General features: G+C 47.3%; 46 protein-coding genes (2 of these 46 cut by a window edge). 32 read left to right on the forward strand and 14 right to left on the reverse strand.

All coding sequences use genetic code 11. The features are described from left to right. Window positions 1–259: the start of a D-sedoheptulose 7-phosphate isomerase gene (locus AB1757_18855; protein ID MEW6129106.1), read on the reverse strand. Its footprint begins 320 nt before the window's first position; 259 of the gene's 579 nt are visible here — the first part of the coding sequence; it begins with the start codon at window positions 257–259; its stop codon lies beyond the left edge, outside the window. Between the two features lie 264 nt (window positions 260–523). On the opposite strand from AB1757_18855, the gene AB1757_18860 reads away from it, so the two are divergent. From AB1757_18860 to AB1757_18910, 11 genes are all read left to right on the forward strand, one after another. Continuing rightward, on the forward strand, window positions 524–1,816 hold the full coding sequence (locus AB1757_18860; GenBank protein MEW6129107.1) for a glycosyltransferase: 1,293 nt from the start codon (window positions 524–526) through the stop codon (window positions 1,814–1,816). Beyond that, the gene (locus tag AB1757_18865; protein MEW6129108.1) at window positions 1,813–2,886 is read left to right on the forward strand and encodes a glycosyltransferase; all 1,074 of its coding nucleotides are present in this window, start codon (window positions 1,813–1,815) and stop codon (window positions 2,884–2,886) included. The genes AB1757_18860 and AB1757_18865 overlap by 4 nt, the downstream gene beginning before the upstream one ends. Then, on the forward strand, window positions 2,879–4,207 hold the full coding sequence (locus AB1757_18870) for a glycosyltransferase family 4 protein (GenBank protein ID MEW6129109.1): 1,329 nt from the start codon (window positions 2,879–2,881) through the stop codon (window positions 4,205–4,207). Before AB1757_18865 ends, AB1757_18870 begins: the two co-directional genes overlap by 8 nt. Next, a complete protein-coding gene (locus tag AB1757_18875) occupies window positions 4,204–6,213 on the forward strand; it encodes an alginate lyase family protein (protein MEW6129110.1) in 2,010 nt (669 codons plus the stop codon). Before AB1757_18870 ends, AB1757_18875 begins: the two co-directional genes overlap by 4 nt. Further along, on the forward strand, window positions 6,210–7,475 hold the full coding sequence (locus AB1757_18880) for a phosphotransferase (GenBank protein ID MEW6129111.1): 1,266 nt from the start codon (window positions 6,210–6,212) through the stop codon (window positions 7,473–7,475). The genes AB1757_18875 and AB1757_18880 overlap by 4 nt, the downstream gene beginning before the upstream one ends. A 3-nt stretch (window positions 7,476–7,478) precedes the next feature. Continuing rightward, window positions 7,479–9,284: an ABC transporter ATP-binding protein gene (locus AB1757_18885; GenBank protein MEW6129112.1), complete on the forward strand. Its 1,806-nt coding sequence runs from the start codon at window positions 7,479–7,481 to the stop codon at window positions 9,282–9,284. Between the two features lie 195 nt (window positions 9,285–9,479). After that, window positions 9,480–10,823 (forward strand): aminoglycoside phosphotransferase family protein, encoded by a 1,344-nt coding sequence (locus AB1757_18890; protein ID MEW6129113.1) that lies wholly within the window; start codon window positions 9,480–9,482, stop codon window positions 10,821–10,823. Between the two features lie 13 nt (window positions 10,824–10,836). After that, entirely contained in the window at window positions 10,837–12,060 is a 1,224-nt protein-coding gene (locus tag AB1757_18895) for a glycosyltransferase (protein MEW6129114.1), read from the forward strand. Then, a complete protein-coding gene (locus tag AB1757_18900; GenBank protein MEW6129115.1) occupies window positions 12,057–12,812 on the forward strand; it encodes a hypothetical protein in 756 nt (251 codons plus the stop codon). The genes AB1757_18895 and AB1757_18900 overlap by 4 nt, the downstream gene beginning before the upstream one ends. A gap of 39 nt (window positions 12,813–12,851) precedes the next feature. Further along, on the forward strand, window positions 12,852–13,817 hold the full coding sequence (locus AB1757_18905) for a hypothetical protein (GenBank protein ID MEW6129116.1): 966 nt from the start codon (window positions 12,852–12,854) through the stop codon (window positions 13,815–13,817). Between the two features lie 95 nt (window positions 13,818–13,912). Continuing rightward, on the forward strand, window positions 13,913–14,869 hold the full coding sequence (locus AB1757_18910) for a GDP-mannose 4,6-dehydratase (GenBank protein ID MEW6129117.1): 957 nt from the start codon (window positions 13,913–13,915) through the stop codon (window positions 14,867–14,869). Between the two features lie 67 nt (window positions 14,870–14,936). On the opposite strand, the gene AB1757_18915 is transcribed toward AB1757_18910, so the two are convergent. From AB1757_18915 to AB1757_18930, 4 genes are all read right to left on the reverse strand, one after another. Next, window positions 14,937–16,076, reverse strand: coding sequence for an acyl-CoA dehydrogenase family protein (locus AB1757_18915; GenBank protein MEW6129118.1), 1,140 nt, complete (start codon window positions 16,074–16,076; stop codon window positions 14,937–14,939). 45 nt (window positions 16,077–16,121) lie between these two features. After that, window positions 16,122–16,820, reverse strand: a complete 699-nt coding sequence (locus AB1757_18920) for an isoprenylcysteine carboxylmethyltransferase family protein (GenBank protein ID MEW6129119.1) — start codon at window positions 16,818–16,820, stop codon at window positions 16,122–16,124. 219 nt (window positions 16,821–17,039) lie between these two features. Beyond that, complete coding sequence (locus tag AB1757_18925; protein ID MEW6129120.1) at window positions 17,040–18,182, reverse strand: acyl-CoA dehydrogenase family protein; 1,143 nt, start codon at window positions 18,180–18,182, stop codon at window positions 17,040–17,042. 234 nt (window positions 18,183–18,416) lie between these two features. Continuing rightward, window positions 18,417–19,598 (reverse strand): CaiB/BaiF CoA-transferase family protein, encoded by a 1,182-nt coding sequence (locus tag AB1757_18930; protein MEW6129121.1) that lies wholly within the window; start codon window positions 19,596–19,598, stop codon window positions 18,417–18,419. Between the two features lie 257 nt (window positions 19,599–19,855). On the opposite strand from AB1757_18930, the gene AB1757_18935 reads away from it, so the two are divergent. The 12 genes from AB1757_18935 (at window position 19,856) to AB1757_18990 (ending at window position 33,277) form a co-directional block, all read left to right on the forward strand. Then, entirely contained in the window at window positions 19,856–20,908 is a 1,053-nt protein-coding gene (locus tag AB1757_18935; protein MEW6129122.1) for a VWA domain-containing protein, read from the forward strand. A gap of 169 nt (window positions 20,909–21,077) precedes the next feature. After that, window positions 21,078–22,253: a tRNA guanosine(34) transglycosylase Tgt gene (tgt, locus tag AB1757_18940; protein ID MEW6129123.1), complete on the forward strand. Its 1,176-nt coding sequence runs from the start codon at window positions 21,078–21,080 to the stop codon at window positions 22,251–22,253. A 79-nt stretch (window positions 22,254–22,332) separates the two neighbouring features. After that, a complete protein-coding gene (gene yajC, locus AB1757_18945) occupies window positions 22,333–22,701 on the forward strand; it encodes a preprotein translocase subunit YajC (GenBank protein MEW6129124.1) in 369 nt (122 codons plus the stop codon). Window positions 22,702–22,717: 16 nt separating this feature from the next. Then, window positions 22,718–24,367 (forward strand): protein translocase subunit SecD, encoded by a 1,650-nt coding sequence (gene secD, locus AB1757_18950; GenBank protein MEW6129125.1) that lies wholly within the window; start codon window positions 22,718–22,720, stop codon window positions 24,365–24,367. A 72-nt stretch (window positions 24,368–24,439) separates the two neighbouring features. Further along, a complete protein-coding gene (gene secF, locus AB1757_18955; GenBank protein ID MEW6129126.1) occupies window positions 24,440–25,909 on the forward strand; it encodes a protein translocase subunit SecF in 1,470 nt (489 codons plus the stop codon). Window positions 25,910–26,728: 819 nt separating this feature from the next. Beyond that, entirely contained in the window at window positions 26,729–27,514 is a 786-nt protein-coding gene (locus AB1757_18960; protein ID MEW6129127.1) for a TonB family protein, read from the forward strand. Between the two features lie 205 nt (window positions 27,515–27,719). Next, window positions 27,720–28,361, forward strand: a complete 642-nt coding sequence (locus AB1757_18965; protein ID MEW6129128.1) for a MotA/TolQ/ExbB proton channel family protein — start codon at window positions 27,720–27,722, stop codon at window positions 28,359–28,361. Between the two features lie 103 nt (window positions 28,362–28,464). Continuing rightward, the gene (locus AB1757_18970) at window positions 28,465–28,917 is read left to right on the forward strand and encodes a biopolymer transporter ExbD (GenBank protein MEW6129129.1); all 453 of its coding nucleotides are present in this window, start codon (window positions 28,465–28,467) and stop codon (window positions 28,915–28,917) included. 123 nt (window positions 28,918–29,040) lie between these two features. Further along, window positions 29,041–29,493 carry a biopolymer transporter ExbD gene (locus AB1757_18975; protein ID MEW6129130.1) on the forward strand — a complete coding sequence of 151 codons (453 nt, stop codon included), beginning with the start codon at window positions 29,041–29,043 and terminating at the stop codon, window positions 29,491–29,493. A 19-nt stretch (window positions 29,494–29,512) separates the two neighbouring features. Further along, entirely contained in the window at window positions 29,513–30,346 is an 834-nt protein-coding gene (locus AB1757_18980; GenBank protein MEW6129131.1) for a hypothetical protein, read from the forward strand. Between the two features lie 156 nt (window positions 30,347–30,502). Then, complete coding sequence (locus tag AB1757_18985) at window positions 30,503–32,692, forward strand: bifunctional (p)ppGpp synthetase/guanosine-3',5'-bis(diphosphate) 3'-pyrophosphohydrolase (GenBank protein MEW6129132.1); 2,190 nt, start codon at window positions 30,503–30,505, stop codon at window positions 32,690–32,692. 207 nt (window positions 32,693–32,899) lie between these two features. Further along, a complete protein-coding gene (locus tag AB1757_18990) occupies window positions 32,900–33,277 on the forward strand; it encodes a RidA family protein (GenBank protein MEW6129133.1) in 378 nt (125 codons plus the stop codon). Window positions 33,278–33,351: 74 nt separating this feature from the next. Here AB1757_18990 and rpmB read toward each other — a convergent pair whose 3' ends face one another. Then, a complete protein-coding gene (gene rpmB / locus AB1757_18995; protein MEW6129134.1) occupies window positions 33,352–33,543 on the reverse strand; it encodes a 50S ribosomal protein L28 in 192 nt (63 codons plus the stop codon). A gap of 102 nt (window positions 33,544–33,645) precedes the next feature. Here rpmB and AB1757_19000 point away from each other — a divergent pair, with 102 nt between their 5' ends. Both AB1757_19000 and AB1757_19005 read left to right on the forward strand, forming a co-directional pair. Continuing rightward, window positions 33,646–34,857, forward strand: coding sequence for a SurA N-terminal domain-containing protein (locus AB1757_19000; protein MEW6129135.1), 1,212 nt, complete (start codon window positions 33,646–33,648; stop codon window positions 34,855–34,857). 74 nt (window positions 34,858–34,931) lie between these two features. Next, window positions 34,932–36,821, forward strand: coding sequence for an ABC-F family ATP-binding cassette domain-containing protein (locus AB1757_19005; protein MEW6129136.1), 1,890 nt, complete (start codon window positions 34,932–34,934; stop codon window positions 36,819–36,821). Window positions 36,822–36,850: 29 nt separating this feature from the next. Here AB1757_19005 and AB1757_19010 read toward each other — a convergent pair whose 3' ends face one another. Further along, window positions 36,851–37,528, reverse strand: a complete 678-nt coding sequence (locus tag AB1757_19010) for a hypothetical protein (GenBank protein ID MEW6129137.1) — start codon at window positions 37,526–37,528, stop codon at window positions 36,851–36,853. 703 nt (window positions 37,529–38,231) lie between these two features. Between AB1757_19010 and AB1757_19015 the strand changes: the two genes are divergently transcribed. From AB1757_19015 to AB1757_19035, 5 genes are all read left to right on the forward strand, one after another. Then, window positions 38,232–38,795, forward strand: a complete 564-nt coding sequence (locus AB1757_19015) for a DNA-3-methyladenine glycosylase (GenBank protein ID MEW6129138.1) — start codon at window positions 38,232–38,234, stop codon at window positions 38,793–38,795. A gap of 88 nt (window positions 38,796–38,883) precedes the next feature. After that, complete coding sequence (gene hemE, locus AB1757_19020) at window positions 38,884–39,915, forward strand: uroporphyrinogen decarboxylase (GenBank protein MEW6129139.1); 1,032 nt, start codon at window positions 38,884–38,886, stop codon at window positions 39,913–39,915. Between the two features lie 5 nt (window positions 39,916–39,920). After that, entirely contained in the window at window positions 39,921–41,003 is a 1,083-nt protein-coding gene (gene hemH / locus AB1757_19025; protein ID MEW6129140.1) for a ferrochelatase, read from the forward strand. Continuing rightward, window positions 40,979–42,385, forward strand: a complete 1,407-nt coding sequence (gene hemG / locus AB1757_19030; protein MEW6129141.1) for a protoporphyrinogen oxidase — start codon at window positions 40,979–40,981, stop codon at window positions 42,383–42,385. Before hemH ends, hemG begins: the two co-directional genes overlap by 25 nt. Before the next feature lie 75 nt (window positions 42,386–42,460). Next, window positions 42,461–44,023 carry a mechanosensitive ion channel family protein gene (locus tag AB1757_19035; GenBank protein MEW6129142.1) on the forward strand — a complete coding sequence of 521 codons (1,563 nt, stop codon included), beginning with the start codon at window positions 42,461–42,463 and terminating at the stop codon, window positions 44,021–44,023. Window positions 44,024–44,070: 47 nt separating this feature from the next. On the opposite strand, the gene AB1757_19040 is transcribed toward AB1757_19035, so the two are convergent. The 6 genes from AB1757_19040 to AB1757_19065 form a co-directional block, all read right to left on the reverse strand. After that, window positions 44,071–45,348 (reverse strand): dihydroorotase, encoded by a 1,278-nt coding sequence (locus AB1757_19040; protein ID MEW6129143.1) that lies wholly within the window; start codon window positions 45,346–45,348, stop codon window positions 44,071–44,073. A 73-nt stretch (window positions 45,349–45,421) separates the two neighbouring features. After that, on the reverse strand, window positions 45,422–46,381 hold the full coding sequence (locus AB1757_19045; GenBank protein ID MEW6129144.1) for an aspartate carbamoyltransferase catalytic subunit: 960 nt from the start codon (window positions 46,379–46,381) through the stop codon (window positions 45,422–45,424). 77 nt (window positions 46,382–46,458) lie between these two features. Then, a complete protein-coding gene (pyrR, locus tag AB1757_19050; protein MEW6129145.1) occupies window positions 46,459–47,004 on the reverse strand; it encodes a bifunctional pyr operon transcriptional regulator/uracil phosphoribosyltransferase PyrR in 546 nt (181 codons plus the stop codon). A 72-nt stretch (window positions 47,005–47,076) separates the two neighbouring features. After that, window positions 47,077–47,580 carry a hypothetical protein gene (locus tag AB1757_19055; GenBank protein ID MEW6129146.1) on the reverse strand — a complete coding sequence of 168 codons (504 nt, stop codon included), beginning with the start codon at window positions 47,578–47,580 and terminating at the stop codon, window positions 47,077–47,079. A gap of 236 nt (window positions 47,581–47,816) precedes the next feature. Then, window positions 47,817–50,522 carry a GNAT family N-acetyltransferase gene (locus tag AB1757_19060; GenBank protein ID MEW6129147.1) on the reverse strand — a complete coding sequence of 902 codons (2,706 nt, stop codon included), beginning with the start codon at window positions 50,520–50,522 and terminating at the stop codon, window positions 47,817–47,819. Window positions 50,523–50,539: 17 nt separating this feature from the next. After that, complete coding sequence (locus AB1757_19065) at window positions 50,540–51,988, reverse strand: menaquinone biosynthesis decarboxylase (GenBank protein MEW6129148.1); 1,449 nt, start codon at window positions 51,986–51,988, stop codon at window positions 50,540–50,542. 621 nt (window positions 51,989–52,609) lie between these two features. Here AB1757_19065 and AB1757_19070 point away from each other — a divergent pair. Beyond that, the gene (locus AB1757_19070) at window positions 52,610–55,711 is read left to right on the forward strand and encodes a C25 family cysteine peptidase (GenBank protein MEW6129149.1); all 3,102 of its coding nucleotides are present in this window, start codon (window positions 52,610–52,612) and stop codon (window positions 55,709–55,711) included. Between the two features lie 215 nt (window positions 55,712–55,926). After that, on the forward strand, window positions 55,927–57,567 hold the full coding sequence (locus AB1757_19075; protein ID MEW6129150.1) for a hypothetical protein: 1,641 nt from the start codon (window positions 55,927–55,929) through the stop codon (window positions 57,565–57,567). Between the two features lie 60 nt (window positions 57,568–57,627). Here the strand turns inward: AB1757_19075 and AB1757_19080 are convergent, their stop codons facing one another. Beyond that, window positions 57,628–57,671 carry the final stretch of a glycoside hydrolase gene (locus tag AB1757_19080; protein ID MEW6129151.1) on the reverse strand. It continues 3,052 nt past the right edge of the window, so 44 of the gene's 3,096 nt are visible here — the last part of the coding sequence; its start codon lies off the right edge, out of view; its stop codon occupies window positions 57,628–57,630.

A 57,671-nucleotide genomic window follows, 5' to 3' on the forward strand; every position in this document is an offset into this window, starting at 1 on the left:
TTAAAATCGACGAGTCGGTGGTCAAGGCAATCGCAGCGATTGGTGGGCGGTCATAAGTTAAGCGATTGACCAACTCCGCCGCGATATGTTGGGCGTCTGCGGCAGAGCCGCCGTTGCCAATCAGCAGAATTTTCTCGCCTCTCTGGATAGCTTCAATCAATATATTCGCTGCCTCAATGAGCTTATCCGTCTGCGAATCGAAGAATTTTTTTTTGGTTTGAATGCTTTCGTGGGCGTATTGTTCGATGCGTTCTTTCATTAATTTGCTATCAGCTTTCTTTTAAAACGTCCTGTAGTTTAACAGAAAACCTCGCGCTCGCTAAAACGCCGAATGAAGCGCCAAAAAATTTATCCCTAATGTATTTTTCTGCACCGATGCATCACTGTTACGGGTAGGAACAGCATTAAGATAACCATAATAAAATCGTTCCGCCCGCTTGACCTGTTGGTTTACCTGAATTTTTCGTTGTGGGAAAAAAATTTGAAAGGTATCCGAGCCTTCCTTACAGGCAATTCAATAATCATGAGTTCACCAAGCAGGAATTCCGGCGTATTACGACAATATCGACCACCGAATCAGATGGAGTGGCATCCGGCGCAGGTCGCTTATCACCCGCACGCCCAGGCACTCGGTAATCATAAAGAGCCTGATACGCAAGCCTATAAAATCATTCTCTATTCGCATGACACCTTCGGGTTGGGCAACATTCGCAGAACTTTATTGCTCACACAGGAGTTGAAAGAATCCTATCCGCAATCGGCAATTCTGATTGTCACCGGTTCACCAATGATTCACGCTTTTCGCATTCCCGATGGCGTCGATTACATCAAGTTGCCTTGCCTGGATCGCATAGAAGCCGAGCGTTACGAACCGCGTTTTTTAACCGATTGTTCGGAAGAGATAAAAAAAACCCGCAAAGCGATTTTGAAAAAATCCATTCTGGCGTTTGCTCCTGATTTGATGATTGTTGATAAACGCCCGTCCGGTGTGGATGGCGAGTTATTGGAAACGCTTGCGGCCTTAAAAAATAAAAAGCATAAAACCAAACTCGTCCTCGGCATTCGCGATATTCTCGATGCGCCCGAACGCACGCGCGAAGTTCTGAAACGCAATGGCTCGTTTGAATTGATTGACCGATTCTATGATGAAGTCTGGATTTATGGTTCAAAAGAAATTTTTGATACCGCAGAAGAATACGGATTTCCTGAAACCGTCAAACAAAAGACCGTCTATTGCGGTTACTTGAAACGCCCGACAACACATTCATCAAGATTGGGTGGACCACCAAGGGTTTTGGTTACCACAGGCGGCGGCGGCGACGGCAGCCGGATGATTGAAGCGTATCTGGAAGGCTTGTCCATGTTGCCCCGCAACATCGCTATCGAAACCACAGTGGTTTTCGGGCCACAGATGGCAAAATCTGTCCGCGATCAATTGCACGAAAGGTTTCGCTATCTGGCTGATGTCAACTTCGTCGATTTTGAAGCTGACCTGACCAAACGTTATGCCGATGCCGATGTCATCGTTTCGATGGCAGGTTATAACACGGTTTGTGAAATGTTATCTTTTGCGCGGCGCGCCATTCTGGTTCCGCGCGCCGAACCCGTGATGGAACAATTGATTCGGGCGCGTTTGCTTGCCTCACAAGGTTATTTCGATTTGCTCGAACCGGAAAAACTCACCGCCAGTGATTTGATGCAAAAAGTTCTGGATGCTTTTAAGCCTGCAACCCTGAACCCATCCATGCTCGACTTAGATGGATTGCCTCGTATTCGCCAACGTGTGAAATCCCTGCTTGAGAGGGACAGGTTATGAATACAGGTAAACTTGCTGTGGTGATGAGCGGCTTTCCCAGATGCTCTGAAACCTTTGCCATTGGCGAATTACTGGCGCTCAAAAACCGGGGTCTATTAGGCGCTATCTTTTCAACCAAGGCGGGCGACGGCGTAAGGCAACCGGGAGTCGAACATTTACTTCCCCTGCTTCATCCGCTTCCTGATGCGGATGAAAATTCGCAAGCCGCAAGTCTGGCGAAAGTTTTGAAAGATAAAAACCTCAAAGGCATTCACGGCTACTTCGCACATCGCCCGACGACGGTGGCGATGAAAGCCGCAAAGCGTCTCTGCCTGCCATACAGTTTCAGCACCCACGCGCGAGATGCGCGAAAACTGGCTCCGCAGGAATTAAACCGTCGCGTAGAAAATGCTGCCTGTGTGATTGCCTGTAATCAGGATGTCGCAAACCAAATCAATCGCATCAATGCAAATGTTTACCTGCTGCCACACGGCGTCAATCTTGACCGCTTCACCCCAACGACGGAACCTGAAAGCGATACCTTTCAAATGTTAGCGGTCGGCAGATTGGTTGAGAAAAAGGGCTTCGATGTATTAATCCGCGCGGTTGCCAATCTCAAATTTAATTTCCGGTTACGCATCATCGGTGAAGGCGCAGAACGAGAAAAACTCTCGGCTTTGATTCGCCAGATGAACCTCAGCAATCGCGTTAAACTTTGCGGCGCGCTCACTCATAACCAACTCCCGGAAGAATTTCGCAAAGCCAGCGTGGTCATCGTCCCATCGGTCATCGATTCAACCGGCGATAGAGATGGATTGCCAAATGTCATTCTCGAAGCGATGGCAAGTGCGCGCGCGGTTATTGCATCCGATGTCAGCGCCATCCGAACCGCCATCATTCACCAACAAACCGGATTGTTGGTACGGGAAAAAGATGTCAATCATTTGCGCGAAACCATTGAATCGCTCGCACCAAATCGCGCCATTCGTCAATCGCTTGGCAATAAAGCCAGAGAATATATAACCGCCAATTTTGCTTTGCAGCGATGTAGTGAAAAATTTTGTGACCTGTTGGAGCGAATTTATGGATAAACATCCATCGAACAATTTAACCGAATCCGTCACCCTTGCTTACGTGTTAAAAGGCTTTCCCAGGCTGTCGGAAATATTTATTGCCAGCGAAATATATCGGTTGGAACAACTGGGCATTAAAATCAAACTTCTGGTTATCAAACCCGCAGACGAACCGGTAACCCATGAAATCATCGAAAGCATTCAGGCAAAACCGGTCTATCTACCGGCAACCACTTCGCTTTCCGGGACTTTTTTATTGATTTGGCTGGCTCGCCACCTTGGCGCATTTCTTCCGGCATTGCTGCGCGTATTTTTTCATCACCCTGTCAAAACCATTTATGCGTTTTGTCTGGCGCTGGCACAGGCAATCAGAGCGCGGAAAACTTTCTGGTCGCCACCGCGAAAAGTTTATTTCAAAGAATTTTTACAGGCGGCATTCATCGCCGATAACCTTTTACGCTCAAACGAAGCCGTACATCTGCACGCCCATTTCTGCCACGGCGCAACGACAGTTACCTGGCTGGCTTCGATAATCACCGGCATTCAATTTTCGTTCACCGCGCATGCGAAAGACATTTATTGCGATACGCTCAACCCTGCGGGTTTACTCAAACGAAAAATGGATGCCGCAAAATTTGTCGTGACCTGCACGGATGCGAATCGTGAATACCTGCAACCACTCAGTTCTACAAAAGTCCATTGCATCTATCACGGATTGAATGCCGATTTCACACGGTTATTACAGGCAACCACAGAAAACCCCAGTAAAAATGGGCGAATTCGCCTGCTTTCAGTCGGTCGTCTGGTGCGTAAAAAAGGCTTTGATACCTTGATCGATGCCTGCAATATTTTGAATCAACGTGGCGTCGATTTTGAAACCTTAATCATCGGACAACCCGATGAGCAGGAAAGTGAACTCAAAAACCGTATCGCGAATTATTCGCTTAGCCATCGGATTCGATTGGTCGAGGCGATGACTCAGAAACAACTATTCGACGAATACCGCAAAGCAACCACCTTTTGTTTGCCCTGTCGAGTTTTGGAAAACGGCGACCGTGATGGAATCCCCAATGTTTTGGTAGAAGCGATGGCTTGCGGGTTGCCCATCATCACAACCGGCATCAGTGGTATACCGGAAATCGTTCACCACGGAGTGAATGGATGGCTCATTCCACCGGACAACCCGGAAGCCCTGGCAGAAGCTTTGTTGCACCTCAGTTTTGATAAACCACTGGCTCAAGCGGTGGCGTTGGGCGCGCAACAAACCGTTCACCAACGATTCGATGGCGACCGTTTTGCCGCCCATCTTGCAGGTATATTCAAGGAGGCTATCGCGTGATTGCCCGACTTAAAAATCCACTTCCCGAACGCCCGCGTCCGGTTTTCTGCATCATCGAAAATGGCTATCAGGATACAGCGATTGCCAATCAGGTTTGCCGTGGACTGTTCACGCATGCCGGAATGACTTTGCATTTAGGATTACCGCCCAACTGGTTTTCCGAATTGCTTCCCGAAGATGATGAATACCGAATTGAGTGGAGTAAATTTTATTACGGGTTGAACCTTGCGAATGCCTATGAAAAAACCGGCGACTCGAAATATTTAGACACCTGGAAAACCCTGATTGATTCATGGGTCGAGCAGGTTCCGGTGGGATTTGATTCAAGCGATGTGACGGCGCGGCGTATTCAAAACTGGATTTATACCTGGAACCGCTTTGCGGATGCCTCACGATTTCCGGGATTTTCTTATAAAACCGCCGAAAAAATATACACCAGTCTTTATCACCAAATTGATTATCTAAAACAAAACCTGACAACCGAACGCAACCATCGAACCCTTGAACTCTATGCCTTGTTTATCGCGTCGCTGGCATTCCCAACGCTTGATCAGGATAGCGGTCTATTAAGATTCGCTGTTGAAAATCTGGAAGAAAATATTCAAACCGATATTCTCGCCGACGGTGTTCACCGTGAACAGTCCACCCATTACCACATGACGGTGTTGCGAAGTTTTATAGGAGCATTGGCAAATGGTCGCCGCTTGGGTATCGAATTTTCATCCGCCTACAAAGAGCGATTAGTCAGCGCCTGCGAATTTGCCCTGCATTGTCACCGCCCGGATGGATGGATTCCGGCGCTCTCCGATAGCGATACCGGAAGTTATCTGGATTTGCTTGGCTTAGCTGGCCAGTTACTCAACCGTTCGGATTTTATTTATGTTGCGAGCAAGGGGCGGAAAGGCGTTGCGCCGGTTTCAAAATTTGCCAGCTTTCACAAAGGTGGCTATTTCTTTCAACGAAGCGGGTGGGGTGAAGAGGTTGAACATTTTGACGAGGAAAAATTTCTGGTATTCGATTGCGGACCTCTCGGTGATGGGGGTCACGGGCATTATGATTCGCTCAACGTCGAAATTTTTGCGAACCGCAATCCGTTAATCATTGACCCCGGTCGTTTCACTTACAATGAAGGAGAACCCAACCTGCGTCACTGGTTTAAAGGGACAAAAGCACATAATACAGTTTGTGTGGATGGACTCGACCAAACCGCTTATCGTCGCGGTAAAGCATTGAAGGGTTCGGTCGCACGCAGTCAGTTATCCGCAAGACTCACCGCACCCGATTTCGATGTGCTGATTGGCACGGTGGAAAGCAGGCAATATGAAGTTGTTCATACCCGACGAATTTTTTTTGTCAACCGCGAATACTGGTTGATCAACGACCAGCTTATCGGGCAACAACCGCATCATTACGATTTGCGCTTTCATCTATCGCCGGATGCGCAGAATGATTTGCGCATGTTTACTCATCGCAATAATCAAATCCTGCAATCATCAAAATTCCAGCTCATTTCCGCGCCGATTTATCAAACTGAAATCGCCCAGGGTTGGTACGCGCCGGAGTATGGCGTTAAATACCCTGCGCCGGTCGTCAGCATTTCCACACAGGGACAAACGGAGGCGCGTTTCTTTACATTAATTTACCCTTATCAGCAAAACCGGATTCCGAAAATAACCGTGTTGGAAAACGGGCAATCCTCATTATTTCGTATTCAAATTTCCGGTTTGGGGAAAGAAACCAATCTCATAGACCACTTGGTCATCAGCGCCGAGGCAATCGTTCAACCGCAAAAATTTCATCTTGGAAATTTCCAACTCACGGCTTCTGCCGGATGGCTGCGAACCACCGAAAGCGGTGAGGAGTTGATGTTACAAGCCTGTCAGGTTCAGGAAATCCACAACGAAATAAAATTCACGGAAAAATTTAATTTTGCCGATAAGCCAATCCGTTGGCTGACGTGGGATATGAAAGTAGGCTTGCACATTGACGACGGGAGGGGGTTATGACAAATACCGCGAAAGCGGCTCTGATAGCCGATCCTGCGTTTCCACATAGAGATTTTCTGGTTTGTCCTGAAAAGCTTGGCAAACGGTTTTCATCACGATTCGGAAATTCAACCGGCGTCAGGCTCGAACAGGGTGAATGTTTGCGTGTGAAATATCGTCCGGGAGTCAGTCTCAGATTTTTACATCAATATCAAATCGGTGAGCGAACGGTTTATCTGGTAGGGCGAACCTATCCTCAACGTCTTTGGAAAACCGCCGGTCAACTTTCAACCATACAATCACCATCACCATCACAATTTATTGATGATGAACTCAACACGATTTTTTACAGCTATCCGCATGACCGAAAAATTGCCAATCTGGATATCCTCGAATCGCCGCCAAAAACGCTCGCCAAGCAGTTGGATGGACGCTGGTGTAAAAGTCAAATCATCGCCTATGCTCCCGAAAAATGTGTGACAGTTCAATGTCTAAATGAAACCGATAAAGCCATCGCTTACGCCAAACTCTATGCAAAAATTGAGGAATGCCCGTTTGCGATTTTCAATCTCCTGACACAAAAAATCAAAACTTCCGGTTCGCCTTTACGCATCCCGAAGGTTTTAGATTATTCGCCTCTATACCAGCTCATTTTTCTTGAGACGGTTCGCGGACAAAGACTCGCCGATTTAACCGCTTGCGAGCAGCTAACCGGCTTTGCGCTTTTTGGTGAAGCGATTGCCCGGTTGCATGCGTTACCCCAACCCGAAGGGCTTAGGGTTTTCGGTAGATTATCAGAGAAAAAAATTAACCATACGGCGCACATCATCTCGCAAGTTCGCCCGGAGGTTAGCGAACCGGTGAACCGGATTGCCCGATGTTTAGTTAAACAATCAGGAAAATTCAAAGAGATGATCTCCGTGTTACACGGCGATGTTCACCCCAAAAACGGATTAATGGATGACGGTAAACTGACACTGATTGATTTAGACCAGGTGAGCCTTGGCGATGCGAGTAATGACATTGGCAGTTTTCTCGCCTTGTTGCGCTATCGAAAAATCATCGGATTACTCAGTGAAAGCCAGGAGAAATCCCTGGCTAATGCCTTTGTTGATGGTTATCAATCCGTAAAGAAACTTCCATCTCATCAGGCGCTCAACTGGCACACTGCCGCTGCGCTATTTGCCGAACGCGCGCAACGAGCAATTTGCCGCTACCGAAGTGAAGGCTTATTCCATCTCGAAAAAATATTAGCTGAAACCGAAGCGATGCTCAGGAATTAAAATATGGCGATAATCAAAAATGAACGATTGCGAAAAATCCTGCGCGGCTACATTGGTGAAGCCAGGTGGAGCCTGATCACTGCGCTACTGAGCACGCTTTGTGTCGCGGGGGCGGATTTACTGCGCCCCTGGCCCTTAAAAATCATTATTGATTATGTCCTATTAGATAAACCGTCAACCTTTTTTTCAGGTCATATCGGCGATTCTTTACAAACCCACAAAACCCTTTCGGTTATCGTCATCGCCGCTTCGATTATTCTGATAAGCGGCATCAAAAGTCTCGCGGGGTATCTACAGGCATTCATCGTTTCGCGTATCGGTTATAAATTAGCCCATGCGTTAAGGCGCGAGTTGTTCTCTCACATTCAGCGTCTGTCGATCACTTTTCATAAGCGAATAAAATCCGGCGAATTGATTACCAAGGTGACGAGCGACACCAACGGTATACGCGAGATATTTACCGATTATGCGATGACCTTTTTTTCGGAATTATTAATAATTATCGGGATTTTTGCAGTAATGCTCACCTTGAGTTGGAAGTTGAGTCTGGTGGTATTGATTACCTTCCCGATTCTCGTCTTTCTCTGTTTTTACCGTTACCTGCGAATCCGCGATTCCGTTCGGCGACAACGAAATGCCGAAGGGAAAGTCACCTCGCGCATCAATGAAATTCTTCAATCGATGAGCGTGGTTCAGGCATTCGGCAGAGAGAAGTACGAAGAAAAGCGATTTGAAAACCAAAGTATGGAAAACCTGGAAGAGAGCATTCGCACGGCGCGACTCGAAGCGGCAGCCGCACGCGCCGTTGAAATCGTAACTGCTTCGGGAACCGCGGTTGTCGTTTTGCTTGGCTCGCTACAGGTTTTAAACGGAGCCTTAACGCCCGGCGATGTGCTGGTCTTTTCTTCTTATCTGACGGCGCTCTACGGACCTGTGCGTAATCTCGCAAAATTCTCTTCAAAGTTCTCCAGAACCGTTGTCTGCGCGCAACGCATCAGCGAACTGTTGGAAACCGAACCCGGCGTTAAAGATTTGCCCACAGCAATAAAGGCGACAACGATTCAGGGTGAAATCTGTTTTAAAAATGTGTCCTTCGATTATGGCGACGGGAACAATGTGTTGAATCAAATATCGCTCAAAATTCCCAGAGGCGAACACCTCGCGCTGGTTGGAAATTCCGGCGCAGGCAAATCAACCATTGCAGCTTTATTGTTAAGATTTTTTGATGCCACATCCGGCGCAATTTTTATTGACCAAACGGATATTCGTAATTTTCAGCGCGATTCCTTACGACAAAAAATCGGCATTATTTTGCAGGAATCCATCTTATTCAGCGGCACTATTCAGGAAAATATCGCTTACGGTAAACTCGATGCCACGATAGAAGAAATCCAGGCTGCCGCCAAAGCCGCCAATGCTCACGAATTTATTATGAATCTCCCGCAAGGTTATCAAACGGTTGTCGGCGAACGCGGCGGCACCCTTTCAGGTGGACAAAGACAACGCATCGCGATTGCCCGAACCTTCATTCGTAATACCCCGATTTTAATCCTTGATGAACCCATGAGCGGGCTTGACGTTGAAAGCGAAGGCGCAGTTAAAGACGCATTGAAACGATTGATGGACGGAAGGACTTGTATCCTCATCACCCACGATATTCAATCGGCAGCCGAAGCCGATAGAATTCTTCTGCTTGAAAACGGGGCAATCATCGAACAGGGTTCGCACCAGACGTTGATGAGATATGGGCATCGCTATCAAAAATTATTTTCAAACAAAACCCCTTTAAAATCGGCTGTAAACTATTAACTATAAAAACTAGGTCTTGCCGGTTTACCCACCCATTGGAATTGCAATGTTCAAGCAACTCCAATACGCCATTTTTCGAGACCGCATAAAAAACCCGATTTTATCGTATCAATCGAGTTTTTTTTGCCACTGTAAATAGAGGGTGAAAAGAGTCTTCAACTCACCCTTCGACTCAATCTTATCAGGAAGGCGAACATGCAAAATCTGGAAATTTTTACTAACCCTGATGCGGCGAGAACCGTTTTACAAAATCATCTGCCGGGCTTTTCACACCATCAGTTGCAGATTGACCGTTGTCGCATTTTGAACTCCCGTTATAAAACTTTTTTAAAGGATCAATCGAATGAAAAATCTTTTCTTTCGATTTGCTACCAACTGGGAATTAGCAGACGCGAAAATGGCGCAGTTGATGACCACATTTTATATGCCAAAATTTTTCCACCGCATGCCAGCGACCGGGAATTTTCCAAGACGCTGAATTTACGATTGTCGCAACCAAAATTCGGCATGGCATTATCGCATCTGGCAGATTTTGATATGTTGGTCTGGTCATTTCCCAATGACCCCACGCTTACCAGTCTTCAAGACATCATGCGGTTGCAATCCGTTAAACGATACTTCCCCTATCAACACATCGCCTGCAAATCCCCTGAGCATTTAACCGCCTTGCAAACGACGGTGGTAAATTATCGACCGGAGATTCGTTGTACGACACGTTTTGAAATATCTTTTAAACACCGGGATAAAATCGCCAATCTGGTGTTATACGGCAAAACCTTCGCAGATGATAGCGGCGCAGAAATCTATCAAAGAAACCAAAATCTTTGGCGTTTGCTCGGTCAATCAAAGCTCAACTTTAAAATTGCCAGACCTTTGGATTACGTTGCGGAAATCCGCACCATCTGGCAGCAAGCCTTGCCCGGCGTATCGCTTTTGTCACTCATCAACGCCCGCAGCAACCGGGCAATTTTCAAATCCATTGCGCAAGGACTCGCCAATTTTCATGAGCTTGATTGGCAGGTCGGAAACCGGATTACGGTTGATGAAATTCTCAGCGAATGCCGGAAAAAAGCCGGTAAATTGCTGAATGCCTTTCCAGAACAGCGTGAAACCATCACGGCAATTCACCATCAACTACAGGCGGTCAACTCAAAGCTTCCGCCGGTCAACGAAACCCTGATTCATGGCGATTTTCATATCAATCAGTTGCTTTATCATCGAAACCAAATTGCGCTTTTTGATTTCGATGAACTGGCAATCGGTGACCCGATGCAGGATTTAGCCAATTTTATTGTCGATTTACTCACCCAACCGATTGATGCAAACCTGGCAATATCGTTATCAAGGGTGTTTTTGAACAATTACTCGAAACTCAAACCGATTTGCGTCGAACGGCTCAGGTGGCACCTGACGGCGCAATTTTTAACCAAAGCCTATCGCCTCTACTGGCAGCAGGCGGAATGCCTGCCAGACAAAATCAATAAACTTCTAAGCCTGGCTCGTCAGGGGGTTCCCGAACTTTTGAGGCAGCCGGTTTAGCGATGGGGGAGAAATGAAAAAACCTGCAATCTTATTTTATTGTCAGCATGCGCTCGGAATGGGACATCTGATTCGTTCTCTGGCGCTGGCACAAGGGTTGACCGAACGATTCGCCGTGACTTTTTTAAACGGCGGCAAAATGCCTGAAGGGGTTAAATTCTCTCCTGAAATAAATGTTGTTCATCTGCCACCTCTCGGTTTTGATCAAGCGAATCAATTAATCAGTTGCGACCGTCGCCGCAGCGTAGATCGCGCAAAACAATTGCGCCGACAAATGATTATTGAAACCTTTGCCGTCACCAAACCGGAAATGATTTTGATTGAACTGTTCCCTTTTGGACGGAAAAAATTTGCCGACGAACTTTTACCATTGCTTGAGATGGCTAAATCTCAAGCAATGAAACGCCCGTTAGTGGTTTGCAGTTTGCGCGACCTCCTGGTTGGGAAACGGCGTGACCAGCAACGCCACAATGAACGGGCGGTCGAAATTGCCAATCGATTTTTTGATGCGATTTTAGTCCACACTGACCCTGCATTTGCTCGCCTCGAAGACTCTCTGCCGAACGCCATTCATTTGCAGCCGACCATTCATTACACAGGGTTTGTTCAAATCGAAAAAAATGTCCGGGTAAAGATGGCAAAGCAATCCGGTCGAAAAATCGTCGTCTCAGCAGGCGGCGGGATGGTGGGGTTCGGGCTTTTTAACACCGCGATAGAGTCCTATCAACGCTTACCCAAAAATCTCGGAATCGAATTGAAATTGATTGCCGGGCCATTTTTACCCGAAGCGGAATTTCGCAGTTTAAGTAACAAAATCCGTGGACGAAAAGGCATTCAACTCGTCCATGTCGTTAAGGATTTGACCGCCGAACTTGGCGCCGCCGACGCCTCAATCAGTCAATGTGGTTACAACACCGCGTTGGATATTTTGCGCAGTCGGGTTTCCGCTCTGGTCGTTCCGTTTGCCAATGGGCTTGAAGATGAGCAGATGAATCGCGCTCGTCGTTTGGAAAAAATGGGCGCGTTGCAGGTTCTCGACCAGAATGACCTGAGCGCCGAGCGCCTTGCCGAAGCGATGGTTGAATTATTGAACTTCAAACCTCACCCTTTGAACCTCAACCTGCAAGGGGTAAAAACTACTGCGCACCTACTCGACAGCTTAATCCGGCAAAGCTCAGATAAATGTCGCCAACTGCCTTTACCAAAAGCTCAATTCAATTCAGAGGTGAGATTATGAGCGACTGGCTTACCGAGGTAAAAAAATCTCTGAATCAAAGAGCCACGCCGGTCACATTTTTTTTTCGCGATGACGATGCGGGCTGGAGCAATGACCGGCTGTTTGCCTTGCTCGATGTATTTGCGCGTTATGAATTGCCGATTGACCTTGCGGCAATCCCCCAGGCTACGACCATCGCGCTCGCTGAACATCTGTTAAAGCGGTTGGCATCGACACCGGAATTGGTCGCGGTTCATCAACATGGTTTCGCACACCTGAACCATGAATTGCAGGGAAAGAAAACCGAATTCGGCGCAACCCGCTCTGCGCAATTACAGATGAAGGATATTTCATCAGGCAGGGAGAAACTATTCGAGTTATTCGGTGCTCACTTGCAACCCATCTTTACGCCGCCCTGGAATCGTTGTTCACGGGTGACCGGTCATTGTTTGTCGGAATTAGGGTTTCGCATTTTATCGCGAGACCACACAGCCGAAGCCTGTAACATCGTTGGTCTTTCAGAACTTCCGGTTTGTATTGACTGGTTTAAGCAACAGCGGGGCATTCGTTTGACCAATGAACAAATCGGTTCGCAGATTGCTACAGCAGTTCAACAAAAACCGGTTGTCGGCATCATGCTCCACCACGCGCTTATCGACGAAAAGGAAAGACATTCATTACAGGATTTGTTGAGGCTATTAACCCATCATCCGGCTGTTCAATGTCTGCCGATGATGCGCGTGATAAGCCCGCAATCATCTGTATCGAATTAAATAGCAAACGGAATTAAACCACACCGTAAGGAGAAAGCGATGAAGAAAATATTTTTCACTATCTTATTTTTGTTGGCTTTTATATTTTCGTCACAGGGTCAAACGGCAGACAAAAAACAGGCTCAGAGGAAATCCCTTTCCTTGACGTTGAAATCGCCGCAACCCTCGAAAGAAGCGAACACCCTTTTGCAAAAAATGAGTTTTTATGCGATTTTTTCGAGCCTTTATGACACCAATATCGAGCATGACGAAACCAACATACGCTCATTAGGTGCGGTTTTCGGATTGGGCACTAACTTTAAAAGCAGCGAAAAAAAGCCAGCCATTGAAATGAATTATGAAGTTGCCAAACATCTTTACACTCGTACGAATCGTTGGGACGTCTTCAGTCACAATTTTGAGATGAGGTATAACCGTTCGCTCAACCAAAACCTGAGTTTCAGTAGTGAAGGCGAAGTGGCAATCAGGGGAAATTCCGATGATCGAGAACTTTCCAATCAGTATATTTTCAAACAGGCGGCAAAATATCGTTTCAATAGCGCCAATCGTCTGGGGTTATTTGGCGGGTATCGTTTCAGACGTTACGATGAAATCGGTCGCAATGCGAACAACCCTTTCGTGGGTGCGGAATTTTCGCATCGATTGGGAGAAAACCAGACGATTAAAGGCGAATATCGTTATGAAAAAAACCGCGCAATCGAACCGCGCAATCGCTATATCCGTCGTACTTATAGTCTGGAATTTAATACGCGATTATTTGGCGCAGATAAATTGATCATTGAAGGTCGTTGGCGACCGCAAACCTATAAACGGATTATTAAGGTGGATAAGGGGTTAAAAACCCGTAGGGATGAGCGTTGGGTATGCAATCTGGCTTATGAATTTATGGTCGGGCGAAACATCGAATTGATGCCCTTTTATAAATTTGAAAACCGCCAATCGAATGACCCTGATAAATTTTTTAACGCTCATCTTGCAGGGTTCAGCCTGAGGTTCAATTTTTAACCCGAACCTGTTTGCGGTTTTGAAAATCAACGCTTTCTTTCATCACTCAATAGTTTTTGCTATTTTGCTATGGCAATTTTACCAATGAGCTTTCTATGAAACACATTTTGGTTACAGGCGGAGCAGGATTTATCGGCAGCAACTTGGTTGACCGTTTGTTGATGGATGTCAACCAGCGGGTAACCGTGATTGATAACTTCAATGATTTTTATGACCGACGAATCAAACAACGGAATATCCAATCGCAAGTCAATCACCCGGGTTTTCAACTGGTCGAAGCGGACATCGCAGATAGTGAGCGGATGCAAAATCTGTTTACTGAAAATCAATTTGATGCAGTCATTCATCTGGCAGCGCGCGCCGGCGTCCGCCCTTCACTTGAAAATCCTTTGGCGTATCAGGAAACCAATGTACGCGGCACTTATGTTTTGCTGGAAGCGGCGCGTCTGCACGAGGTTTCCCGGTTTATTTTTGGCTCGTCGAGTTCGGTTTATGGCATCAACGCCCGCATACCGTTTTCCGAAGACGACCCGGTGGCGCAACCGATTTCACCTTATGCGGCAACCAAAATTGCCGGTGAAGCTGCCTGCCACACCTACAGCCATTTGTATGGTATGCAGGTGGTTTGTCTGCGTTTTTTCACAGTGTATGGCGCGCGACAACGACCCGATTTAGCGATTCACAAATTCACCAAAGCGATTAGTGAGGGTCGCCCGATTCCGGTTTTCGGAGATGGCACAAGCAGACGCGATTACACCTATATTGATGATATTTTGTCGGGAGTTTTAGCAGCGTTGGATTACCATCAGACTCAATTTGAGGTGATTAATCTGGGCGAATCGCAAACCGTTGAATTGCGTTATTTGATTGAAGTCATCGAAAAAACCCTGGGGAAACCGGCAAAGATTGACTGGCAACCGATGCAACAGGGTGATGTGCCGGTAACCTTTGCCAACATTGAAAAAGCCCGTCGATTACTCGGTTATAATCCGCAAACTAAAATCGATGCCGGCATCGAAAAATTCGTCGAGTGGTTTCGATTGCAAAAGTAAGCTACGAAAAATCTGCGCCTGCGATTTAGCTCCCCCTCACTTGGAGGCGCGAACTTGCTACGCTTTCTCATTTCAGAATTGAGCGGGCAATAATCATTCGTTGAATTTCGCTCGTCCCTTCACCGATTTCGCAAAGCCGCGCATCGCGATACAAACGTTCAACGCGGTAATCGCGAAAATAGCCCGCGCCGCCATGAATTTGTACAGCCTGGTCTGCGGCGCGTTTGGCAACTTCTGAAGCGTACAACTTGGCTATCGAGGCTTCAGTAGTTACATCTTGTCCCTGGTCATGTAACCAGGCAGCGCGCAAAATCAATAACTCAGCCGTATCGATTTCGGCTTTCATCTCCGCGAGTTTGAAACTGATTTCCTGATGCTCAGCCAATGTCTTTCCGAATGCCTTGCGGGTGGTTGCATATTTCAACGCTTCATCGAGACTGGCTTTGGCAATCCCCAGGCACCACGACGCCATGCCGACGCGGTCATATGCCAGACAGCGCATCAGTATCGGAAAGCCTTGATGTTCGACGCCTAAAATATTTTCTACAGAGACTTCGCAATCTTCAAAAAACAGTTCACTCGTAGGTGAACCGCGCACCCCCATCTTTTCCAATTTGCGCCCGCGGGTTAAACCTTTGGCATTGCCTTCAACCAATATCAAACTGTAACCCGGCTTGCCGTCGTTTGTAGTGGTCGTGACAAACACCATAATCAAATCGGCAATCGTGCCATTGGTGATATAGGTTTTGGTGCCGTTAATAATTAGCTTATCGCCGCGTCGTTGAGCACGGGTTTTTATTGCAGCAAGATCGGAGCCTGCGCCCGGTTCGGTAAGCGCCATCGCGCCAATCCACTCGCCGGAAATCAATTTCGGCAGATAGTTTTTTCGCTGGCTTTCGCTGCCATATTGCAAAATCGGATAGCCGCACAAAGCGACGCTTGCGCCTGCTGAAAGCGCCGTCGCGGCGCAGGCACGCGACAATTCGATTCCGGCAAGCGTCGCGGTTATAAAATCAGCGCCGCTGCCCCCATAGGCTTCCGGGAAGTTCAAACCGAGATAACCGAATTCTGCGAGGGCTTTGAAGTTATCGCGACGGAATGATTCGCTTCTGTCCATTTCGGCGGCGTGTGGTTCGATTTCATTGGCGAGAAATTCTTTTAATGATTTCAGGAATTGCTGTTGTTCATCTGTTAGTGAAAAATCCATTCAATCGTTCTCCAATAATATACAGGCGTTTCGGTCTGACACGCGCTAATAAAGGTGCGGGATGAGCCGCGCTGTGCGCCTCGCGTAATCGTCGTATGCGGTTCCGAACAGTTCGTTGAGATGTGGCTCTTCCAACCGTATGCGACGATTGACCACCCAAATCCAACCGATGACGATTAACCAACCCAGGACACTTGCAAAAGCTAATGCGAAAGCGATGCGGCTTAAAATCAATCCAACATAACGCGGATGGCGAACCCAAGAATAGGGTCCATCGGTTATGACCTGTCTGGCATTCTTGACACTCGCGAAATGGTTTGCAAGATAAGCATCGACCCAAACCAACCAGAAAATATCTAATCCATAAAGTGCCAGACCAATGGTTTGCAAAATCCGGTTTTCCAAAGCCGGAACCAACTGCCAGTGCGCGTAATCAATAAACACAAATAGTTCGGCAAACGCCAGAAGCCCGACGAATTTTCCCATCTGCGGATCGAAGTTGATACCAAAAGCTTCGCGAATGACATCTTGAGCATCTGGAAGTTTGCTCGTCAGTCGCAATTGTTGAACGGCAAGTAAACAACTGAGCAGGAGTGCCGCCATCGCAAAAAAATTCAACCTCTCCCAGGGTGTCGAACTTCTCCATTGCCGCAAACACAACAGGACTATCAATAGGTAGCCTGTGATAAATAGCGCGATTTGCCAGAAGCCCTTCATTGCCAGATAAGCTTTTTTTGATGCCATATCTACCCAACTCATTACACATTGAGTTTTTGAACTGACTGCTAATGATAAAGCGGATTCACCACCAAATGTGATCTACAATTTTTTTTAATTGCCAGCCTACTACTCTGACGGTAAGTATGATGACTACTTCCGGCACGCCAAACGAACCCATATTTATCTCCTTTAAAAAAGTCTCGGGGGTGATGGTTTAAGTGAAAAATTGCTTGCTCTTTACTTTTATTGTTTCAATTTTTTCAATAATTCGCGGGCAATAATCATTCTTTGAATTTGATTGGTGCCTTCGACGATTTGCCCGATTTTGGCTTCCCGCATGAGCATCTGCACCGGGTAATCTTCACTCGTCCCGTAACCACCGAAAATCTGCACTGCGTCGGTTGAAACTTTCATCGCCGCATCGGTCGCCAGTAATTTCGCCATCGACGCTTCGACATTAAACGGCAACCCCCTGTCGCGCAGATAAGCCGCCTTGCGCATCACACAACGCGCCGCTTCAATCGCCGCCGCCATATCCGCCAGCATAAATTGTATGCCCTGAAATTCCGCGATGTGTTTGCCGAAGGCTTTACGTTCAACGGTGTATTTGAGGGCGTGGTCAAATGCTGCCTGCGCCAAACCTATCGAAGTTGCGGCAACCGTGATGCGCCCGGAATCAAGCGCCGTCATCGCCACTTTAAACCCGTCGCCTTCTTTGCCAATAATATTGGTTTTCGGAATGGCGCAATCTTCAAAGAAAACTTCGCGGGTGAAATGCGGCAAACCCATCGGGCGTTCGCGCTTGCCGAATGAAAGTCCGTCGGTGGCTTTTTCAACGATGAATGAACTGATGCCTTTCGAGCCGATGCCTTTGGTGGTCACCGCCATCACGACATAGACATCGGCTTCGCCGCCGTGGGTAATCCAGATTTTTTGCCCGTTCAAAATATACTGCTCGCCGACGAGTTCAGCGCGAGTATTAATTGATTGCGCATCGGAACCGGCGTGCGGTTCGGTGAGCGCGAAGGCTCCCAGCAGTTCAGCCCGCGCCATCGCCGGAAGGTATTTCTGTTTCTGTTCCAGGGTGCCGAATTTATTCAAGATGAGTTGCGGCAAGCCGTGTACTGATAGAATCGAGCCGAGCGGCGTTTCCAGCCTTGAGAATTCTTCGAGCGCCAATGAATAGCTCATATAATCCATGCCGCCGCCACCGTATTCGGTTGAAAATGGAATTGCCGCGAGTCCCAACTCTCCGGCTTTGCGAAACAGTTGCCAGGGAAACGCTTCCCTGCCATGTTTTTCGTCATAAGGTTTGGCTTCACGCCTAGCGAAATCTTCAACCAGCTTTCGCAATTGTTCTTGGTCTTCGGTCAAAGTGTAATCCATTTTATTCTCCATTGTATTGATGCTTGCAATTTTGTTTTTGGTAATGTGCAAAGGCTCATCAAGAGTACGGAACAAACGGAAAGAACAAAACGGACGGAAACCGCAAATGCGATTTTAAATTCTATGGTTATTTTTACACCTGTTTATCGGTTATTCCGTTATTTCCGTTTGTTCCGTTCTTTTCTTATAACATCGCTGACAATATTTTCACGTATAACAGAGCCTCAACATATATTACCCGTGAATCACGCCTTCGTTGACAAGTTCATCTCTCGCATCTTGCGAAATGCCGATCTGGGCAAGCAATTCCTGCGTGTGTTCGCCGAGTTCCGGCGAAAGCGAATTCACCTGCAAGGGGGTGTCGCTCAGCCTGTAAGAAAAGCCCAGTTGGTTGATTAGTCCATCGGTTTCAGATGAACGCTCGATTATCAAATTACGCGCGATTGTCTGTTCGTGAGTGAAGGCTTCACCAACCGATAATACCGGTTCGCAACAACAATCGGCATCACGCATCACGGCTATCCATTCATCGCGGGTTTTCGATTTGAAAATCGCCCGGACTTCATCGAACAACGCGCGTTTATCCGTGCCTTCGGAAAATTGTTTGGCGATTAAATCTTCGCGCCCGACGGTGGTGCAAAAATTCGCCCAGAATTTCGGTTCGAGTGCGCCAAGCGTCATCCATCCGCCATCACTGGTTTCATAGACATTGTAAAAAGGATACGCCCCCGACAGCGCGAATTTATCGCCCACCTTGAAATTTTTACCCGCGAAATATTGCGCCCCGGCAATCGGCAACATGGAAACCATAACATCGAACATCGAAACATCAATGTATTGCCCGCGTCCGGTTTTCTCTCTCGCCAAGAGCGCCGCAAGCACCGCGAATCCGGCAATCATCCCGCCCGCAAGGTCTGCGACCTGTGTGCCCGACATTGCGGGTTTGCCGTTATCATCGGTCGAAAGACCAAGCACGCCCGATAGCGCCAGATAATTCAAATCATGACCGCTACGGTCGCGATGCGGCCCGTCCTGACCGAAACCGGTGAGCGAACAATAAACGAGGCGCGGATTGATTTCTTTAATTGTGTGGTAACCGATACCTAAACGGTCAACCACTCCGGGACGGAACTGCTCAAAGATGACATCGGCGGTTTCCGAGAGTCGCAAAAACAGGTCGCGCCCCTGGGGATTTTTTAAATTAATCGCGAGGGATTTTTTATTGCGATTGACCTGTCGAAAAGCCGCGCCTTGCGAGCCGAGTTTCGGCAACGAATGGCGCGTCGGGTCGCCGCCTTTGACCTCTTCGATTTTGATGACCTCAGCGCCCAAATCGCCGAGCATCATGGTGCAATAGGGTCCGGGCAAAAGTCTGGATAAGTCAAGAATGCGTATGCCTTCGAGAGCCTGTTTCATGTGGTCTCCGTGGTTATAAATTAGAGGATATGACAGCGCCAATCGTACACGCGCTGAAGATTTGCCGCAATCCGGCATCTGCCATCGTCCGTGAATTAATCAAGGCAATCTTTTGAATCCAAGCCCCGGAGGTGATTCCTAACTTTTGATTTCGCCTTGCAACCAAACTTTATAAAAGGCAACATAAACGGTGCAGGTCGGATGTTGTTCATTTCAAGCCCAGCCCCGGCGTTAATCTTACGCGATGAGGTGTCCCTATGATTGGCTTTAAATCAACCCGCATTTGGTTCATCTGGACATTGATTTTTATTTTTTCTGCTTCATCTCTGCTCGCTCAACAACAGAAGAATCAGGGGTCATCAGATGACGAACCGGTAAAACTGCAAACCACATTGGTACAAGTCCCTGTGATTGTCAAAGACCGCACCGAGCGTTACCTCACTGACCTCAAAAAATCGGAATTTAAACTATTTGAAAACGGAATTGAACAGGAAGTCACCTTTTTCGGAACTGTTGAAGAACCCTTTAATGTCGCTTTGCTGATTGATTCAAGCGGTTCCACGGTCGAAAAACTGAACCAGATCAAAGCAGCAGCTTCGGCGTTTATCGAAACCCTCAGACCGCATGACCGGGTGATGGTCATGGAATTTAACGACAGTGTGACCATTCATGCTGAAATGACCGGCAACCGCGACGCCTTGCATCAAGCCATTTCGCGTATCCAACCCGGTGAATTCACTCAAGTTTACGAAGCGGTTTACACGGCGGTCTGGGAACGCTTAGCCAATATGAAAGGGCGAAAAGCGGTTATTCTGTTTTCCGATGGCATCGATAATGCCAGCACCGAACTCGACGAAGAGGATACCTTTGCAGCCATCACCGAAAGCGAAGATGTCATCGTCTATCCGATTCGCTATAACACGCGTGAAGATGTCGAACACAAACTCGAATTAAAATATGCCAATCAGGTCTTGCTGCCGGAACAGGCGCGCGCCACAACCGCGAATTTAACCGTAAAAAAACCACCGACGTTTGAAGAAGCGTTACGCGATTTAGATCGAACCTACCGTCAGGCGGATGAATATCTTTATGAATTAGCCAGACTCTCAGGCGGGGTTGTCGAACGCGCCGATAGACTCACAGATTTACAGTCGGCGTTTGGGCGCATTGCCGATGAACTGCGAAAACAATATTTAATCGGCTATTACCCGAAGGACGAAAAAAGTGAGATTGATAGACGAATCGTGGTTAAGGTGACCCGACCGGATGCCAGAGTTCGCGCCCGTCCGGGATATAAGGTTGGACAATAAAACGATTCTTCAACAACGGGTTCAAAAATAAGTTTTAGAACCCGTTGTGCCATTCCAGCAAAACCCTCCTCTTATTTTCTAAAGACAATCAAGGGTTGATTGAAACCTTGCGCATTGTCCTGTTAAACGGGCAAGATGGGTGTTTTTATAAACCCTAATTTGTGAAGCTATGACGACACCATTTTCATTTGAGGTCATTCAAAAAGATAAAACGACGCGGGCGCGATTAGGAAAATTAACCACCGCGCACGGGGTCATTGAAACGCCGGTTTTTATGCCCGTGGGTACTCAGGGCACCGTGAAAGCTTTGACCCAGGAGATGCTTGAAACGCTTGGAGCGAGGATAATTTTAGGCAATACCTATCATCTGTTTTTAAGACCGACGCATACCCTGGTCAATGAACTCGGCGGACTCCACAAATTCATTTCCTGGGAACGCGCCATTTTAACCGATAGCGGCGGGTTTCAGGTTTTCAGTCTCAGTCCGCTTCGTAAACTCACCGAAGAAGGCGTACAGTTTCAATCGCACATCGATGGGCTTCGCCATTTTTTATCGCCGGAAAAATCTATGGAGATTCAAGCGGCTCTCGGCTCGGACATCGTGATGTGTCTGGATGAATGCACCCCTTACCCGGCGACTCGTGAACAGGCGAAGGAATCTTTGGAACTGACGACTCGTTGGGCGCGTCGGTCAAAGGATTATTTGAAGAAACTTCATGAAGACCGTAAGGAAAGCGCGAGCCTCGGCATCAAAATCGTCAATCCAACCCAGGCGCTTTTTGGCATCATTCAAGGCAGCATGTTTTTTGATTTACGCGAACAGAGTTTGAATGAACTACTGGAAGTTGATTTTGATGGCATGGCGATTGGCGGACTGTCAGTTGGCGAAGATAAACAAATCATGTACTCGGTCATCGAACACCTTACGCCTAAGATACCCGAAACCAAGCCGCGTTATTTGATGGGCGTTGGCACACCCGAAGATATTGTCGAAGCGGTCGCTCAGGGCATTGATATGTTCGATTGCGTCATGCCCACGCGCAATGCCCGCAATGGCAATCTGTTTACCAGCCGGGGGCGCATCAATATTAAAAATGCGCGTTATAAAACCGATGACCGTCCTCTGGATGAAACTTGTTCGTGTCCAACTTGCGGGCGGTATTCAAGAGCTTACATCAGACATTTGTATATGAGTGGCGAGATCTTGGCGGCGATTTTATGTTCGGCGCATAACATCAGCTTCTACCTTGACACTATGCGAAGGATAAGGCAAGCTATCTCGCTTGGTGCTTTCAACGAGTTCCACTCTACATTCATAGAAGAACTTTCTCGCGGAATGGAATAACCAAAACACCATTGAAAGTTAAAAAAATAACCATCGCGAGTTGACCTCTCAGGCGGAAAGTGCTGAAAATTTCAACATAATGAACACAGACACCATCTCAAGTATTCTATTGCTCATTCAACAAGGGGGCGGAGGATTTGGGTCATTACTCGTCAGCCTCTGGCCGATGTTATTGATTTTCGGTATCTTCTATTTCCTGCTCATTCGTCCACAACAGAAACGGCAACGACAAATGCAAGCTGACCGTGATCAAATGCTCTCGTCATTGAAAGCCGGGGACAAGGTCATCACCAGTGGTGGCATTTACGGGACGATTGTTACGGTTCGCGAAAAAGAGGATGTGATTTTACTGAGAATCGCCCAATCGGTTTCTATTGAAATTCAACGCGGCTCAATCGCCGGTCTGCAAGGCAGCGAAACCAAAGAAACTGAGACCGCAAAGCAATAAGTAAGGTATTGTTGTTATGGCACAAAAAATTCGCACAAGATTGATCGTCATTGTTTTAGTAACATTAGCCAGTCTATACATGGTTTTCCTACCCCATAATCGTCGTCCGGGGGTAAAAGATTTCACCAGTTGGGCGCAGGTAAAAGAAAACCTGCAAAACAATATTCGCTTGGGACTGGACCTCAGAGGCGGTAGCCATCTGGTCATGCAGGTTCAAACCGATGATGTTATCAAGGGCATCACCAATAAAAATGCTGATGTCGCCAAAGCCAAATTGACTGAAAAAGGCTGGCCCTTTAATAGCTTAGAGGCAACCGCGGTAGATACTATCACGGTCACCGTGCCCGATACCGCCAAGAATGCTGACATCATTAATGAACTTGAGCAGGATTTCAATAACAACACACCCGAAGGAAGGGGTTGGTCAGCCAGTGAAAAAGGCAATGCCATCGCTTTTTCATTGGATGGTTCGGTGCAAAATCTCGAACGTGACCGCGCCACCGAACTCGCCAAACAGATTATCGAAAATCGCGTCAACGCCTTTGGCGTGACCGAACCGACCATTCAACGACATGGCGGAGAAGGCAGTTATCAAATCCTGATTCAGATGCCGGGTATCGATGACCCGGAGCGCGTCAAAAATACCTTGAATGCCGATTCCAATCTTGAATTGCGACTGGTCGTCAAAGGCTCGCAGATTCCCTATCCAACCAAAGAGGCTGCTGAGGCGGCAGCCAAGAGCTTAAATGGCGAAGTTTTCCAATACCGTGAACGCAACGAAGGCGGAACCTCGCAGGAAGGTTGGGTGGTTCTGGACAAATCGCCCGTGGTCACAGGTCTGGATATGCGCGATGCCCGCGCCATTCAAAGCCAGTATAATAGTTCAAATTATGAGATTGATTTTTCCCTGACGCCGGGCGGCGCGACTCGTTTCGGTAAAGCCACCGGTGAACACGTCGGCGACCAACTGGCGATTGTTTTGAATAACGAAGTCAAATCTGCGCCGCGCATCAATTCTCAAATTAATGACCGTGGACAAATCACCGGCAGTTTCACCAAACGCTCGGCAGAAGATTTGGCTCTGGTTTTAAAATCCGGGGCGCTTCCCGCAAAAGCGGTGTACGTTGAAGAGCGAACCGTTGGTCCGTCACTTGGCGCAGACTCGATTAAACAGGGCGTGACCGCATCCGTTGTCGGTCTCTTGATGGTTATCGTGTTCATGCTGTTTTACTATCGCGGTTCGGGCATCAATGCGGTATTGGCATTGGCGCTCAACCTGATTCTTTTGCTTGGAGCATTGGTAATTTTCGGGGCGACCCTGACCCTGCCCGGCATTGCCGGAATCATCTTGTTGATTGGTATGGCAGTAGACTCCAACGTCCTTATTTTTGAGCGCATTCGCGAAGAGTTGCGTAACGGCAAGATTGTCAGTTCGGCTGTAGATGTGGGCTTTAATAAAGCCTTTTTAACCATTATTGACACACACGTCACGACCATCGTTTCCTGTGTATTTCTTTTCGTATTCGGAACCGGACCGATTCGCGGATTTGCGGTAACTCTGGTTGCCGGGTTGCTGGCTAACCTGTTTACGGCGGTGTTTGTTTCCCGAACCATTTATATGTGGATACTCAGCCGCAAAGCGCGGGTTGAATCGCTCAGCATATAATTGCGCGCCACGTCCGCCGGTTGGGCGATTTGGTTGGCACCATCAATAAATTTATAAGCTTGGATTTATACTATGGTAGAACTATTTAGAGAACCTCAGATTGATTGGATTAAATCGAAAAAAGCATTTATCAGCGTCACCATTTTGCTGATGATTATTGGCGCGCTTTCCGTGCAATTTCGCGGCTTCAAACTCGGCGTTGATTTTTCCGGCGGCACATTGATGACCGTGCGCTTTAAAGAAGTGCCCTCGCTTAATCAAATTCGCTCGGTTCTTGGTGAAGCCGGTATTAATACAACAAGCGTGGTTTTACAACCGATTACCAACCGCCCTAACGAATTGATTATTCGCACCCCGCAATCCGAAAAGGGTGAAGCAGAACGGCGAGTGGATGAGGACAAACGAACCATCATTCGCGCGTTGCAAAAACTCAACCCCGCCGGTGGTGATATTGCGCTTGGCAAAGCCAACATCAATACGATTGACGCAGAGGGTATCGAACAGGAACTCAGACAAAACGACCCGCTCGGGATTAAAAACCAGTTTTTTGGCAGCACACATCCCTATCGCCAGGTCGGCGATCAGATTGTCGGGGCTCGCGATAGCCAACTCAAAGGATTCGCGCCGGACATGAACTTTGTTCAGGCGCTCACCTTAACGGCTCAGAATTATCCTGAATTTGACCAGAACAAAGTAAAAGCCGAAATTAACAATCGTTTCTTTGCAGGAAAAATCGATTTAAATCTCATCAGCACCGGCGAAATTGAAAGCGCCTTGATTCGCATTAATCCGCTAAACAATAATGATGTCAACGCCTACAGCGCGGCGGCAAAAGCCATTACCAAATACCGCACAGACCGCAGCGGGGTAATCAACAGCCTCGAAGAAATTCAAACTCAGGATGTGTCAGCCGATTTACTGGCGAAGATGGCACCATACTTCACCACCGGCGGTTGGTCAGTGGTATCGGCAGACATCGTTGGGCCACAGGTTGGCGCGGATTTACAAAGTCGCGCGATTTATGTCACGCTTGCGGCGCTTGCCGGAATGTTGATTTACATCGCGTTTCGCTTTGAATGGATTTATGGTGTGGCAGCGGTGCTGGCGGTTTTTCACGATGTGATGATCACCCTCGGACTTTTCAGTCTCTTTGGCTGGGATATTGACCTCACAGTCGTAGCCGCCTTGCTCACCCTGGTTGGTTACTCAATGAATGATACGATTGTTATCTTTGACCGTATTCGTGAAAACCTGAGAGTAAGAAGGCGTGAGAGCCTCGCTCAAATTACCAACGATGCGATTAACCAGACGCTTTCACGAACGATCATCACTTCCGGCTTAACCTTTCTCTCGGTGGTTGCCATCGTGATTTTTGGTGGTGATGTGCTGCGAGGATTTGGCTTGGCGCTAACCATCGGCATTATCATCGGCACCTATTCATCAATCGCCGTTGCCAGCCCGATTATGCTCTGGTGGGAATACTATACCAACCGAAGCAAACAAGCAGCGGCGGCGAGTTCGCGAGCTGCACGGGCGATTTAAGGGTTGAAAAGATTTTGTGTTGTGAGGAATCGGTAATCCTGACCGACACCCGGTGTGAGAATGAATTAGTTGTAAAATTCCTTCCTGCACTTTAACGACGATAAAAATCAGGATAGTATTGAACGGTGTATTTGTTGTAGTGGTTGAATAGGCATATAAGCTTATTAGCCCCTTGACCACAGAGGAAAGCTTTCTCAAAGGCAGGTGTCTATAAGCGCATGGATGTCACATCCATTGAGCCGCATCATTCTCCATCTACAAACCTGAATGAAGTTTTCGCCTTGACGGAGCAAATTTCTTTTTCAGATGCACTTTTTCTGAATTTGCGACCTCAGAACAGGCGGTTTTCATCAGTGGAATCAAACTGGTTAAGCAAAAATTCAAGCTCGATATTCCGTTGTCTTTAATTAGAACGAAGAAAATTTTTGAGCCATTTTTTAGCCCGGACGAAAATAAAAAAACGAGATTCAATTGATTAATTTTTAATCGTTGGAACAAACCGCGCAAACGCGGTGTCTAAAGGCTTGGAAGCTCAAAATCATCTTGACTTGATGGGAAGGCGAGTAGTAGACTCTGCCCGTTTTTTCAACCAGACTTTAGGCAAAAAGCTTCTCAGCAAAATTGAAACAGGAAAAGCTAAAGTTTTTTTGCTTTACAGCCGCCTTTGTCTCTTAGGCGGTGGAGAGTCTTGGCAGGTTTTAATCAGATCGTGACCGCTCAGCCCCTAAGTTAATTCGCCCGAATTGACTTGGCAGACTGACCCGTCCATCTAAAAAGCTGCTGTTCATCCCATCGCCAATTATTCGGAGGTAATATCCAATGTTCGATAACTTAGTCGAATCGTCAACTGTCAAAAAGAAATCCAATCGCGGGAGTTTCTTTATGATTACTGCGGTACTTTGGGTTGTCTTATTTACCAGCGCCATTGTTTATGGTGTCTGGAAGTTCGACGCAAGACTCAATGAGCAGTTCGAGCAGTTGACCTTACTTGCGCCACCACCGCCACCACCGCCGCCACCACCGCCACCGCCACCGTCAGCCGCACCGGTAAAGGTAACCAAGGTTGAAGCGCCGGTCGGTTTCGTTGCGGCGAAAGAACCGCCTAAAGAAATTAAACCGCCATCAAAAACCCCGCCCAGCATTCCCCGCACCGGTGGAGTCGTTGGAGGTGTTGAAGGCGGCGTTCCGGGCGGCGTTCCGGGCGGCGTTCCGGGCGGCGTTCCCGGTGGAGTAGTAGGCGGCGTTCCCGGTGGAAGGGGTGCCGATGAACCACCGCCACCGCCACCGCCACCAAAAGAGGAGCCAAAACCTGAACCCCCGAAAATTGTTCGTAAATCGGGTGGTGTTTTAACCGGTTCGGCAACTCGTCGCGTGGAACCGACCTATCCACCGCTTGCCAAAGCGGCCCGCGTCAGCGGTGCTGTCGTGGTTGAAGTAACCATCGATGAAGCCGGTAATGTGATCGCCGCAAGAGCCTTGTCGGGACACCCGTTGCTTAAAGATGCGGCAACCGCCGCCGCGCGTGGTTGGAAGTTCACCCCGACCCAACTGAGCGGTCAGCCCGTGAAGGTCATCGGTACGATTACTTTCAACTTTAACCTTTAATTTTAATTTCGAGCCGCCACTGACCAACTGGCGGCTCACGAACTAACATTTTAAGTTACTAAACTGATTTGGAGGGTTTCAACCAATGTTACTATCGAATTTATGGCTTGCAGCAAACAAGCTCGCGTTCTTTGCTTTGTTACAAGAAAAAGGTGGTGAGGCTTCAGGAACAGAAGACTTTTCACTCTTAGGTATGATCCGCAAGATGGAATGGCCGGCGATTCTGGTCGCTATCGTCTTGATGATTATGAGTATCTACTCAATCGCCATCATGGTTGAGCGTTGGCTCACCTACAATGCTGCGAAAAATCAATCCCGTCAATTCGCTCCGAAAGTCGCTCAAGCGCTTCGCGAAAATCGTATTGATGAAGCGATTGCGATTTCTGACCGTCACAAAAAATCGCATCTGGCGATGGTGGTCAATGCCGGATTACAGGAATTCCAGGCGCATCAAGGCGGTTCGGATATCTCCGGTTCGACAATGGAAGCCGCGCGCCGCGCTTTGCAACGTTCGACCGCTTTAAAATCGGCTGAATTGAAACGCGGCCTTTCAGGTCTTGCAACCATCGGTTCTACGGCTCCGTTCGTCGGTTTGCTCGGCACGGTTATCGGCATCATCTCGGCGTTTCAGGGTATGAAATCCGCAGAAGGAACCGGTATCTCGGCAGTCGCCGGTGGTATTTCGGAAGCCCTGGTTGAAACCGCATTCGGTTTGCTCGTGGCAATTCCTGCGGTGTGGGCGTTTAACTATTTCCAGAACAAGGTTGAATCCTTCAATATCGAAATGGACAACTCCTCTTCGGAATTGATCGACTATTTCATCAAACGCAGCAGCGATAAGAAGTAGTCTGGCGATTGCTTAATCGTTTCTCGATATTTTCTATTGGCTTAGCGGGAATGCCGCGCTTTGAATTGCGCGGCGCGGCAATTCTCAAAACGGAGGAATTAGTATGGGCATGGCAGTAGGCAGCGGAGACAGTGGTCTGGTTGCCGATATTAATGTCACACCACTGGTAGACGTGATGCTCGTGTTGCTGATTATCTTTATGGTCGTCGCACCGTTGTTGCAATCCGGCGTCAGCGTCGCCTTACCGAAATCGAAAAACCCCGAACCTGACCCGAATATCATCAAAGAGACTTCGGCGGTCGTGGCGCTTCCGGGGGAAAATCAATTTTATATCGGCAAAGACCCGGTTCGTCAGGAAGATATTCCGACAAAAATTAAGAATATCCTGAAAGACAAGCCTGCAAACGAACAGATTGTTTATGTCAAGAGCGGCAAAAATGTTAAATATGGAACGGTTGTCGAAGTCATCGACAAAATTCGTGAAGCAGGATTTGACCGCATCGGACTGGTCGCCGAAAAAGAGAAAGACAAAGGTGCAGGAGGCGGCACTCAATAATTTGAGGGTTCGTTCTTTACCTGAAAGCGTTTCCTCGCGGACGCCCACCAAGCGTCCGCCATTGACAAAAATTTAGGAGGCTGTTGCGAATTACTCAGGTAATTTAGCGACGAGAAATTAAAGATGGCACACGGAGAACAAGAAGACGTCATTGCTAGTAAGAAAGTTGGATTAGCACCACCAAACATTAACGTAACACCGCTGATCGACGTGTTGCTCGTGCTGATTATCATCTTCATGGTCATTCAACCCCGCAAAGAAGCGCAGTTTGAATCGAACATTCCGCAAAAACCGGATACCACAGAAAATTCGCCAGTTCCACCATCCGATTTGTTGATGGTCGAGGTTGATTTATCGGGAAGCGGATTAGACCAGAACGTTAAGCTTAATTCCAAGCCGATGACCTTGATTGAACTGGGCACGACCTTACAATCACTGCTTGAGCAACGCCCTGATAAGACGGTATTCATCAAGGGTCCCAAAGATAAACAATATGGTGATGTGGTCAATGTCATTGACACCATCAAAGGAGCCGGTGCCGAACGTATCGGACTCCAGATTGACTTTTTACAATAACGCATAGGAGGAAACTGTCGTGGAGAGGAAACGTAATCTCAAACTCCTACCTCTATTTATCGGTATACTCGCACTGATGATGACGACCCAAGGGTGTGGCGTCATCAATAAACTGCGAGCCAAAGATAAACTCAATCAAGGGGTTCGTGAATTTAATAAAGGCAAGTACGATACCGCCCAGCAATTTTTTGCTCAGGCTTTAGAGTTGTCGCCTGAGATGGCAAATGCGCAACTGTTTTTTGCCAGAGCATTGAATGCCCAGTTTGATCAAAATCTAACCGAAAAATTGGGTGAAGAGACCATTCAAGCTTACGAAAACATTCTCAAGAACCCGGAAATCGAACCCAAATCCATCGATACGGCGCTCGCCCTGCAAGCCAACGTCTACAAACAACTTTCGCAGATTAGCGATGCCAAATCTGAAGAGTATAAAAACTTGCAGCACAAAACGTTGATAAAACGCGCCGAATTGCCCAGCGCGTCTACGCAATCAAAGGCGGATGTGTATTACACGCTCGGAGTTGATATGTGGAAAGCTTCCTATGATATCGGCTATCCCTATGTCAGCAAAAAACAACCGATTCCGCCCGATGTGCAAAATAAAATGAAGCCGGTTATTCAACAGGCTCACGAGTATTTGCAAAAAGCCATCTCGGTTGACCCCAATTACGCCAACGCCTATTTCTATGAAAAATTGGTCTATATCGAAGACACCAAAGTCAACGATGCATCAAAACTACCTGATTTCCTGAAAAAGCAGGAAGATAGTCAGAAGATGTATATGAAGATTCAGGAACAGCAGAAAGCCAAGGCGGCGAGCGAAGGAACCGCCGAAGCCGGTCAACCAAAATAAGGAATTTTCACTCCTATGCATTTTCAAGGTGACTCCTAAACGAGTCACCTTTTTCTTTTTTTCCAATAAAATGGAATAAATTTTTCCGGGTAAATGCGTTGGCTTGCTTCTTAAAAATTTTCCCTTAAACTAAAAAGATATACTTAACAGGCAATTATGATTCGCTTTGAGAGCATCATCGAAAAGGTTAAGAAAAACCACCCGAATGCCGACGAGGATTTACTGCGCCGCGCCTACCTCTTCTCTGCCCGACAACATCGCGGGCAAATCCGCAAATCGGGCGAACCCTATTTAATTCATCCTCTCGAAGTCGCAAACATCATCGCCGACCTGAAACTTGATCCGATATGTGTGGTGACCGGATTGCTCCATGACGTGGTCGAAGATACCGGAACCCCGATTGAAGAAATCGAAGCTTATTTCGGGAAAGAGGTGTCGCATCTGGTTGATGGGCTAACGAAAATTTCCAAATTAAAACAGGCTTCGCCGGAAGAGCGACAGGCGCAAAGCATCCGTAAAATGCTGCTTGCAATGGTCGATGATGTCCGGGTGATTCTGGTTAAACTGGCAGACCGTTTGCACAATATGCGAACCCTTGAACACCTTCGCAGTGATAAACAAAAACGGGTCGCTCAGGAAACCCTCGATGTCTACGCCCCCATTGCTCACCGCCTGGGAATGAGTAAGGTGAGAGGCGAACTCGAAGACCTGGCTTTTAAATATCTCGAACCTGAAGAGTATAGAAAACTCAAAGAATCGGTAGAAAATCGCCGAACCCGACTGGAAGCTTACCTTGATAGTGTGAAAAGTCGGATGACCAAGATGCTCAAGGATGCCGATATTCAAAATGTGCATATCGAAGGGCGATTGAAGCGACTCTATTCGATTTATCTGAAACTCAAACGTCAACACATCGATATTGATCAGGTTTATGATTTGGTCGCGATTCGGATTATCACGGAATCAATCAAAGATTGTTATGCAGCATTAGGCGTGATTCATACAGCCTGGAAACCGATTCCAAGCCGGTTTAAAGATTGGATTGCCATCCCTCGCGAAAACTTTTATCAATCCCTCCACACTTCTGTCGTCGGCGATAGCGGACAACCCTTTGAAGTGCAAATTCGCACCCAGGAAATGCATCTGATTGCCGAAGAAGGAATCGCTGCCCACTGGAAATATAAAGAAGGTCGGCGCGGCACCCATACAGATGAAGACGAGGCATTTATCTGGCTCAAGCGATTGGTTGAATGGCAACAGGAGGTCAAGGAATCCGATTCTCGTGAATTTATGGATTCTTTAAAGCTCGACCTTTATCCGAAAGAGGTTTATTGCTTTACTCCGCGTGGTAAAGTTATCGAATTGCCACGCGGGGCGACTCCGATTGATTTCGCTTTCAACATCCATACGGAAGTCGGGATGGCATGTCAGGGAGCCAAGGTAAACGGGCGCATCGTGCCCTTAAAATACAATTTAAGAAACGGCGATGTGGTTGAAATCATCACTTCGCCAACCGCGCATCCGACCCGTGACTGGGTAAACTTCGTCAAAACCACTCGCGCCCGAAATAAAATTCGTCATTATCTGGCGGAAAACGAACGCCAGACAGCGATTGACGTTGGCAGAAAAATATTTGAAAAAGAGGCGGAAAAATACAAACTCAGCCTCAAAAAACTTCTGACAAACGGCGAATTGGAACGCATCGTTCCCGAATACGGCGTGGCGCGAATCGATGATTTGCTGGCATCAATCGGTTATGGCAAAACCCTGCCCCGCAGCGTCATCGCCAAATTGTTACCACCGGAACGCGCCAAAGAGCTAGAAGAACCCAAAGGTCCAACCTTCAAACAGGTTATTAAAAGCGCCCTCGGTTTGCAGGATCGCATTACCGTAAAAGGGACAGATGACATCATGGTTTACCGTGCGCGTTGCTGTAATCCGATTCGCGGCGAACAAATCATTGGCTACATCACCAGAGGCAAAGGCGTCGCGGTTCATTCCTCACGCTGTCCCAATATGCCCAGTTTGAATGTCAATCCTGAACGGTTGATTGAAGTGGAATGGATGAAAGCCGACGGGGAAAAATCTGCGGCATATCCGGTCACCGTGAAGTTGGTAACTGAAGACCGTCCCGGTATGCTTGCCGATGTCACCCAGGCGATTGCCGGAATCGGCACCAACATTCGCGATATTCACGCCGGAGTTGATAGCGAAGGGCGTGGACAACTGGTAGTGACTTCAGAAATTTTTGATGTCAAACACCTCGAACGATTAACCGCCGTGCTCAAATCCGTTAAAGGCGTCATCAATGTTGAACGCCTGGATAGCGAAGAATCCGCTGCCTAATTCCCTCTGGTCAAATCCCCTCAGTTCATACCTTCGTTGAATGCGCCATCATTTAATAGATAAACGACAAATCTGAAAAGTCCGGATTGCAATCTATTCGATGAAGACGATTTCCCTGCCCCAACAAGTTGGACAAGCGCATATTCATCTGAGATAATTTGCAATTTCGATAATGCAAATGATTCATATCTGTGGAGTCTCAAGACAATGAAAGAACCTGTGCAAACGGATAATGCCCCGAAAGCGATTGGTCCCTACTCCCAAGCCATTAAAGCCAATGGCATGGTTTTCGCCTCAGGACAAGTTCCTCTGGACCCGGCAACCGGTCAATTGATCATCGGCACCATTGCGGAACAAACCGAGCGGATTTTTCATAACCTGAGTGCGGTGCTGGAAGCGGCAGGGACATCACTGGACAAGGTGGTTAAAACCACGGTTTTTCTTGCCGATATGAATGATTTTGGTGAAATGAATGAAGCCTATGCGCAGTTTTTCAACGACGTGCCACCGGCTAGGTCAACCGTAGAGGTTTCACGATTACCTAAAGATGCGCGAGTCGAAATTGATGTGATTGCGCTTTTATAGGTGAGAATTTCAAATCTCAAATTCTATTCAGATGTTGGTAAATGGAATTTGAGATTTGAAAATTGAAGGTTTTATCAGGCAGCTTTGACAACTTTACCGGCCTTTAAACAACGTGTACAAACTTTCAGGCGTTGCACACTGCCTGCAACATTGGCACGAACGGCTTGAAGGTTCGGTTCAAAGCGACGACGGGTGCGATTGTTCGCGTGGGAGACGCGATTTCCAAATTGCGGGCCTTTGCCGCAGACATCACAACGTTTAGACATGATCGTACTCCTCGGTTAAGAATTATTGCATTTAAGCAAAGCGACAATGTAACACGGACGGGCTATGTGCCGTCAAACCATTTTTTGCGAAGGAGCGGATTCGTGTTTGACTCTAATCGAAAATTATTCTCTATTTTAATTCTCCTCACCGGTCTCTTTATTGCAGCATGTAATGATAATGGCGGCGGCGCTGGCGGTGATGTGGTTGCCAAAGTCGGTTCTAAAGAGATCAAGTTGAATGAGGTTGACCGGCTTATCAAACAACAACTTGATCAAAGCCCCGGTGCGACTTTTAACTCGGCTCAACTTGCCAACGCGCGAATGGCAATCCTCGACCGAATGATCGAAGAAGAAGCGCTTTTCCAGAAAGCTCAAAAAGACAATCTGGTTCCCGATGCCAATAAAGTAAACCAGGAGCTTCAGAACCGTAAACAGTCAGCTAAAATCACCGATGATCAGTATAAAGAGCAATTGAAACAACTCGGCATAACCGAAGACGAAGCCAAAGAACAGATAAAGCGTTCTCTGGCGATTGAAGCTTTACGCGACAAAGAAAAAACCCGCGTCGCGCAACCGACCGATGATGAAGTAAAAAAATATTTTGAAGAAAATAAGGACCAATTCCGCGCGGTTCGCGGGGTGGACTTCTCAATCATCGCAACTTCACCGGCAAACAACGGCGGCGATGCCGGCGCTGAAACCAAAATTAAAGCCATATATGAACAACTGAAAAGCGGCACCGATTTTGCCACACTGGCTTCCCAACGCTCCGAAGATCAAAACACTGCCATTCGCGGTGGCGCGGTCGGATTCATGTCCGAAGCAGAACTCAAACAGGCATTTCCCGGTCGTCAGGATGTCATTGACAAATTGATGAAGGAACTCACCCCCGGTCAATATACCCAGCCGCTACGCGATAATGTTGCAGGGGTTTGGGCGATTTTTAAACTCAATGCGCGGCGCGAAAAGGAAGAAGCGCTTACCTTGGAAATGGAAGAAGTTCGGAAAAGTATCGTTGACACTTTGACGCAGCAACGCCAGCAGGTTTTGTTCAATGCCTTGATTGCGACGGCGATTGCCGAAGCCAGCGTTAAAAATTATTTTGCTGAACAGTTGGTGCAAGACCCGAAACGCATTTCGGATATGAAGCCTTCTGCGTTGTTGCAACAAACCGGTCAACAACCCCAACAACAACCGCAGCCCAGAGTTGAAAATCAGAATGCCCAACCTGCAAACAGCAACGCAACACCGGCAGGCAACTCGAACGCGGCTCCGGCAACGAGCAAGCCCGCTTCAGCAAATTCCAATAAATAGTGGTCGGTAGTCGGTAGTCAGTTGCCGGTTAATCATTTCACCGACTACCGACTGCCGATTACCAACTACTGAAAATGCTTTTCCGTTTAGACGAAGTTGTAAAATTTTATGGCGCGCATTCCGTATTGCGCGGCGTTACCTTTCAAATAAATCCCGCAGAACGTGTTGGGCTGGTTGGTCGAAATGGCGCAGGCAAAACCACCATATTCCGTTTAATCACTCACATTGAAGAACCTGACGAAGGCGAGGTATCCCTTCTAAAAGGTCTGCGTGTCGGATTGCTGGAGCAACGTCCGACATTTGATAGTGATACCTCTGTCCGTGACCAGGCGCTTTCGGTCTTCAACCAATTTCAGTCAATGGAATCGGAGATGACCCGCCTTGAACACTTAATGGGCGAAAAAGAGGGCGATGAACTCCACGAAATTATGCAGACCTATAGCGACCTCCGCCACGCTTACGAAATGGAAGGCGGCTTCTCGTATCACGCGCGGGCTGAATCGGTTCTGGTCGGGTTGGGGTTCAGGCAGGAGGATTTTTCTCAACCTGCCCGCGTATTAAGCGGAGGGCAAAAATCCCGTCTGGCGTTAGCTAAGTTATTATTAACGGAACCCGACATACTATTGCTGGATGAGCCGACCAATCACCTTGACGTAAACGCCGTTGAGTGGCTGGAAGATTTTCTCAGCGAATACAAAAAGGCTTTCGTCATCATCTCGCACGACCGGTTTTTACTGGATAAACTCGCTACGAAAATCATTGAAATCGATGGCGGACGCGCAAACATTTATACGGGTAATTATTCCGCCTACGTTCGCCAACGCGAAGAACAACGCCTTGTGCAAATGCGCGAATATGAAAAACAGCAGGAGTTGATTGAACAAACCGAAGAATTCATTCGTCGCAATCTCGCAGGGCAAAAAACCAAACAGGCGAAATCCCGGCGTAATATGCTTGAACGAATGGAGCGCGTCGAATCGGTCAGTGAACAACAATCCACCAATTTTAAAATGCAAACCGTCGCCCGGACTGGTGATAACGTTCTCGCAGTCTCCGATCTCGCCGTGGGATATGGAACTCATAAACTCGCCTCAAATATCAATTTTCTTTTGCATCGAGGCGAACGCCTCGGCGTCATCGGCGCAAATGGAACCGGAAAGACCACTTTTTTAAAAACTATCATAGGGGATTTAGAGCCGCTTGAAGGCGGAACCACCTGGGGCGCAAATGTCAATCTCGAATTTTTCGACCAGGAATTATCCGGTCTCAATGACACGGCTATCGTCATTGATGAGATGGCGACTATCGCGCCACGCGCATCCGTTGGTGATTTGCGCGGTTATCTGGCGAGATTTTTATTTACCGGCGATGACATTTATAAACCGGTCAGCGCACTTTCGGGCGGCGAGCGCAGTCGACTGGCGCTGGCGAAATTGATTTACAGCAGAGCCAATGTTTTGGTTTTGGACGAACCAACCAATCATCTGGATATTCCCTCACGCGAGGCGCTGGAAAATTCGCTGGCAGAATATCAGGGGACGATTATCACGGTCTCGCACGACCGCTATTTTCTCGATAAAATCGCCACCGAAATTCTATTTTTTGAAAAAACCGGGGTGACTCATTTTAATGGGAGCTATTCGGAATTTTATGAGTATCGTCATCGCCAACTAAAAATTGCTCAGGATGAGACGCGAAAAACTCAGAAGATTAAATCCAATGCATCTCCCTCAACGATTAAGCAAAAAACCAAAAAAACCAGCCGCCCAGTAGAACAGATTGAATCGGATATCCATGAGGTTGAAAAAAAATTAGCGGGATTAGCTGACCAATTGGCTAACCCCGCATCGGGATGGGGAGTGCAGGAATACGCTCAGATAAATGAGCAACAAGAAAATCTCTCTTCCCGCCTGGAAGACCTTTACCGGGAATGGGAAACTGCCGCGCTTGATTCAACTCCATAAAGGTTTCAACCGAAACCCCTCAATCATTACTAAAAATATTTCTTCAACTCGTTATTGAGCAATTCCTGAAATCGTTTTAAAGCCGGGTTTGAGGCATCGCTAACCTGGGGCGACCAATAAACCAGACATTGATTCCATTGATTCAAAGTCAAGCCATTTTCCTTTAAGACAATTTCGCGGTCTATCTGCTTTGCAGGGTCGTTCGGGTCTTTGCGATAGTTCATCGCCGCAAAAATTCTGGTGTAATCTTCAAGGCTGACCGGTTCAACCCCGCCGCGTTTTTTATCCATCGCTGGCGAGTAGTATTTTAAAAATCCGAGTGAGACACGATTTTGCAGACTGGGGTCAGCCATGCGTTCCGTCCAACCGGTCTTTGCCGCTTCCCAGGCATCACGAGACACCCCTTGTGAATTGGCAATCGCCAGACACCGGGCTTCGTCTTCTCCGCAGTCACTCATATCGGCAAGCAGATTCGCATAAAGTTCCAATGAAACCCCTTGAATCGGCGCAAATTCAGGTCCCGACATCTCCAAGCCCGGTTGCTGTGGCATTTGCGCAGGCGCAGGTTTCGGAGTCGCCACCTGTTGAACAAAATTGCTTGCGACACTGTGGGCACTACTTTCTAACGATTTCCCAGAATCAAAAACGCTTTTCGCCGCATCGACTAAATTAAAGTTATCTCCGGTTAATTTCTTCCAAAAACTCATGGCTATTCCTCTTGGTGATTTCCAATATTAATTAGACTGCAAATTTCCAATCCGGTTTTATCGGGCTAATGAAAATGTTGGGGGCATCGGTTGTTATTATTTAATGGTTACCGGTCGTTTAATCCATTCCATATTGCAAAACCTTTTCTAATAATCGGTGATGAAGTGATTCCCGGGTTGCGCCACCTCCGATAGAATAAATAACCGCCCGAAAAGCGTCACCACATAAACAAGTAGTTGAATCGGTTTCGTCAAATAAACTCTCAACCTGGCGGGTGAGGTGAATTTTATAAAACCTGAAACTTTTCAAAGACGACCTTAATGATGACCGGGTAAGTGGATGGTCAAAAAATTCTAAATTTGATGGGTATCTGCTAAAGCCTGTTTTGCCTTAGCTGGGGTTTGCAATTCTCTGAAAGCGATTTTCCGTAAATAGTCTGGCACTCAGTTTACGATTTAGCCTCGCGGAATCGAAACCGCCTCACCCAAAGCCAAAGCAGATACCTCCGCTATCGAAGCTAATAGTTATTAAAGAAAATGTCACCGCATATTTATGTAGGAGAGATTTGCTTCCTTTTTTTCAGCAGCAGGAAATTATGACCAACGTGTGATGCTGCCTTCAGTCTAATAGCTTTAATTAAAATTCGTCGCGATAGCCTTGATAAAACCCATAAAATCGTCGAAGTTTAATCGGGAAATGAACTTGATAAACCAGAACTTTTTTTCACGAGATACCTTAACCGTTGCAGAAAATTTGATTGGCACGACCTTGGTGGTCGGTGAATGCGAAGGGCGAATTGTCGAAACCGAAGCCTACAAAACCGACGCTGCCTCGCACGCTGCGAAAAAAACCAATCGTAGCGCGTTGATGTACGAGACCTTTGGGCACATTTATGTTTATCTGAATTATGGGATGTATTTCTGCCTGAATTTCACCTGTGAACAAACCGGAGTCGGGGCTGTGCTAATCCGTGCCATCGAACCAATCAAAGGAATCGAGTTGATGAAAAAACGACGTGAGATTGATGACCTAAACAAGCTCACCAATGGCCCCGGAAAATTGAGTATGGCTCTTGGTATTGATTTACGCTTCAACGGACAATTGATCGGGCAATCCATTAAATTGCGCGAACGTGCTGACTCCCCTCAAATTGCCATCAGCCCACGCATTGGCATAACCAAAGCGACGGAACTGGACTGGCGTTTTTTTGAAAAAGGCAATCGGTTTGTCAGCCATTTCAAGGCAACGAAATCCACACTTCCTTGAGCCACGTATTTCCGGTTGTTACAATTTCCTATCGTTTCCAAAGAAAATTTGAAATAAACGCAAAGCAGTCTTTATTCTGAATAAACTTATGAAAAATGATTTATTGATTCGCGCCGCCAAAGGTGAACCGGTTGAACGCACGCCGGTTTGGATGATGCGTCAAGCCGGGCGGTATTTGCCGGAATATCGCGCCGTTCGCAAAGATATTGATTTTCTAACCCTCTGCAAAACCGTTGAGCTTGCTGTCGAAGTATCGCTGCAACCGCTGCACATCGTCGGCGTTGATGCGGTGATATTGTTCAGCGATATTCTGATTCCGGTCGAAGCGATGGGGCAGGAAGTCCGTTTGACCGAGAAAAAAGGGCCGGAACTTCCAGACCCGATTCGCACCCGTGAGCAAATTGATAAGCTCATCGTTCCAGACCCCGTGGAAAAAACTGGTTTCGTTATGGAAATTGTGCGAACGTTAAGGAAAGAGATTGATGGCGCGGTTCCGCTCATCGGGTTTGCCGGTGCGCCCTGGACGCTTGCCGCCTATATGATTGAAGGCGGCGGTTCAAAAAATTATGGCTATGTGAAACAGATGATGTTTAAAGAGCCGAAAACCTTTCACGCGCTGCTGGATAAAATTTCCGACACCATCATTTTATATTTAAATGCTCAAATCGAAGCCGGGGTGCAGGTTGTTCAACTCTTCGACTCCTGGGCAGGTGAATTAGCTGCGCCGGATTACCGGGAATTCGCCCTTCCCTATCAACAAAAAATTTTTGCGGCGCTCAATCGTGAATCCGCTCCAGCGATTATGTACATCAACAACAGCGACCATTTTCTTGAAGATATGGCAACCTGTGGCGCGGATGTTTTGAGTCTGGATTGGCGCACCGACTTGACCGAGGCGCGCAGTCGTGTGGGCGATAAATTCACCCTGCAAGGAAACCTCGACCCCTGTGTGTTGCTCTCAACCCCGGAAATCATTCAGGAAAAAACTCAGGCTATCTTAAAAGCGGGCGGCGGGCACAAACACATCTTAAATCTTGGTCATGGCATATTGCCGATGACGCCAGTTGAAAACGCCCGCGCGTTTATCGAAACCGCAAAAGCCTTTGTGCCGAATCGTTAATCAAGATGAGTGACCAAATCAATAATGAAGAAAAGCTCGGCGTCCTGTTATTAAATCTTGGAGGTCCCGAAACCTTAGCCGATGTTCGCCCGTTCCTGTACAACCTGTTTGCTGACCCGGATATTATTCGATTGCCGTTTAAATTCTTGCAAAAACCCTTAGCCTGGTTGATTTCGTCGCGCAGACACAAAAAATCTTCCGGTTATTATGCGCAGATTGGCGGCGGTTCTCCACTCAGAAAAATCACTGATGAACAGGCAAACGAACTTCGCGAAGAACTCAAGCGAAGAAATCTCAAGGCAGAGGTTTATGTCGCCATGCGTTACTGGCATCCGTTCACCGAAAAAGCCCTTGAGCAAATCGAAAAAGATGGCATCACCCGGTTAATCATCTTGCCGCTCTATCCGCAATTTTCGATTTCAACCACCGGTTCGAGTCTCAATCGCATCAATGAAATCACCAATAAAACCGGGCAAAAATTAGCGAATCAATCGGTTATCTGTAGCTGGCAGGATGATGAAAATTATATTCGCGCATTGGCTTCGATGATTAGTGAAGAGTTAAAAGGTTTCGTAAATCAAAACCCTTCTGATATTCATCTGATTTTCAGTGCTCACAGCGTTCCGGTAAGTTATGTTGAAAAGGATGGCGACCCTTATCTCGCGCACACCCAGGAAACCGTCAAACTGGTAATGGAACAACTCGACAATGCTTATCCCCATACGCTTGCCTTTCAAAGCAAAGTAGGACCCGTCAAATGGCTGGAGCCGTCAACCGAACAGACCATTCGCCAACTGGCTAATGAAGGCGTATCGCAAATGTTGCTCATCCCCATCAGTTTTGTTTCCGAGCATATTGAAACGCTTTACGAGTTGGATATTCTTTATAAGGGAGTTGCCGATGAGGTTGGTGTAAAAGATTACCGCCGGGTTTCAGCTTTAAATTGCCGCCCGGAATTTATCTCGACCCTTGCTGACCTGGTTGAAAAAGAATTAACCGATTCCGCGAGGCAACAATTAAACATTTGCCCATATTACGAAGTGAGCTGTCAAAAAAACACCTTATGCAAAACACCCACAAACAAGTAATCGTCCTGGGCGCGGGAATTTCCGGTTTAGTTTGCGCTTATCGTTTAAAAACGCTCGGCGTGAATGTCGCGCTGATAGAAAAATCAAATCGCGCCGGTGGAGTCATCCAAAGCCAAATGATTGATAATTACTTAATTGAACGCGGACCCAACAGTACGCGGGGCACAGCCGAATTTTTATCACTCGTTGATGAGTTAGGATTAACCGACGACCTCATCGAAGGAAACCCCAAAGCTCCGGCGTTCGTTTTCTATAAAAATAAAATGCGCGAAGTGCCGATGGGTCCACCCGCGTTAATTAAAACCAATTTGTTGAGTTTCGCAGGTAAATTAAGACTCTTTAAAGAACCTTTCGTCAGCAAGCGGGAAGCCACCAACGAAGAGAGCGTCTATAGTTTTTTTTCGCGCCGCCTGGGCATTCAGGTAGCGGAACGATTGGTTGCGCCGTTTGTCTCCGGGATTTATGCGGGAGATGAAAAACGCTTGAGCGTGCAAGCCGCCTTTCCAATGCTTGCGGAACTTGAAAGTGGCTCCGGTAGCCTGTTTCGTGGCGGGATAGCAAAAGCCAAGGCGGCAAAAAAAGCGAAATCTGCGACTACTGAAAAACCCAAAACCAAACGTTCGGTTTCATTCCGTCAGGGTTTATCTCAACTCACTCAAAGGCTGGCAGAAAAACTTGGCGAAGATTTCATTCAAAATGCGGAATACGAAATCCAGTTTCATACCGAGGTATCTGAAAAACAGGTAGACAGGTTTACCATACACCTGAACCATTCCGATAAATCGACAACCGTTTCCTGCGAGCATCTGATTTTTGCAACCCCTGCCTATGTTGCGGCGGAACTTCTTGAACCTCATGCAAAAGAATTGAGGCAATTGCTCACGGAAATCGAATATCCCCCGGTTGCGACGTTGCATCTGGCGTATGAGAAATCCGATTTCCCCAATCCGGCTGACGGGTTCGGAGTTTTAGCTGCGCCGGTTGAAAACCTAAAGATTCTCGGTTGTCTATTCAGTTCGAGTTTATTTTCAGGTCGCGCCCCTGAAAATAAAAATTTATTCACCGTTTTTATGGGGGGCGCTCGAACGCCGGAGTTGGTGGGCTTGAGTGATGATGAGTTGGTTGAAAAAGCGCACCGTGATTTACAAACCATTTTGGGCGTTAACAACCCGCCCCAGGTTTTATCAATCACCCGTTGGTCGCGAGCCATTCCGCAGTACAACATCGGTCATGCAGCGAGAATGCATAAAATCAAAAAGTTATTCAATGACATCAAGGGATTGCACTTGATCGGAAATTATCTGGATGGGGTTTCAATCAGCGATTGCGCTAAAAATGCCGAAATTGCTGCAAATGCAATTGCCCAATCAATCCGACCGTAAGCTGTCAAATTAATCTTCAATAACTCCACCTATGGCTTGCGAATTCGTAAACGCAACCGTAGGATTTGCGCGACCATGAGTTTCTGGCAAATTGTAAAAGACACTTCAGGTATTGGCGACTTCCTGCTTTGGGGCGTGATTGGATTTATTCTAATCGCCTTTTTGCTGTTTAATATCGCCACCTCTGAACGAAAACGCATTCGCGCTTCGATGTTTATTTTTGCGCTCTCCTTCATCGGATTGTTAGCCGCGAGTGCCATCAGCTATTTCGGTTCAGGATCAGAGAATTTTTCTTATCGCTCGATTCGCTTTGTCTCGCTTTTCTTTGCGAGCATCGCCATTATCAATCTCGCAGGGGTTTTCTTTTTCGGAGTATTTTTAAAATCCCTGCGTATACACATTCCCCTAATTTTACGCGATTTAATTCTGGCAATCGCTTACATCATCACCATCATCACACTGCTGTCTCGCAATGGCGTAGACCTTGCCGGAATTGTCGCGACTTCGGCAGTCATCACCGCAGTCATTGCGTTTTCTTTACAGGATACATTGGGCAATATCCTTGGCGGTCTCGCCCTGCAAATGGAAAATACCATCAATGTCGGCGATTGGATTCGCATCAATGAACTGGAAGGTCGCGTACAGGAAATTCGCTGGCGTCAGACCTCGATTGAAACGCGCAACTGGGACACCATTATTATCCCGAACAGCACCTTGATGAAGGGCCAGTTCACCGTACTTGGGCGTCGTCAAGGAATGCCGCTGCAACATCGCCAATGGATTTATTTCAATGTCGATTTTCGTTATGCGCCTTCTGAAGTTATTCAAACCGTCGAGGATGCATTACAGGAAGAACCGATTCAACATGTCGCGCTGGTTCCGCCACCTCATTGTATCGCGGTGGATTTCAAGGAAAGTTATACACATTATGCCGTGCGTTACTGGCTCACCGATTTAGCCATTCCCGAACCAACGGATTCGGTTGTCCGGTCGAGAATTTTCACCGCGCTACGTCGCGCGGAAATTCCACTTTCCATCCCGGCACAGGCGCTGTTTATCACTGATGATGATGAATCGCGTCGGGTACGTAAACAGAAAGAAGAAATCGAACGTCGCAGCAAGGCATTAAAGCAGATTGAATTATTTAATTCTTTAACCACCGATGAATGTCAGGAACTGGCGATGCGAATGAAATACGCCCCTTTTGTTCGCGGTGAAGTAATGACCCGGCAAGGCGCACAGGCGGATTGGCTCTATTTGATTCTGGAAGGTGAAGCCCAGGTCGACGTCAATGTCGAAGGAAAAACCGAAAAGGTTGCAACCCTCAGAAGCGGTGATTATTTCGGAGAGATGGCGTTGATGACCGGGCAACGGCGACACGCCAACGTCATCGCGATTACTGATGTCATCTGTTACCAACTGGATAAAGAAGCTTTTGAAAATATTTTGCGCAACCGACCGGAAATTGCCGAATACATTTCCCGGACGCTTGCCAAACGTAGCGTCGAACTGGAATCCATCAAGGAAGAATTGAAAGAAGAGGTGATGAATCGCCGGGTGCAGTCCAAGCAGAATGAATTATTGCACCTGATTCGTGATTTTTTCGGTTTGGAAGATACGTCGCAATTTCAAAATTAAAATTACCCCGATAGACGGTGAATTCATTGAACCCGAAAAGATAAATATTAATCGGTTTGAAAGACTTGTCTGCCGGAAACCCAGGTGGCGTGAACTTTTCCCTTAACCTCCCAATTTGCAAACGGCGTGTTGCGGCTTTTCGATTTGAATTTAGCCGGTTCGATTTTCCACTCCCTTTCCGGGTCAATGAGGGTTATATCCGCCTGACTTCCAACTTTAAGCGTTCCTTTTGGCAATGAAAACACCCGGGCTGCGCCAATCGTCAGCATTTCGATGATGCGCCTGAGCGGCACTTTCCCTGAATGGTATAAAACCTGCAAAACCACTCCCAGAGCCGTTTCCACGCCAATCACCCCAAATGGCGCGTGATCATATTCGAGCATTTTTTCATCAAGGTGATGGGGCGCATGGTCTGTGGCAATGGCGTCTATGGTTCCATCAATGATTGCTTCGATTAACGCTTCGCGATCACTTTCGGTGCGAAGCGGCGGATTCATTTTGGTATTGGTATCAAATCCGACAACCGCGCTATCCGTCAAAGCCAGATGATGCGGTGTCACTTCGCAGGTAACCGGCAATCCTTTCTGTTTGGCATCGCGAACCATCCGAATGGCTTTTGCCGTTGAAATATGCATGATGTGAACCCGCGCCCCGGTGATTTCCGCAAGCATTATATCGCGGGCAACGTGACTGTCTTCGGCAGCGCCGCTCATACCTTTCAGTCCAAGCTGAGTTGAATATTTGCCTTCGTGCATCACGCCGCAAGCCGACAAACAGGTATCCTGGCAATGGTCTGCGACCACTAAATCAAGGTCTCTGGCGTATTCCATCGCGTGGCGCATTACCTGTGAATTCATCACCGGCTTGCCATCATCTGTAACCGCAACTGCGCCTGCGGTTTTCATCTCTGCCATCTCCGCGAGTTCTTCACCTTTTGAACCGCGAGTGATTGCGCCAACCGGATAGACATTAGCGAGATTCGCTTCACGAGCTTTATCTATGATATATCGGGTAATCGAAGCGTTATCATTCACAGGCTTGGTATTGGGCATCGCACATATCGAAGTAAAGCCCCCGGCGACCGCAGCAGCACTGCCTGATGCGATGGTCTCTTTATACTCTTCGCCGGGTTCGCGCAAATGCACGTGAAGGTCAATAAAACCGGGCGAGACAATCAAGCCAGTGGCATCAAAAATTTCCAGATTATCTTCGGAAATCGCGTGACCGATTTGCGTGATTACGCCATTTTCAATTCGTAAATCGGCAATCTCGTCCAACCCTTGCGAAGGGTCAATGATTTTTCCGCCTTTGATTAATAAATTCATACTGGTTATTGGTTCAATAATTCGTTCATCAATGCGTTAGTGTCGGTCTCGAAAGAAAACCAATGACAAAAAGTTACGGGTTTATTTCGCCGACGCCACCGCTTTGTAACAGCAGATAGAGTATCGCCATGCGCACAGCGACGCCATTGGTCACCTGTTCTAAAATCAGTGAATTTGAATTATCGGCAACTTCCGAACTGATTTCGATGCCGCGATTGATTGGTCCCGGGTGCATCACTATCGCATCAGGTCGCGCGAGTTTCAACCGCTCCATGGTTAAGCCAAAACGAATGGCATATTCTTTCAGTGAGGGGAAATAGGCATCGGTCATGCGTTCGCGTTGTATGCGCAACATCATCACCACATCCGCATCGGTTATCGCTTCATCAATACTATTGCAAACCCGAAGCGAGCCTTCAGCCGGTTCAATGATTTCTTCAAAATGCGGTGGAATGAGCGTCCGTGGTCCCGCGATACGCAGGTGCGCGCCAAGTTTGGTCAACAGATGGGCGTTGGAACGCGCCACGCGGCTGTGGGTAATGTCGCCGATGATGGCAACCTGCAATCCGTTAATACGCCCTTTGCTTTCGCGAATCGTGTAGGCATCAAGCAATGCCTGCGACGGGTGTTCGTGTGCGCCATCGCCAGCGTTGACAATCGACGCATCAACCAATTGCGACAGTTGATGGGGTGCGCCTGATGACGAATGGCGAATGACAATCACATCGGGATTCATCGCCTGAATGTTGCGCGCCGTATCAATCAAGGTTTCGCCTTTGGTCACCGAAGAGGTCGAAACCGAAATGTTAATCGCATCCGCCGACAGACGTTTTGCCGCCAGTTCAAACGAGGTGCGGGTGCGGGTGGATGATTCAAAAAAGAGATTGATAACGGTTTTGCCGCGCAAGGTGGGAACTTTTTTAATCGACCGCGCGGAAACTTCTTTGAATGAATCGGTGGTGTCGAGAATGGTGTTGATTTCCTCGACGGTGAGTTCTCTGATGCCTAATAAATCTTTTTTATTGAATGCCATCTATCAGTGGTCGGTAATCGGTAATCGGTGGTCGGTGAATTTTTCCGACAACTGGCTACCGACTACCGGCTACAGCGTTATTCTTTTTCTACAACAACAACCTGCTCTTCTTCGTCGTATTCGGGCAACATCACTTTGATAATTTCCGCGTCAGTGGTTTGCACATACTTGCCGACATAATCGGCTTGAATCGGGAGTTCCCGATGCCCGCGGTCAATCAACACGCAGAGTTCGACTTTTGATGGTCTGCCGAAATCGACCAACTCATCCAGGGCGGCGCGAATCGTGCGCCCGGTGTATAGAACGTCGTCAACTAAAACGATGGTTCTGCCGGTGATGTCATTGGGAATTTCGGTTTTATTGACCACCGGACGCGGGCCGACGGTTGAGAGGTCATCGCGGTAAAGCGTGATGTCGAGTTGTCCGGTCGCCGGTCTGGTGCCTTCGAGTTGCGCGATTTTATCCGCGAGTCGTTCGGCAAGCGGAACCCCGCGACGACGAATGCCAACCAGCAGAACACTTTTGGTTCCGCCGTTGCGTTCGACGATTTGCAAGGCGAGGCGCGACATGGTGCGACTCATATCCGCCGCATCCATCACTTGAGATTTTTGTTTGAAATCCATATTGAGCCTCTGGGTCTCTTTGAAATCGGGCAGACTATAGCATGACTGAAATGGAACTACCAAGCACTGACGTTAATAGTCATCTGAGTCAGGATTTATTGAATGCACCCTTGTTAGAAAGTATAGAACTCCAATTATAATTCCAGCGGAAATACTTATGAATAAATTAAACAATGAAGATGAGTAAAAAAATTCCAAATTCCAGATAATAAAGCCTGTACCACCTCCCCAGGCTATCCCTTTAATAAAATCTCTAAGAATATGGTGGTTATATTTCCCTCCTTCTACCCAAATGAAAAAAAGAAATAGTATTGCCCCAATCAAAACAGACAACAAATTTTTCAAAGAGAGAAACGGCTCTGATGAATCACCTAGGCGTAAACGAATATAAATTGCCAGCAACCCTCCCCCAATCGCCCCGATTATAATTTCAAATAAAATATTTTCGCGTTTATAAAGACACCCATCACATTTTGTTTCTTTGGGTTGATGTAGCGGGAGCCGACGAATTCGCCGAATCTTTCCACAACCTGAACAAACCTTGCCTCGGATTTTTTTCTGTTTGTCTTGTTTCAAACAATCAAAACAAAACACAAGATTATTGGGTCGAGTCAGGTAAAGTAAGTCTCTTTTTTTGCAACTTACACATATCAAATTTCGACTTCTTATTTTTCTTATTGAAGCCATAAATTATTGGGTGATTTGAAATGTTAATAATTTTTTGGCAAAAGCCAATAATTGGATCAAATCGCAATGTGGGGTCAGCTATCACCAACTCAGCTATTCGTTAATGGATTTGGATTACCTGCTTCTTATTCTGACAAACGAATGCGCGCATCAATTAACGATATGCCTTCGCCTTCGGGGTGAACCAATACGGGATTTAAATCGATTTCGGCGATGCGCGGCACAGCTTCAGCGAGTGCGCCCAATGACAATAACAACTGCTTGACCGCCTCGATGTCAGCCGGTGGTGCGCCGCGAAAGCCTTTCAATAATTTTGCCGCGCGTGAACTGTCAATCATCGCTTCGGCATCTTTATCGGTTAAAGGCAAGACGCGAAAAACGATGTCCTTCACCAATTCAACCAACACGCCACCCGACCCGAAAGCCACCAGCGGCCCAAACGTCGGGTCCTGGGTGACACCGGCAATTACTTCAACGCCGACTTTTGCCATCGGCATCATCAATGCTGCTTCGAGGTCGATTTCATGCTTTGCTAATTGGCTCTTCAGTTGCTCATAAGCAATTCCTGCTTCTGCGGGTCGGATATTTAACAGCACGCCACCGACATCAGATTTATGCAGCACCGCAGGTTTATTGACTTTCAAAACCACTGCCCCGCCCATTGCTTTCGCTGCCGTTTCCGCCTCTTCGGCTGAATGTACGATTGCTGAAGTAATCGTTTGAATTCTCGCCGCGCTTAATAATTTGGTTACTTCTGCGCTTTCCAGCCACCCTGATTTATGGTTATTCAAAACTTCATCCACCAGTTGTTGATTCACTGCAATCGAAGCAAATTTGCCAGCAGGGGTGGCACGCCAGACGCCATATTTGGTTGCCGCGCCGAGCGCCTCAACTGCGCCTTCAGGAAACTGATAAACCGGAATGAGGTTTTTTCCGGCGGGAATATTCATGATTTTGCCTTCGGGGTCTAAGAAAACCGCAACGATGGTTTTTCTCAAATTCGGTCTCGCGGCAACCACTTCACGAATAACCTTTTCAACCGCAGCCAGCGGGGTAACCAGAGGCGGAATGAAAATCACCATGATGGCGTCGAGTTGCTCATCATCGCAGAGAATTTCCAGACAGGCGCGGTATTCTTTCGCGCCGGCTCCGGCAATCATGTCAACGGGATTTACCACCGATGCGGCATTTGAAAGACTCGCGCGTAATTTCGCCTGAGTTGCTTCACTCAGTTTGGGAACTTCCAACCCTTTGGATTCGGCAGCATCGACAGCGAGAATCGCCGGACCTCCGGCATTAGTTAAAATCCCCAGACGGTTTCCAGCGGGAATCGGTTGGGTGGCAAGCAACCGGGCTACCGAAAAAAAGTCGTGCAAAGTATCAACGCGAATGATGCCGGTTTGCGCAAACAGAGCGTTTACCGCCGATTCGGAATTCGCCAGTGCTGCGGTGTGACTTGATGCCGCGCGAGCGCCCGCCACTGTGCGTCCCGATTTAACCGCGACAATGGGTTTTCGTCGCGCTACCCGTCTGGCGATTCGCGCAAAACGGCGCGGATTGCCGAAGCTTTCCAGATAAAGCAGGATGACATTGGTCGCATCATCCGATTCCCAGAATTGCAACAGGTCGTTTCCCGAAACATCCGCTTTATTGCCGGTGCTGACAAACGACGAGATTCCCAAGCCGTATTGAATGGCGTTGATGATGAGCGCCAACCCGAGTGCGCCGGATTGCGAACTGATGGCGATGTTGCCAACTTGCGGATTCGCCGGGGCAAAGGTTCCAAGCATGCGCACCTGATTTGAAGAATTGATAACCCCCATGCAATTGGGTCCGACCATGCGCATTCCCGATGCCCGGCAAATGCTTAACAATTCAGCTTGAGCCAGGCGACCGGCGTCGCCGATTTCCGCAAAGCCTGCCGAAATCACACAAATCGCCCGAACTCCTGCATTCGCGCATTGCCTGGCAACTTCTAAAACGCAAATCGCGGGAACGACAATGAAAACCAGTTCGGGAACTTCCGGCAATTCATCAATCGTCGAATAGGCATGCACACCTGAGACTGAGTGAGCCTTGGGATTGACCGGATAGATCGCTCCGGTGAATCCCCAACGAATGAGATTTTGAAAAAGCGCCCCACCCACGGAAAGCGGGTCGCGGCTGGCACCAACTACCGCAATCGATTTCGGAGCGAGAATATATTGCAGCGAAACCCGCTCGGCTTCAGCCTCTTGTGCTTCAGCACGCGCCTGCACCACTTCATTTAAGGTAATGGAAAATTCCAGATGAGTGATGCCGTAACTCGCCGTGCTTGCCAAGGCGTAACCGGCTTTGCGAAACACATTGAGCATGGTCTGGTTATCGATTAACACATCGGCGCTGAAATGGGTGATGTTATGTTGCCGGGCGATTTCGGCAAGTGTATCCAGTAACAAAGTGCCGATGCCGCGTTTTTGCATAGCGTCTTCGACTAAAAACGCCACCTCGGCAACCTGTGGTCTGTCTTTATCAACATTGTACCGGCCGACTGCGATGATTTGTTCATTTGCGCCTTCGCCGTGAACCACTACCAGAGCGACGTGATTCGCGCCGTCAACATTCAACAGGCGATTTAACAATTCATCGGGAAGCGATTTGATAGAACTGAGAAACCGGTAACGAATAGATTCCGGTGAGCACCGATTAAAAAGCGTTTTCAACCCTTCGCGGTCACTTTGACGCAACGCGCGTAATTTCAGAATCGCCCCGTCACGCAGTAACAGGTCTTTTGAAAAACTGGCTAATGGGTAATCGGGTGAATCGGCAATTGAAGTTTGGTCATTAGCCACTACTTTATCCTCACATTTCAAAGTCCAAGTTTTGACCAAATGGCATCGACTCGCTGTTTTACATCTTTGGTCATTTGCAATTCTTTAGGCCAGTTTCTGGTAAAGCCTTCGGATTTCCATTTGCGTGTGCCATCTATTCCCATCTTTGAACCATAGCTTGGCAATCGCGCCGCGTGGTCTAGCTGGTCAACCGGGCCGAACATAAATTGAATATCGCGTTCCGGGTCGATGTTATTTAAAACGCGCCAGCTCACTTGATTCAAATCGCGAACATCGGTGTCATCGTCAACCACGATAATACATTTGGTGAACTGCGCCTGCGGCAATGACCAGACGGAATTCATCACTTTGCGGGCGTGCCCCGGATAATTCTTCCGAATCGCTACCACCATTAAATTGTGAAAGACCCCGGCAAAGGGCATGTGATAATCGACGATTTCAGGAAATTGCCTTTGCATCAGTGGCAGGAAAATCCGTTCAATCGCTTCACCCATCCAACAATCTTCCATCGGCGGTTTACCGACAATGGTGGTTTGATAAATCGGCTTTTTGCGATGCGTGATGCAGGTAATATGAAAAACCGGGAATTCGTCTTCAAGGGTATAAAAACCTGTGTGGTCGCCAAACGGGCCTTCGATTCTTTTTTCGTCGCTGTCGACATAGCCTTCAAGAACGATTTCAGCATTGGCGGGCACTTCGATATTAACCGTTTCGCATTTCACCATTTCAACAGGTTTTTCGCGCAAAAATCCGGCAATCATCATTTCGTCCAAATCGTCCGGCAACGGCATAATGGCTGCGAACGTGGTAATCGGGTCAGTGCCAATTGCTACGGCTACTTCCAGTCTGCCGCCTCCCTGACGTTTCAACATCCGCAAATGATTGGCTCCTTGTTTATGCACCTGCCAGTGCATTCCTGTGGTGGTTTCATCATAAACCTGCATCCGGTACATTCCGCAATTGCGCTTACCGGTTTCAGGATTTTTGGTAAACACCAAAGGCAGGGTGATGAAGCGCCCGCCATCTTCGGGCCAGCATTTGATGATAGGAAAATCCCAGAGCGAGAATTCGCCTTCTTTTAAAATCACATCCTTGCACTCGCCATCTTTAACAATCTTGGGAAACATTTTTCCAAGGTCAGCGAGTCGCGGAACCATTTTGATTTTATCAATCAACCCTTGCGGCGATTTGACATCGGTGAGTTCGGAAATTCGTTCGGTAATATCCGAATAATCTTTAATCCCAAGCGCGAGTTTCATGCGTTCGCGACTGCCCATCGCATTAATCAGCACAGGGATGGTGTATCCACGAATATTCTCAAAAAGTAGCGCCGGACCAACCTGTTTGGATACCCGGTCGGTGATCTCGGTAATCTCAAGTTCGGCGTCTACTTCTGCGCGAATACGTTTCAATTCCCCGTGTTTTTCGAGAGTTTTAATGAATTCTCGTAAATCAGCTATTGGCATAAATTCACCCGTTAAAATTCAAAACCTCGAAGGCTTTGAATGCAAATATAAAATGTGGGTTCCGTCTATTCGGATGCAATCAATAAAAGGGGAGCGTAACACGCAGATTTGTTGAAGACAAATATTGCCCGAATAGATTTTTTGCGCGCTGAAAAAAATTTGAAAAAAGTATTGAATAATCGCAAGTCTTGCCTTTAACTGAGCAAGACCTTCCCTTTAAAGAATTTGTGTACTTTAAAGAGCGACCTGATGCCCAAACAGGTTAGCGTCAGTTTTGAATTTTGCGTTCAACTGCCACACCTAAAACTGACTTTCAAATTTCAATAGGGGTTTTCCATCTATTGAAAATCACTGCAGGTGAACTTGCCGAGTAATCACCCCCGAGCGAGCAAGTAAAACAGGAGAATATTTATTATGAGAATCGTGGGAAAATTGTGTCTGAACCGTTTTGTGAAAAGAATAACGAATAGCGAATCTACCAACCTGCCCTTTTCATTCCCTCGTTTAATAATCAAGTCAATTCCAATTGCCTTATTTCTTTTATTGACAATTCACACGGCTGAGGCAGTTACGGTTGGAACAGTCGGCTCAACTGACACGGGAAATGCAACTGCTACGAGTTTGAGCATCACGCCATTTAGCGTTACCGGGAGCGCGACCTATTTAGTTGTCGGTGTCTCAATTGAAACCTCTACAATAACCGTGAGTGGCGTCACCGTTGGCTCCAGTTCATTGAGTTTTGTGGGAAGACAAATCAAGTTAGGAACCTCAAATAAGCCACCGGTAACCATCGAAATCTGGGCATTGGTCAATCCGCCCACAGGTTCACAGACGATTACCGCAACTTTAAGCTCCGCTGCAAAATTCGTAGTCGGTGCGGTGTTGTTTACGGGTGTTGATCAAACCAATCCAACGACTGGATTTGTCTCAACTTCAGGTCACGCGACTCCTATTAGTTTGACCGTACCAAGTTCAACCGGCGATTTAGTTGTTGATGTTTATGGAAGAAACGATCCGAGCAACACCGACCCGCAAGATACAGTTGCTCAAATCGAGCATCTGGATACCAAGACGAATTCGGTTTCGCTTTCAATGAGTACCAAAAGCGGAGCAGCACCTACTATCACAATGGACTGGGCTGTCACGGGTGGCGGTAACGATTGGGCATTGGGAGCCATTTCCATCAAATCGTTGGGACCGACGCTTGCCACGGTTAATTCGTTTTCTGCCTTTCCATCTAAAAACGGCAAAGTCACGCTCAAATGGGATACCCGTTATGAAGTTGATAATCTGGGGTTCAATATTTACCGTGAACAGGATGGCAAACTTACATTAATAACCCCCAATATCTTAGCGGGTTCTGCGCTTGAAGCCGGAAAAGGCATCGCTTTGACTTCAGGCAAATCATACGTTTGGACAGACAAAACGGCGAGTAAGATAACTTCCGCCCGTTACTGGATCGAAGATATAGATCTCAGAGGCGAAAAGACTTTACATGGTCCCGTGTATGTCGATTCCTCTAAATCTTCGGAAAGGGTTTTTAGTGAAGGCGCCAACGAATTACTTTCGCTTAGAGAAATCCATAGCCAGGCTGAAAATCTTCAAACCGAAGTTGACACCAAGCCAGTTGAAGATGCGATGGAGTTAGCGAAATTCAGTCAGGCAAAACAGGCATACAACCTCAACGCCACCAGTCAGGCATCAGCGAAAATCAACATTAAATCAACCGGGTGGTATAAAGTCGGACAACCTGATTTGATTGCTGCCGGTTTTCCCTCCAACGTTGATCCTCGAAAATTGCAACTCTATGTTGATGGTCGTCAGGTAGCGATGCGGGTAAATGGTCAGGCGGACGGAAAATTCGATGCTACCGATAGCCTTGAATTTTATGGCGTGGCGTTGAATTCGATAGAAACCGATAAACACGCTTACTGGTTGGTTGCCGGTAACGAAGCCGGATTACGTATCAATCAAGTTAAAGCTGCCGCTGATAATCCTTCGCAAACCAGTTTCGATTATTCGGTTGAAATCAAAGATCGATTTATCTATTTCTCCGGTTTGTTAAACGGCGATGAAGAAAATTTCTTTGGCAGCCTGATTACCGCTTATCCCACCAACAAAATATTAACGGCAACAAATCTCGACTCCGGTTTTGAAGGCAATGCCAAGCTTGAAATCGCTTTACAAGGGGTCACGGATTTACCCGGAAACGAAGACCATCGGGTTAAAGTTATAGTAAATGGAAATCCGGTAGGGACACTGGTATTTGATGGCACTAACCGAAGTTCTCAGGTTTTCTCGATACCGCAATCCCTGTTGACCGCAAGAAACACCGTCACCTTAAACAGTTTGTCGGGTGGAATGGATTATACGCTTGTGGATTTCATTCGCCTCACCTATCGCCGCACCTATACAGCGGATGCTGACAAGCTGAGAATGACTGTAGAGGCTAACCAGACCCGGCAAGTGGTGACGGGATTTTCCACTGATAAAGTTCGCGTTATTGACATCACCAATCCTGAATTACCGACTGAATTTGCCACGACGGCTCATCGGGAAGGTGACGGCTACGGTGTAACTTTCGGCCTGGCTGATGCAGACACCCATACAGTGCTTGCACTCGCAGAAAATCGTTTTCTCTCCCCTTCTTCAATTAAATTGGTGAACAAAACCAATTTACGCGGGAAAGCGAATCAGGCCGATTTATTAATTATTACGAATGGCAATTTCAGCAATGCACTGAATCCGCTGGTTGCGCTGCGTCGCAGCCAGGGGTTACGCCCGGTCGTTGTTGATGTCGAAGACATCTATAACGAATTTGCCTTCGGACAGAAATCGACTCAGGCAATTAAAAACTTTCTTTCATATGCCTATAGCTTGTGGAGCACTCCCCCGCGTTATGTGCTTTTTGTGGGCGATGCTTCATACGATATGAAGAATTATTTAGGATTTGGCGAAGTCGATTTCGTTCCCAGCAAATTAATTGATACGGCGGTTTTCCAAACTGCAAGTGATGATTGGTTTGCCGATTTTAATAATGAGGGGGTTCCCGTAATGTATGTCGGACGTTTGCCCGGACGTACCGCTTCGGAAGTTTCACAAATGGTTGCCAAGCTCGAAAACTATGAAAAGGCATCTGGTTTAAGCAAGAGCGCATTAATGATTGCGGATACAAATGATGGTTTTAATTTCGAGGCTGGGTCGATGACTGTGCAATCCCTGTTGCCCGCCGGAACCAATGCCGACCTGGTTTTCCGTTCACGAAACAGTGACGATAAAAATCGAACTGATGTCTTATCGTTCATTAACAATGGTCAACAGGTGGTCAATTACCTCGGTCACGGAGCAATCAGTTTTACCAGAGGCAATCTATTATCAAGCGACGCCGTTTCGCATATGGAAAATACCGGGCAGTTTCCGCTCTTTGTAATGATGACCTGTTTAACCGGGTACTTTGAAGATGCGTTGAATGAATCGCTCGCTGAAACTCTTGTTAAGGCAGATCAAAGCGGCGCCATAGCTGTCTGGGCTTCATCGGCAATTTGTCCGCCGGATGCACAGGCGGAAATGAACCTTGAGTTGATGAAAGCGTTATTCGGTTCATCCCAAAGTAAACCGCTGACGCTCGGTGAAGCGGCAGCCAAAGCCAAAGCCGCTACCGCAAACGTCGATGTTCGTAGAACCTGGATTTTATTCGGCGATCCATCAATGAAGCTGAAATAAAATCATTCTTCTAAATTAGCAGGGCGGATTAGACGAGCAGATTTTTCGTTTGATCCGCCCTTTTCATTTTATGAAATCCATTCTCATCCTCTACTTTTGATTAACGGGTGAAGAGATTTGTTGAAACTTGGCGCTTTCGCAATCCGTTATGCAAATTCTATAATCCGGTTAGTCTTGGGCATTCGTATATTAGACTTGAATACGAGGTAAAGTAGATGAAAAGACTAACTCTGATTTTGATTCTGATATTACCACTATCGACATTTTCACAACATCAACAGCATCAACATTCAACCAAAGATAAATCTGCGATGGTCTTCTCAGGGTTGAGTGATTTGCATCACCCGGTTTCGACGAAAAATCCCGAAGCCCAAAAATTTTTCAATCAAGGTTTTGCCTTGCTCTATGGGTTCAATCACGATGAAGCCGCGCGGTCATTTAAACACGCGGCTGAACTTGACCCGAATTTAGCTATGGCATACTGGGGCATTGCGCTCGTCAATGGCGCAAATTACAATCTCGGACCTCTGCCCGAACGCGAAAAACTTGCTTATGAAGCCGTTCAAAAAGCCCTCAACCTGATTTCCAAAGCCTCCGAAAACGAGCGCGATTACATCAACGCTTTGGCTAAACGCTATTCGCCCGACCCGAAAGCCGATTATCAAAAATTGGGTTTAGATTACAAAAATGCGATGGCAGAGTTGATGAAAAAATACCCCGATGATTTGGACGCCGCGACGCTTTATGCCGAAAGCCTGATGAATTTGCGTCCCTGGAAACTTTACACCAAAGATGGCAAACCCGAAGAAGGCACCGAAGAGATTGTTGCTGTATTGGAATCGGTTCTCAAACGCAATCCCAATCACATCGGCGCGAATCATTACTACATTCACGCCGTTGAAGCCTCGCGCACACCTGAACGCGGACTGGCAAGCGCCTTCCGATTAAAAACTCTCGCTCCCGATGCGGGACACCTGGTACATATGCCTGCACATATTTATCAACGCATCGGCGATTATGAAAACTCCGCCGCCGCCAATGCACAGGGCGCAGACGCCGACCGCGCTTATATCAAAGCCCGTGGCGCAGAAGGCATCTATCCGTTGATGTATTACAACCACAACGTCCATTTTTTTGCCATTGCCAGCGCCTTCCAGGGTCGTTATGCCGATGCGACAAAAGCCGCCGGTGAATTGGTCGCTTTCGCTTCACCACTCGTGAAAGAGATGGCGATGCTTGATGCCTTTACACCCACTGCGTTATTTGTTGCGGTGCGTTTTCAAAAATGGGATGAGATTTTGAGGTATCCCGAACCCGATAAATCGGTCATGCCTTACACCAACGCGATCTGGCATTTCGCGCAAGGCAGGGCGCAATTAGCAAAAGGCAATACCGCTAAAGCCGAAAGCGAATTAATGACGATTCAACAAATCATCAATGGATTACCCGATGGAGCATCACTGGGTTTGAACAACACCAAAGATGTTTTGCGTGTGGCTGAAAACTATCTGGCGGGAAAAATTGCACTGGCGAAAAAAGATAAAACCGCCGCCTATGCATTTTTCAGAAAAGGCATCGAAGCGGAAGATGGATTGAACTATAACGAGCCTGCCGATTGGTATATCCCTGTGCGCGAGGCTTTAGGTAGCGCGATGTTTGCAAGCGGCGAATATGCCGATGCCGAAAAAGTTTTTCGCGCCGATTTGGAAAAGAATCCGCGCAGCGGACGTTCGCTATTCGGTTTAATGGAAAGCTTGAAAGCCCAAGGCAAAACCACCGCCGCACAGTTTGTGCAAAAAGAGTTTGAAATGGCATGGAAACAGGCAGACATCAAACTCACGATTGATACCCTTTAAAATGAAAAGCCTCTGTACATAAAAATACAGAGGCTTTTCAGCTACCTGCTTTTCGTAAAATTAAAAATTAATCGTTGGTAAATTCGCGCCGCGTAATTGGTCAT

The sequence above is a fragment of the Acidobacteriota bacterium genome, from assembly GCA_040754075.1.
Classification (GTDB): domain Bacteria; phylum Acidobacteriota; class Blastocatellia; order UBA7656; family UBA7656; genus JBFMDH01.

Coding starts and splice junctions, on each gene's coding strand:
- AB1757_18960 (MEW6129127.1), top strand. CDS start 26,729: ATGTTCGATAACTTAGTCGAATCGTCAACTGTCAAAAAGAAATCCAAT.
- AB1757_18890 (MEW6129113.1), top strand. CDS start 9,480: ATGCAAAATCTGGAAATTTTTACTAACCCTGATGCGGCGAGAACCGTT.
- AB1757_19045 (MEW6129144.1), bottom strand. CDS start 46,381: ATGGCATTCAATAAAAAAGATTTATTAGGCATCAGAGAACTCACCGTC.
- AB1757_18860 (MEW6129107.1), top strand. CDS start 524: ATGAGTTCACCAAGCAGGAATTCCGGCGTATTACGACAATATCGACCA.
- AB1757_18905 (MEW6129116.1), top strand. CDS start 12,852: ATGAAGAAAATATTTTTCACTATCTTATTTTTGTTGGCTTTTATATTT.
- rpmB (MEW6129134.1), bottom strand. CDS start 33,543: ATGTCTAAACGTTGTGATGTCTGCGGCAAAGGCCCGCAATTTGGAAAT.
- AB1757_18870 (MEW6129109.1), top strand. CDS start 2,879: ATGGATAAACATCCATCGAACAATTTAACCGAATCCGTCACCCTTGCT.
- AB1757_18885 (MEW6129112.1), top strand. CDS start 7,479: ATGGCGATAATCAAAAATGAACGATTGCGAAAAATCCTGCGCGGCTAC.
- AB1757_18865 (MEW6129108.1), top strand. CDS start 1,813: ATGAATACAGGTAAACTTGCTGTGGTGATGAGCGGCTTTCCCAGATGC.
- AB1757_19005 (MEW6129136.1), top strand. CDS start 34,932: ATGCTTTTCCGTTTAGACGAAGTTGTAAAATTTTATGGCGCGCATTCC.
- AB1757_19035 (MEW6129142.1), top strand. CDS start 42,461: ATGAGTTTCTGGCAAATTGTAAAAGACACTTCAGGTATTGGCGACTTC.
- hemE (MEW6129139.1), top strand. CDS start 38,884: ATGAAAAATGATTTATTGATTCGCGCCGCCAAAGGTGAACCGGTTGAA.
- AB1757_18935 (MEW6129122.1), top strand. CDS start 19,856: ATGATTGGCTTTAAATCAACCCGCATTTGGTTCATCTGGACATTGATT.
- AB1757_18895 (MEW6129114.1), top strand. CDS start 10,837: ATGAAAAAACCTGCAATCTTATTTTATTGTCAGCATGCGCTCGGAATG.
- pyrR (MEW6129145.1), bottom strand. CDS start 47,004: ATGGATTTCAAACAAAAATCTCAAGTGATGGATGCGGCGGATATGAGT.
- AB1757_18880 (MEW6129111.1), top strand. CDS start 6,210: ATGACAAATACCGCGAAAGCGGCTCTGATAGCCGATCCTGCGTTTCCA.
- AB1757_18925 (MEW6129120.1), bottom strand. CDS start 18,182: ATGGATTACACTTTGACCGAAGACCAAGAACAATTGCGAAAGCTGGTT.
- AB1757_18985 (MEW6129132.1), top strand. CDS start 30,503: ATGATTCGCTTTGAGAGCATCATCGAAAAGGTTAAGAAAAACCACCCG.
- AB1757_18930 (MEW6129121.1), bottom strand. CDS start 19,598: ATGAAACAGGCTCTCGAAGGCATACGCATTCTTGACTTATCCAGACTT.
- AB1757_18970 (MEW6129129.1), top strand. CDS start 28,465: ATGGGCATGGCAGTAGGCAGCGGAGACAGTGGTCTGGTTGCCGATATT.
- hemH (MEW6129140.1), top strand. CDS start 39,921: ATGAGTGACCAAATCAATAATGAAGAAAAGCTCGGCGTCCTGTTATTA.
- AB1757_18910 (MEW6129117.1), top strand. CDS start 13,913: ATGAAACACATTTTGGTTACAGGCGGAGCAGGATTTATCGGCAGCAAC.
- AB1757_18990 (MEW6129133.1), top strand. CDS start 32,900: ATGAAAGAACCTGTGCAAACGGATAATGCCCCGAAAGCGATTGGTCCC.
- AB1757_18975 (MEW6129130.1), top strand. CDS start 29,041: ATGGCACACGGAGAACAAGAAGACGTCATTGCTAGTAAGAAAGTTGGA.
- secF (MEW6129126.1), top strand. CDS start 24,440: ATGGTAGAACTATTTAGAGAACCTCAGATTGATTGGATTAAATCGAAA.
- yajC (MEW6129124.1), top strand. CDS start 22,333: ATGAACACAGACACCATCTCAAGTATTCTATTGCTCATTCAACAAGGG.
- AB1757_18920 (MEW6129119.1), bottom strand. CDS start 16,820: ATGGCATCAAAAAAAGCTTATCTGGCAATGAAGGGCTTCTGGCAAATC.
- AB1757_18900 (MEW6129115.1), top strand. CDS start 12,057: ATGAGCGACTGGCTTACCGAGGTAAAAAAATCTCTGAATCAAAGAGCC.
- AB1757_18915 (MEW6129118.1), bottom strand. CDS start 16,076: ATGGATTTTTCACTAACAGATGAACAACAGCAATTCCTGAAATCATTA.
- AB1757_19075 (MEW6129150.1), top strand. CDS start 55,927: ATGAAAAGACTAACTCTGATTTTGATTCTGATATTACCACTATCGACA.
- AB1757_19065 (MEW6129148.1), bottom strand. CDS start 51,988: ATGCCAATAGCTGATTTACGAGAATTCATTAAAACTCTCGAAAAACAC.
- tgt (MEW6129123.1), top strand. CDS start 21,078: ATGACGACACCATTTTCATTTGAGGTCATTCAAAAAGATAAAACGACG.
- AB1757_19010 (MEW6129137.1), bottom strand. CDS start 37,528: ATGAGTTTTTGGAAGAAATTAACCGGAGATAACTTTAATTTAGTCGAT.
- secD (MEW6129125.1), top strand. CDS start 22,718: ATGGCACAAAAAATTCGCACAAGATTGATCGTCATTGTTTTAGTAACA.
- AB1757_19040 (MEW6129143.1), bottom strand. CDS start 45,348: ATGAATTTATTAATCAAAGGCGGAAAAATCATTGACCCTTCGCAAGGG.
- AB1757_18965 (MEW6129128.1), top strand. CDS start 27,720: ATGGAATGGCCGGCGATTCTGGTCGCTATCGTCTTGATGATTATGAGT.
- hemG (MEW6129141.1), top strand. CDS start 40,979: ATGCAAAACACCCACAAACAAGTAATCGTCCTGGGCGCGGGAATTTCC.